This window comes from Ammoniphilus oxalaticus (assembly GCF_003609605.1).
In the GTDB taxonomy this organism is placed as follows: Bacteria; Bacillota; Bacilli; order Aneurinibacillales; family RAOX-1; genus Ammoniphilus; species Ammoniphilus oxalaticus.
Genome location: NZ_MCHY01000013.1, coordinates 1 through 55,293, shown reverse-complemented (window position 1 = coordinate 55,293; position 55,293 = coordinate 1). Strand labels below are relative to the sequence as shown.

The 55,293-nt window shown below is 43.5% G+C and carries 72 protein-coding genes (1 of these 72 only partly in view); 61 read left to right on the top strand and 11 right to left on the bottom strand.

The genetic code is table 11. From position 1 onward, the window contains the following. Both BEP19_RS16710 and BEP19_RS16705 read left to right on the top strand, forming a co-directional pair. A protein-coding gene (locus BEP19_RS16710; RefSeq protein ID WP_120191087.1) for a DUF402 domain-containing protein crosses the window boundary here: on the top strand, positions 1–362 show its 3' portion. The gene continues 166 nt to the left of window position 1, outside the view; 362 of the gene's 528 nt are visible here — the last part of the coding sequence; the start codon falls outside the window, past its left edge; its stop codon occupies positions 360–362. 92 nt (positions 363–454) lie between these two features. After that, on the top strand, positions 455–2,200 hold the full coding sequence (locus BEP19_RS16705; protein ID WP_120191086.1) for an ABC transporter ATP-binding protein: 1,746 nt from the start codon (positions 455–457) through the stop codon (positions 2,198–2,200). A gap of 69 nt (positions 2,201–2,269) precedes the next feature. On the opposite strand, the gene BEP19_RS16700 is transcribed toward BEP19_RS16705, so the two are convergent. Next, positions 2,270–2,455 (bottom strand): hypothetical protein, encoded by a 186-nt coding sequence (locus tag BEP19_RS16700; RefSeq protein ID WP_120191085.1) that lies wholly within the window; start codon positions 2,453–2,455, stop codon positions 2,270–2,272. Positions 2,456–2,620: 165 nt separating this feature from the next. Between BEP19_RS16700 and BEP19_RS17785 the strand changes: the two genes are divergently transcribed. Then, entirely contained in the window at positions 2,621–2,770 is a 150-nt protein-coding gene (locus BEP19_RS17785; protein WP_170145416.1) for a hypothetical protein, read from the top strand. Between the two features lie 109 nt (positions 2,771–2,879). On the opposite strand, the gene BEP19_RS16690 is transcribed toward BEP19_RS17785, so the two are convergent. Continuing rightward, positions 2,880–4,169 (bottom strand): glutamate-1-semialdehyde 2,1-aminomutase, encoded by a 1,290-nt coding sequence (locus tag BEP19_RS16690; protein ID WP_120191083.1) that lies wholly within the window; start codon positions 4,167–4,169, stop codon positions 2,880–2,882. 90 nt (positions 4,170–4,259) lie between these two features. Here BEP19_RS16690 and BEP19_RS16685 point away from each other — a divergent pair, with 90 nt between their 5' ends. From BEP19_RS16685 to BEP19_RS16660, 6 genes are all read left to right on the top strand, one after another. Beyond that, the gene (locus BEP19_RS16685; protein WP_120191082.1) at positions 4,260–5,267 is read left to right on the top strand and encodes an ABC transporter ATP-binding protein; all 1,008 of its coding nucleotides are present in this window, start codon (positions 4,260–4,262) and stop codon (positions 5,265–5,267) included. After that, complete coding sequence (locus BEP19_RS16680; RefSeq protein ID WP_120191081.1) at positions 5,260–6,054, top strand: ABC transporter permease; 795 nt, start codon at positions 5,260–5,262, stop codon at positions 6,052–6,054. The genes BEP19_RS16685 and BEP19_RS16680 overlap by 8 nt, the downstream gene beginning before the upstream one ends. A gap of 1 nt (position 6,055) precedes the next feature. Continuing rightward, positions 6,056–6,841 (top strand): ABC transporter permease, encoded by a 786-nt coding sequence (locus tag BEP19_RS16675; protein WP_120191080.1) that lies wholly within the window; start codon positions 6,056–6,058, stop codon positions 6,839–6,841. Positions 6,842–6,904: 63 nt separating this feature from the next. Then, positions 6,905–7,201, top strand: coding sequence for a hypothetical protein (locus BEP19_RS16670; RefSeq protein ID WP_120191079.1), 297 nt, complete (start codon positions 6,905–6,907; stop codon positions 7,199–7,201). A 71-nt stretch (positions 7,202–7,272) separates the two neighbouring features. Continuing rightward, complete coding sequence (locus tag BEP19_RS16665; protein WP_120191078.1) at positions 7,273–7,833, top strand: cob(I)yrinic acid a,c-diamide adenosyltransferase; 561 nt, start codon at positions 7,273–7,275, stop codon at positions 7,831–7,833. Between the two features lie 91 nt (positions 7,834–7,924). Then, on the top strand, positions 7,925–8,359 hold the full coding sequence (locus tag BEP19_RS16660; protein WP_120191077.1) for a Fur family transcriptional regulator: 435 nt from the start codon (positions 7,925–7,927) through the stop codon (positions 8,357–8,359). Between the two features lie 138 nt (positions 8,360–8,497). Here the strand turns inward: BEP19_RS16660 and BEP19_RS16655 are convergent, their stop codons facing one another. After that, the gene (locus BEP19_RS16655; RefSeq protein ID WP_120191076.1) at positions 8,498–8,848 is read right to left on the bottom strand and encodes a DUF2614 family zinc ribbon-containing protein; all 351 of its coding nucleotides are present in this window, start codon (positions 8,846–8,848) and stop codon (positions 8,498–8,500) included. 191 nt (positions 8,849–9,039) lie between these two features. Here BEP19_RS16655 and BEP19_RS16650 point away from each other — a divergent pair, with 191 nt between their 5' ends. The 9 genes from BEP19_RS16650 (at position 9,040) to yhbH (ending at position 17,820) form a co-directional block, all read left to right on the top strand. Further along, the gene (locus BEP19_RS16650) at positions 9,040–9,594 is read left to right on the top strand and encodes a hypothetical protein (RefSeq protein ID WP_120191075.1); all 555 of its coding nucleotides are present in this window, start codon (positions 9,040–9,042) and stop codon (positions 9,592–9,594) included. A 168-nt stretch (positions 9,595–9,762) separates the two neighbouring features. Beyond that, a complete protein-coding gene (gene rnhA / locus BEP19_RS16645; protein WP_120191074.1) occupies positions 9,763–10,194 on the top strand; it encodes a ribonuclease HI in 432 nt (143 codons plus the stop codon). Positions 10,195–10,205: 11 nt separating this feature from the next. After that, complete coding sequence (gene queG / locus BEP19_RS16640; RefSeq protein ID WP_120191073.1) at positions 10,206–11,357, top strand: tRNA epoxyqueuosine(34) reductase QueG; 1,152 nt, start codon at positions 10,206–10,208, stop codon at positions 11,355–11,357. Positions 11,358–11,359: 2 nt separating this feature from the next. Beyond that, positions 11,360–11,887, top strand: coding sequence for a methylated-DNA--[protein]-cysteine S-methyltransferase (locus tag BEP19_RS16635; protein ID WP_120191072.1), 528 nt, complete (start codon positions 11,360–11,362; stop codon positions 11,885–11,887). Positions 11,888–11,957: 70 nt separating this feature from the next. Then, the gene (locus tag BEP19_RS16630) at positions 11,958–12,926 is read left to right on the top strand and encodes an amidase domain-containing protein (protein WP_120191071.1); all 969 of its coding nucleotides are present in this window, start codon (positions 11,958–11,960) and stop codon (positions 12,924–12,926) included. Positions 12,927–13,020: 94 nt separating this feature from the next. Continuing rightward, positions 13,021–13,485 carry a tRNA (uridine(34)/cytosine(34)/5-carboxymethylaminomethyluridine(34)-2'-O)-methyltransferase TrmL gene (gene trmL / locus BEP19_RS16625; protein ID WP_120191070.1) on the top strand — a complete coding sequence of 155 codons (465 nt, stop codon included), beginning with the start codon at positions 13,021–13,023 and terminating at the stop codon, positions 13,483–13,485. Between the two features lie 51 nt (positions 13,486–13,536). Further along, the gene (locus BEP19_RS16620) at positions 13,537–14,385 is read left to right on the top strand and encodes a MetQ/NlpA family ABC transporter substrate-binding protein (protein ID WP_120191069.1); all 849 of its coding nucleotides are present in this window, start codon (positions 13,537–13,539) and stop codon (positions 14,383–14,385) included. A gap of 447 nt (positions 14,386–14,832) precedes the next feature. Beyond that, complete coding sequence (locus BEP19_RS16615; protein ID WP_120191068.1) at positions 14,833–16,731, top strand: PrkA family serine protein kinase; 1,899 nt, start codon at positions 14,833–14,835, stop codon at positions 16,729–16,731. A gap of 66 nt (positions 16,732–16,797) precedes the next feature. Next, positions 16,798–17,820 carry a sporulation protein YhbH gene (gene yhbH / locus BEP19_RS16610; RefSeq protein ID WP_120191067.1) on the top strand — a complete coding sequence of 341 codons (1,023 nt, stop codon included), beginning with the start codon at positions 16,798–16,800 and terminating at the stop codon, positions 17,818–17,820. 29 nt (positions 17,821–17,849) lie between these two features. Here yhbH and BEP19_RS16605 read toward each other — a convergent pair whose 3' ends face one another. From BEP19_RS16605 to BEP19_RS16590, 4 genes are all read right to left on the bottom strand, one after another. Then, positions 17,850–19,418, bottom strand: a complete 1,569-nt coding sequence (locus BEP19_RS16605; protein ID WP_120191066.1) for a recombinase family protein — start codon at positions 19,416–19,418, stop codon at positions 17,850–17,852. Positions 19,419–19,484: 66 nt separating this feature from the next. Further along, positions 19,485–20,252, bottom strand: coding sequence for a DUF1829 domain-containing protein (locus BEP19_RS16600; protein ID WP_120191065.1), 768 nt, complete (start codon positions 20,250–20,252; stop codon positions 19,485–19,487). Continuing rightward, on the bottom strand, positions 20,230–20,697 hold the full coding sequence (locus BEP19_RS16595) for a DUF6978 family protein (protein WP_120191064.1): 468 nt from the start codon (positions 20,695–20,697) through the stop codon (positions 20,230–20,232). The genes BEP19_RS16600 and BEP19_RS16595 overlap by 23 nt, the downstream gene beginning before the upstream one ends. A 120-nt stretch (positions 20,698–20,817) precedes the next feature. Next, positions 20,818–21,402 (bottom strand): ImmA/IrrE family metallo-endopeptidase, encoded by a 585-nt coding sequence (locus BEP19_RS16590; RefSeq protein ID WP_120191063.1) that lies wholly within the window; start codon positions 21,400–21,402, stop codon positions 20,818–20,820. 51 nt (positions 21,403–21,453) lie between these two features. Here BEP19_RS16590 and BEP19_RS17780 point away from each other — a divergent pair, with 51 nt between their 5' ends. Beyond that, positions 21,454–21,621: a hypothetical protein gene (locus BEP19_RS17780; RefSeq protein WP_170145415.1), complete on the top strand. Its 168-nt coding sequence runs from the start codon at positions 21,454–21,456 to the stop codon at positions 21,619–21,621. Here BEP19_RS17780 and BEP19_RS16585 read toward each other — a convergent pair. Further along, entirely contained in the window at positions 21,604–22,491 is an 888-nt protein-coding gene (locus BEP19_RS16585; RefSeq protein WP_120191062.1) for a hypothetical protein, read from the bottom strand. The two genes, BEP19_RS17780 and BEP19_RS16585, sit on opposite strands and share 18 nt — an antisense overlap. Before the next feature lie 20 nt (positions 22,492–22,511). Next, complete coding sequence (locus tag BEP19_RS18305; protein WP_120191061.1) at positions 22,512–23,210, bottom strand: helix-turn-helix transcriptional regulator; 699 nt, start codon at positions 23,208–23,210, stop codon at positions 22,512–22,514. A gap of 152 nt (positions 23,211–23,362) precedes the next feature. On the opposite strand from BEP19_RS18305, the gene BEP19_RS16575 reads away from it, so the two are divergent. Continuing rightward, the gene (locus BEP19_RS16575) at positions 23,363–23,614 is read left to right on the top strand and encodes a helix-turn-helix transcriptional regulator (RefSeq protein ID WP_120191060.1); all 252 of its coding nucleotides are present in this window, start codon (positions 23,363–23,365) and stop codon (positions 23,612–23,614) included. A gap of 146 nt (positions 23,615–23,760) precedes the next feature. Here BEP19_RS16575 and BEP19_RS16570 read toward each other — a convergent pair whose 3' ends face one another. Then, positions 23,761–23,961 (bottom strand): hypothetical protein, encoded by a 201-nt coding sequence (locus BEP19_RS16570; RefSeq protein ID WP_120191059.1) that lies wholly within the window; start codon positions 23,959–23,961, stop codon positions 23,761–23,763. 75 nt (positions 23,962–24,036) lie between these two features. On the opposite strand from BEP19_RS16570, the gene BEP19_RS16565 reads away from it, so the two are divergent. Continuing rightward, positions 24,037–24,732: a Rha family transcriptional regulator gene (locus BEP19_RS16565; protein WP_120191058.1), complete on the top strand. Its 696-nt coding sequence runs from the start codon at positions 24,037–24,039 to the stop codon at positions 24,730–24,732. A 15-nt stretch (positions 24,733–24,747) separates the two neighbouring features. Here BEP19_RS16565 and BEP19_RS16560 read toward each other — a convergent pair whose 3' ends face one another. After that, positions 24,748–24,927, bottom strand: a complete 180-nt coding sequence (locus BEP19_RS16560) for a hypothetical protein (protein ID WP_120191057.1) — start codon at positions 24,925–24,927, stop codon at positions 24,748–24,750. Positions 24,928–24,972: 45 nt separating this feature from the next. Between BEP19_RS16560 and BEP19_RS16555 the strand changes: the two genes are divergently transcribed. From BEP19_RS16555 to BEP19_RS16355, 40 genes are all read left to right on the top strand, one after another. Next, positions 24,973–25,266, top strand: a complete 294-nt coding sequence (locus BEP19_RS16555; protein ID WP_120191056.1) for a hypothetical protein — start codon at positions 24,973–24,975, stop codon at positions 25,264–25,266. A gap of 145 nt (positions 25,267–25,411) precedes the next feature. Further along, entirely contained in the window at positions 25,412–25,681 is a 270-nt protein-coding gene (locus BEP19_RS16550) for a helix-turn-helix domain-containing protein (RefSeq protein ID WP_120191055.1), read from the top strand. Positions 25,682–25,697: 16 nt separating this feature from the next. Continuing rightward, on the top strand, positions 25,698–25,850 hold the full coding sequence (locus BEP19_RS17775) for a hypothetical protein (RefSeq protein ID WP_170145414.1): 153 nt from the start codon (positions 25,698–25,700) through the stop codon (positions 25,848–25,850). Positions 25,851–26,272: 422 nt separating this feature from the next. Further along, positions 26,273–26,482 (top strand): hypothetical protein, encoded by a 210-nt coding sequence (locus BEP19_RS16545; protein ID WP_120191054.1) that lies wholly within the window; start codon positions 26,273–26,275, stop codon positions 26,480–26,482. 12 nt (positions 26,483–26,494) lie between these two features. After that, positions 26,495–27,436: a YqaJ viral recombinase family nuclease gene (locus tag BEP19_RS16540; protein ID WP_120191053.1), complete on the top strand. Its 942-nt coding sequence runs from the start codon at positions 26,495–26,497 to the stop codon at positions 27,434–27,436. Between the two features lie 9 nt (positions 27,437–27,445). Beyond that, positions 27,446–28,264 (top strand): recombination protein RecT, encoded by an 819-nt coding sequence (gene recT / locus BEP19_RS16535; RefSeq protein ID WP_120191052.1) that lies wholly within the window; start codon positions 27,446–27,448, stop codon positions 28,262–28,264. A gap of 69 nt (positions 28,265–28,333) precedes the next feature. Continuing rightward, the gene (locus tag BEP19_RS16530; protein ID WP_120191051.1) at positions 28,334–29,449 is read left to right on the top strand and encodes a DnaD domain protein; all 1,116 of its coding nucleotides are present in this window, start codon (positions 28,334–28,336) and stop codon (positions 29,447–29,449) included. Further along, positions 29,334–30,197: an ATP-binding protein gene (locus BEP19_RS18050; RefSeq protein WP_245983675.1), complete on the top strand. Its 864-nt coding sequence runs from the start codon at positions 29,334–29,336 to the stop codon at positions 30,195–30,197. Before BEP19_RS16530 ends, BEP19_RS18050 begins: the two co-directional genes overlap by 116 nt. A gap of 171 nt (positions 30,198–30,368) precedes the next feature. After that, a complete protein-coding gene (locus tag BEP19_RS16515) occupies positions 30,369–30,593 on the top strand; it encodes a hypothetical protein (protein ID WP_120191048.1) in 225 nt (74 codons plus the stop codon). Positions 30,594–30,597: 4 nt separating this feature from the next. Continuing rightward, positions 30,598–30,795, top strand: coding sequence for a hypothetical protein (locus BEP19_RS16510; RefSeq protein ID WP_120191047.1), 198 nt, complete (start codon positions 30,598–30,600; stop codon positions 30,793–30,795). After that, on the top strand, positions 30,764–31,207 hold the full coding sequence (locus BEP19_RS16505; protein WP_425452797.1) for a RusA family crossover junction endodeoxyribonuclease: 444 nt from the start codon (positions 30,764–30,766) through the stop codon (positions 31,205–31,207). The genes BEP19_RS16510 and BEP19_RS16505 overlap by 32 nt, the downstream gene beginning before the upstream one ends. A 740-nt stretch (positions 31,208–31,947) precedes the next feature. Continuing rightward, entirely contained in the window at positions 31,948–32,139 is a 192-nt protein-coding gene (locus BEP19_RS17415) for a hypothetical protein (protein ID WP_147393817.1), read from the top strand. A 439-nt stretch (positions 32,140–32,578) separates the two neighbouring features. Then, complete coding sequence (locus BEP19_RS16490; protein WP_120191044.1) at positions 32,579–32,758, top strand: hypothetical protein; 180 nt, start codon at positions 32,579–32,581, stop codon at positions 32,756–32,758. Positions 32,759–33,189: 431 nt separating this feature from the next. Then, entirely contained in the window at positions 33,190–33,378 is a 189-nt protein-coding gene (locus BEP19_RS16485) for a hypothetical protein (RefSeq protein WP_120191043.1), read from the top strand. A gap of 429 nt (positions 33,379–33,807) precedes the next feature. Next, positions 33,808–34,011: a hypothetical protein gene (locus BEP19_RS16480; protein ID WP_120191042.1), complete on the top strand. Its 204-nt coding sequence runs from the start codon at positions 33,808–33,810 to the stop codon at positions 34,009–34,011. 59 nt (positions 34,012–34,070) lie between these two features. Then, positions 34,071–34,367, top strand: a complete 297-nt coding sequence (locus BEP19_RS16475) for a hypothetical protein (RefSeq protein ID WP_120191041.1) — start codon at positions 34,071–34,073, stop codon at positions 34,365–34,367. 65 nt (positions 34,368–34,432) lie between these two features. Further along, a complete protein-coding gene (locus BEP19_RS16470) occupies positions 34,433–34,630 on the top strand; it encodes an XtrA/YqaO family protein (protein WP_120191040.1) in 198 nt (65 codons plus the stop codon). Then, on the top strand, positions 34,627–35,157 hold the full coding sequence (locus tag BEP19_RS16465) for a hypothetical protein (RefSeq protein ID WP_120191039.1): 531 nt from the start codon (positions 34,627–34,629) through the stop codon (positions 35,155–35,157). The genes BEP19_RS16470 and BEP19_RS16465 overlap by 4 nt, the downstream gene beginning before the upstream one ends. Positions 35,158–35,296: 139 nt before the next feature. Beyond that, positions 35,297–35,491, top strand: a complete 195-nt coding sequence (locus tag BEP19_RS16460; protein ID WP_120191038.1) for a hypothetical protein — start codon at positions 35,297–35,299, stop codon at positions 35,489–35,491. 22 nt (positions 35,492–35,513) lie between these two features. After that, complete coding sequence (locus BEP19_RS16455) at positions 35,514–36,002, top strand: sigma-70 family RNA polymerase sigma factor (protein WP_245983665.1); 489 nt, start codon at positions 35,514–35,516, stop codon at positions 36,000–36,002. A gap of 824 nt (positions 36,003–36,826) precedes the next feature. Further along, positions 36,827–37,219 (top strand): hypothetical protein, encoded by a 393-nt coding sequence (locus BEP19_RS16450; protein WP_120191037.1) that lies wholly within the window; start codon positions 36,827–36,829, stop codon positions 37,217–37,219. Positions 37,220–37,303: 84 nt separating this feature from the next. Continuing rightward, complete coding sequence (locus BEP19_RS17855; protein ID WP_211329379.1) at positions 37,304–38,086, top strand: hypothetical protein; 783 nt, start codon at positions 37,304–37,306, stop codon at positions 38,084–38,086. Then, a complete protein-coding gene (locus tag BEP19_RS16440; RefSeq protein ID WP_120191036.1) occupies positions 38,079–39,497 on the top strand; it encodes an AAA family ATPase in 1,419 nt (472 codons plus the stop codon). Before BEP19_RS17855 ends, BEP19_RS16440 begins: the two co-directional genes overlap by 8 nt. Positions 39,498–39,513: 16 nt before the next feature. After that, a complete protein-coding gene (locus tag BEP19_RS16435; protein ID WP_120191035.1) occupies positions 39,514–41,013 on the top strand; it encodes a hypothetical protein in 1,500 nt (499 codons plus the stop codon). 2 nt (positions 41,014–41,015) lie between these two features. Further along, a complete protein-coding gene (locus BEP19_RS16430) occupies positions 41,016–42,062 on the top strand; it encodes a phage minor capsid protein (RefSeq protein ID WP_120191034.1) in 1,047 nt (348 codons plus the stop codon). 169 nt (positions 42,063–42,231) lie between these two features. After that, entirely contained in the window at positions 42,232–42,990 is a 759-nt protein-coding gene (locus tag BEP19_RS16425) for a scaffolding protein (protein ID WP_245983664.1), read from the top strand. A 14-nt stretch (positions 42,991–43,004) separates the two neighbouring features. Continuing rightward, a complete protein-coding gene (locus tag BEP19_RS16420; RefSeq protein ID WP_120191033.1) occupies positions 43,005–43,379 on the top strand; it encodes a head decoration protein in 375 nt (124 codons plus the stop codon). A gap of 25 nt (positions 43,380–43,404) precedes the next feature. Next, positions 43,405–44,523 (top strand): major capsid protein, encoded by a 1,119-nt coding sequence (locus tag BEP19_RS16415; protein WP_245983662.1) that lies wholly within the window; start codon positions 43,405–43,407, stop codon positions 44,521–44,523. Between the two features lie 46 nt (positions 44,524–44,569). Continuing rightward, on the top strand, positions 44,570–44,773 hold the full coding sequence (locus tag BEP19_RS16410; RefSeq protein ID WP_147393816.1) for a DUF7210 family protein: 204 nt from the start codon (positions 44,570–44,572) through the stop codon (positions 44,771–44,773). Positions 44,774–44,782: 9 nt separating this feature from the next. Beyond that, positions 44,783–45,175 carry a hypothetical protein gene (locus BEP19_RS16405; RefSeq protein WP_120191031.1) on the top strand — a complete coding sequence of 131 codons (393 nt, stop codon included), beginning with the start codon at positions 44,783–44,785 and terminating at the stop codon, positions 45,173–45,175. Further along, the gene (locus BEP19_RS16400) at positions 45,172–45,489 is read left to right on the top strand and encodes a hypothetical protein (protein WP_120191030.1); all 318 of its coding nucleotides are present in this window, start codon (positions 45,172–45,174) and stop codon (positions 45,487–45,489) included. The genes BEP19_RS16405 and BEP19_RS16400 overlap by 4 nt, the downstream gene beginning before the upstream one ends. Beyond that, positions 45,482–45,925, top strand: a complete 444-nt coding sequence (locus tag BEP19_RS16395; protein WP_120191029.1) for an HK97 gp10 family phage protein — start codon at positions 45,482–45,484, stop codon at positions 45,923–45,925. Before BEP19_RS16400 ends, BEP19_RS16395 begins: the two co-directional genes overlap by 8 nt. Beyond that, the gene (locus BEP19_RS16390; RefSeq protein WP_120191028.1) at positions 45,925–46,326 is read left to right on the top strand and encodes a minor capsid protein; all 402 of its coding nucleotides are present in this window, start codon (positions 45,925–45,927) and stop codon (positions 46,324–46,326) included. Before BEP19_RS16395 ends, BEP19_RS16390 begins: the two co-directional genes overlap by 1 nt. Before the next feature lie 7 nt (positions 46,327–46,333). Further along, positions 46,334–46,825 (top strand): hypothetical protein, encoded by a 492-nt coding sequence (locus tag BEP19_RS16385; protein ID WP_120191027.1) that lies wholly within the window; start codon positions 46,334–46,336, stop codon positions 46,823–46,825. A gap of 92 nt (positions 46,826–46,917) precedes the next feature. Beyond that, positions 46,918–47,328 (top strand): hypothetical protein, encoded by a 411-nt coding sequence (locus tag BEP19_RS16380; protein WP_120191026.1) that lies wholly within the window; start codon positions 46,918–46,920, stop codon positions 47,326–47,328. Positions 47,329–47,381: 53 nt separating this feature from the next. Then, positions 47,382–47,618, top strand: coding sequence for a hypothetical protein (locus tag BEP19_RS16375; RefSeq protein ID WP_147393815.1), 237 nt, complete (start codon positions 47,382–47,384; stop codon positions 47,616–47,618). 69 nt (positions 47,619–47,687) lie between these two features. Beyond that, positions 47,688–48,548, top strand: a complete 861-nt coding sequence (locus BEP19_RS16370) for a DUF5780 domain-containing protein (protein ID WP_120191024.1) — start codon at positions 47,688–47,690, stop codon at positions 48,546–48,548. Between the two features lie 63 nt (positions 48,549–48,611). Next, on the top strand, positions 48,612–52,598 hold the full coding sequence (locus BEP19_RS16365) for a phage tail tape measure protein (RefSeq protein ID WP_120191023.1): 3,987 nt from the start codon (positions 48,612–48,614) through the stop codon (positions 52,596–52,598). An 11-nt stretch (positions 52,599–52,609) separates the two neighbouring features. Further along, positions 52,610–52,801 carry a hypothetical protein gene (locus BEP19_RS16360; RefSeq protein ID WP_120191022.1) on the top strand — a complete coding sequence of 64 codons (192 nt, stop codon included), beginning with the start codon at positions 52,610–52,612 and terminating at the stop codon, positions 52,799–52,801. Continuing rightward, positions 52,801–55,293: sialidase family protein (locus BEP19_RS16355; protein WP_147393814.1), on the top strand; the 2,493-nt coding region annotated here is incomplete at its 3' end. The genes BEP19_RS16360 and BEP19_RS16355, both read left to right, overlap by 1 nt.

Genomic DNA, 55,293 nt, shown 5'->3' with positions numbered 1-55,293 from the left:
GAGAACCGGCTATTTGCACATTTGGCAGAGGCCAGTGGTTTAATACCATTGCGATGATTCGCGATGATGGCACCCATTATTATTGCAATATCGGGTCTCCGTTTAGTTTGCGAAACGACGTATTATCCTATATTGACTATGATTTAGATGTGAAGATCTATCCTGATTTGTCGTATGTCGTTTTAGATCAGGAAGAATTTACGCTACATAGTCAACAGATGAATTATCCCGCGGAAGTAACAGCCCAAGTCAATCGCGCGGTTGAAGAGGTGATTACGTGGATTCAGGAGAAACGCGGGGCTTTCCAACCTGGATTTGTTGAACGGTGGTACGAGCGATTTTTAGTTATGAAAAATAGATAACCCTCTCTTTGCAACGGTTTACGAACTGCTATTGTATAGAGGGGGTTCGTTTTATCTCAGTTAAGTGAGGTTGTTGAAGGGATGTGCCGAATGTGAATAGTATCAAGAGATACTTTATATTTGTGCGACCTTACTGGAAGTCTCTTGTATTGACCATCATGATTGGGTTGTTGAAGTTTGGAATCCCGTTAATGATGCCGTTAATTATTAAGTACGTGATCGATGACTTGCTGCTGACGGATCTTCCGATTGAATTAAAGCTGGAAAAGTTGTATTGGTTGATGGGAGGAGCGTTTATCGTATTTATTGCGCTTCGTTATCCGATCGAATATTACCGACAATATTTCGCTCAACTTGCCTCCAATCAAATACTCTATGATATTCGTGATCGGCTATTTGCTCATTTGCAGAAACTTTCATTAAGATATTATCAGAACACAAAAATCGGAGAAGTGATCTCCCGAATGATCAACGATGTTGAACAAACGAAGACTTTCGTCGTGACGGGATTGATGAATATCTGGTTGGATTTAGCGACTTTGTTGATTGCGATTGGAATCATGCTCAGTATGGATGCAAAATTGACCTTAGTCGCTATTTCTGTTTTTCCGTTGTATGGTATTTCAATTAAAGTGTTTTATAAACGATTGAGACATTTAACGAGGACGCGTTCACAAGCGCTGGCTGAATTACAAGGTCATCTGCATGAACGGGTGCAAGGAATGGCTGTCGTCAAAGGGTTTGGCTTAGAAGCGCATGAACAAGCTCAGTTCGATAAACGAAACCATCAATTCTTGAAAAAAGCGGTTGACCATACGGTTTGGAATGCGAAAACTTTTGCGATCACGAATACGGTAACCGATCTAGCTCCATTGCTGGTGATTGGGTATGCCGGTTACCAAGTTGTTCACGGTCAGTTGTTGATCGGAGAACTCGTTGCTTTTTACGCCTACTTAGAGAGGTTGTATAGTCCCTTGCGACGTCTTGTCAATTCTTCCACGAGTTTAACACAATCGATTGCTTCGATGGATCGGATGTTTGAACTTTTTGATGAAACGTACGATATCCAAGATAAGCAACAGGCTGTTGAGTTAAAAACAGTAAAGGGCGATGTCAGCTTTGATCGTGTTTCTTTTCGTTATCAAGAGGCGGGAGATGAGATATTACATCAGATTTGCTTGGAGGCCCAAGCGGGGCAGACGATTGCCCTCGTTGGTCCGAGTGGCGGTGGGAAATCATCGCTAGTTAGTTTATTGCCCCGATTTTATGACGCAACGGCAGGGACTGTGAGTATTGACGGTCATGACATACAAGACGTTACGGTCAAAAGTCTTCGCCGACAGATCGGGATGGTGTTGCAGGACAATATTTTGTTCAGCGGCTCGATCAAAGAAAATATATTAATGGGTAACCCCCATGCTGAAATGAGCGAAGTGATCGAAGCGGCTAAAGCGGCTAACGCCCATGAGTTTATTATCGGATTGCCTAATGGATATGACACGGAGATTGGCGAACGAGGCGTTAAATTATCAGGCGGGCAAAAACAGCGGGTTTCGATCGCTCGGGTGTTCTTGAAAAACCCTCGGATCTTAATTTTGGACGAAGCGACGTCGGCGCTTGATTTAGAATCAGAGCAATTGATTCAGCAATCACTGGACCGTTTAGCGAAGGATCGCACGACTTTCATCGTCGCCCATCGCTTATCGACGATTACACACGCGGACCACATTGTTGTTATAGCGGCGGGAAGAATTGAAGAAGAAGGAACCCATCAACAATTAATGAAAGCAAAAGGGTTGTATCATCGATTGTATACCGTGCAACATTTAGAGGGATAGACAAGGAAAGGTGAGCCGAATACGGCTCACCTTTTTTAGCGTAGAGGTTGGGTATCACCATCTTGCATATTAGTAAATCGAGGTCACCGAAGAAGGGCTTCTGATTTCTAACGATGGTTCTTCTACCTCAAGGGGTGTTGTCACCTCGAGTATAGGCGGCGCAAACTCAGAACGTTTTGTCACATCAGAGAGCGGACTCATTTCTGTTGGTTTTCCTAACTGATCTAATCGGGAAGGAATTTTTCTTTTTGCCACAATACCACCTCCATCTTTATCTTGCGCGAAAGGGTAAAAGATATGAGCAATAGGAAATATAGAGAATGAAATAAATTAAATTGAAAGGATGGCATTATGGAACCTTCTCCTTCAAGATCATTTTCCGTCCGAGCACTTCCAATAGAACCAGGCGATTTAGAAAAAATGCAAGTATTCCAAGGCGATGCGTTAATCGCTGAAATTCGTGGAACAGATGTTGAAACGAGGACGATCACTCCCGTGAGAGAACTGGATCCCTCGGATGAAGACTCATTTTATCGATTTATTGATAATCCTTCCTCATTGACGAAATAGTTCCTTTTGGTCAGCTTTTCACCGATGGGCAGCGTACTGATCAATTGCAAACAGACGCAAGAAAATAAATCTCTTTCCTGCGTCTGTTTGTTGTTTTTCCAATTTGGATCTATTTCATCTTGATAAAACTTTGGTTCACCGCTTCAATCGTTTTAATTATATCTTCTTCCGTGTGCGCAATCGTTAGAAACCAGGCCTCATATTTGGAAGGAGCAAGATTGATGCCTTGATCCAACATCTGGCGGAAAAATTGGGCGTAAACTTCGCCATCCGCTTTTTCAGCCTGTTCGTAATTGGTCACGGGCTCCTTTGTAAAATGGGTGCTAAGAGCGCCTTTGATTCGGTTCACTTGCAAGTCGATGCCGTGTTTTTGAGCGGCTTCATTGAGCCCACCTTCAAGCGTGGCTCCTAAGCGATCGAGCTGTTCATAAATCCCAGGCTCTCGCAACACTTCGAGACAAGCGATTCCCGCCGAGATCGAAGCAGGATTCCCGGCCATTGTGCCCGCCTGATAAGCAGGTCCAAGCGGCGCGACTTTTTCCATAATTTCTTTACGACCGCCGTAAGCGCCAATGGGTAGCCCGCCGCCGATGATCTTTCCGAGAGCGGTTAAATCTGGTTCTACCCCAAGCAAGTTTTGGGCGCCGCCGTACATAAAGCGGAAGGCGGTAATGATTTCATCATAAATGACAAGCGCGCCGACTTCATGTGTGAGGCGATTCACTTCTTCTAGGAAACTCGGATTTGGAGAGACCATTCCAAAATTACCTACGATCGGCTCGACTAGAACCGCGGCAATTTGATCGCCCCATTCGTCTAAAGCGGCTTTATATGTATCGATATTATTAAAAGGAACAGTGATTACTTCTTCTGCAATTGATGTTGGGATCCCCGCGCTGTCGGGAATGCCAAGTGTGGCTGGACCAGATCCCGCGGCAACTAACACAAGGTCGGAATGCCCGTGATAACATCCTGAAAATTTGATGATTTTCGTTCTTCCTGTGTAGGCTCGGGCAACGCGGATCGTTGTCATGACCGCTTCTGTTCCTGAATTGACGAAGCGGACCTTATCCATCGAAGGGATGGCTTCTTTTAGCATGGTAGCAAATTGGATTTCCAATGTAGTCGGCGTACCGTATAACGTTCCATTTTCTGCTGCGCGTGTAATCGCCTTCGTAATATGTGGATGGGCGTGTCCCGTAATTATCGGGCCATAGGCGGCTAAATAGTCAATGTATTGTTTCCCATCGACATCCCAAAAGTACGCGCCTGCGGCTCGTTCCATAAAAACAGGCGCTCCGCCGCCGACGGCTTTGAATGAACGTGAAGGGCTGTTCACGCCGCCAACGATACACTCTAGCGCTTGTTCGTACAGTTGTTCAGATCTTTGCCTATTCATAAGCAACCTCCTAAAACGTGTTATACTCAATGTAACATAAATGATTCAGATGGTTAACTTTTTTACATAAAAAGAAAGAAGGGCCAGGTAATGCAAAGAATTGAAGTGAAAAACTTGACCAAGGAGTTCAAATCTTATCGGAGTCGAGAAGGTCTGGTTGGGGCTTTCCGCGACCTATTAGCAAGAGAATATCAAACGATGAGGGCGGTCAATGAGATTTCATTTGAAGTTGGACAAGGAGAAATGGTCGGTTATATTGGTGAAAATGGGGCTGGGAAATCGACCACCATTAAAATGTTGACAGGAATCTTACAGCCGACTTCAGGTTATTTACGGGTTAATGGAATGGATCCGCATAATGAACGCGAAAAGTTTGTGCGGACGATTGGGGTCGTGTTCGGGCAACGCAGCCAATTATGGTGGGATATCGCCGTTCAGGAATCATTCCGACTACTAAAAAAAGTATATCGTGTTCCAGATGCGCAATATAAACAATTTATGGGCGAAGTTGTGGAGATTTTGGAAATAGAGAAGTTGCTGACGCGTCCTGTCCGCAAGCTAAGTTTGGGGCAAAGAATGCGGTGTGAGCTAGCCGCGGCGCTCATCCATAATCCACCTTTGTTGTTTTTAGATGAGCCGACGATTGGGTTAGACGTATTGGTTAAAATGAAGATCCGCGAATTTTTGCAAGAATTAAATCGGCGATACGGGACGACGGTATTGCTGACTACACATGATCTCGGTGACATCGAGGCGCTTTGTCCGCGCGTTGTCATGTTAGATGAAGGGAAAATTATTTACGACGGCGAGTTAAAAAAACTGAGGGAAAATTGGGGCGGCGGAAAAAGCGCGGTGATTGAGTTTGATCAACCGATCGCGTTGGGTGATTTACAGAAATATACTGAAGGAATAAGCCTGGAATGGAAACAAGAAAACCCGATTAAATATAAGGCGATGTTCCATAGTGATCAGATTTCAGTCTCGGACCTGCTCATTCGGATCACACCATATGTTAACGTAACCGATATCCGAATCGAGGAGACGAGCACGGAGGAGATTGTGCAGAAGATTTATCAGAAAGGGATGTCCCATGTTTAGTATGTATTTGGAAGTGATTCGCATCCGCTTCCTGATGATGTTAGCGTACAGGGTAAATTACTATTCGGGGATCATCATCTATTCCATTAATATCGGGGCTTACTATTTTTTATGGGATGCGATCTATGGCGGGCAAGTGACCATGGGCGGCTTGTCGGCAGGGCAGATGACAACGTATGTCGCGATTTCATGGATGGCTCGGGCGTTTTACTTTAATAATATCGATCGTGAAATGGCGCTAGAGATTCGTGACGGAAAAGTGGCCATTGAAATGGTTCGACCCTACAACTATTTAGTCGTAAAAGTGATGCAAGCGTTTGGCGAAGGGATCTTCCGCCTGCTATTTTTCTCTGTGCCAGGGATGGTCATCGTTTCCTTTTTATTTCCGATCGTTTTTCCGCAAGATACGGTAACATGGATCTGGTATATGGTTAGTTTAGTTTTCAGTTTTGTGATCAATACGCAAATTAACCTTTTGACCGGACTTGTGGCCTTTTTCCTTTTAAACAATCAGGGGATTATGCGGGCAAAAAGGGTCGTTGTTGATTTGTTTTCGGGGTTGATTTTACCGATTAGTTTTTATCCTGAATGGGCGAGACAAGTGTTAGAGTATCTTCCATTCCAAGCGATCAGTTATTTACCGGGCATGATTTTCACAGGTGGAACGACGGGACAGCAAATTACAACATCCTTATGTGTTCAACTTATTTGGACACTCGTTTTGTGGGCGCCGATTCAGCTGCTCTGGATGAAGGCGAAGAAAACCTTGATTGTGCAAGGAGGATAGCATGTTTTATCTTGGGCTTTTTTGGGATTATTTGAAGCAATATTTAAAAACAAAGTTGACCTATCGGATGGATTTTTTAAATGAAATTGTGTCGAACTTTATTTTTCAGATTGTCAATTTGGTCTTTATTTTGGTCGTGTTTCAACATACGACATTGATCAAAGGGTGGTCTCGCGATGAGATCATCTTTATCTATGGCTTTTTTCTTATCCCGTACGCTTTTTACTCTACCTTTTTTAACTTATGGGATTTTCAAGAACGCTATATTATTAAAGGGGAGATGGATCGTGTGTTGACGCGTCCTGCCCATAATTTGTTCCAAGTGATGTTGGAAAGTATGGAACCCGAATCGTTGGCGGGGGCGGTAACTGGCTTAATTATTATGAGCTATGCCGCCATCCAATTAAAATTGCAGGTCGCCTGGTATGACCCGCTCATGTTTGTTTTATTGATCGGTTCTGGGGTGTTGATTTATGGCGGTGTGTATACGGGCATTGCCGCAATTGGATTTTTTTCCGACTCGAAAACGGGGATTTCGCCGATGATTTTCAACATTCAAAACTACGGCCGTTATCCCGTTGACATATATAATAAAGCGATCCGTTTATTGTTAACGTGGGTATTGCCATTTGCATTCGTCGGCGTCTATCCATCCGCTTTTTTTCTGAAGCGTCAGGAATTGTATAACTATGTTTGGTTGACCCCGTTAATGGGGGCAATTTTTTTCGCAATTGGTTTGTTTGTTTGGAATGTAGGGGTCCGACATTACAAAGGAGCGGGCTCCTAAACTTATTTTTTAAGAAAACTTCCCTTTCTCCTTGCATAATATCTAAAAAAGGGAGGTTATTTTATGTGGGTTGTTGAGAATTATCGGCCGTTTGAACCCACATATGGTCGCGGCAAACACTTCAAGACAGGCACGAAGTTTGTCTGGGAAGTGGCGGACGTTGTTCATGGGGGGAGAATTTTGTTCCGTTTCACTACGGTTGACGGAAGAAACAACTGCATAGTGACGATGAGAGAATTGGATTATTTTATTGAAGTTTCTGATGAGGCTCTCCAAAAGCTTTTGGAACAATATCGACAAAGCCAACAGCAACGGAATAAAAATGATCCAAGAAGCGACGAGCCGCCCAAATCGCAATGACCGACCGATGGGGCCCAAAAAAAAGCCAGATAGATCTAGCTGAGAATGTAGAAGCAAAGGAGGAATAGTCGATGAAAATTTATACGAAATCAGGCGATAAAGGAGAAACGAGTCTCGTTTATGGTCAACGTGTCCCCAAAGATAATGAACGTGTAGAAGCATACGGCGCATGTGATGAGGCCAATTCATTCATTGGAGTAGCCATGGCTGAAATTCCAACGGAGGGGCGCTGGGGCCATTTTCAAAAAGCGTTCCATGTGATTCAAACAAAGTTGTTCCATGTTGGAGCCGAGCTTTCGACACCAAGCGGTAAAAAAGTAACATGGCCGATAACCGCTGAAGATGTTTTGTTTTTGGAACAAAAAATTGATCAATGGGAATTAAGTCTTGAGCCGCTCTCGAAGTTTATCCTGCCAGGTGGAAGTAAAGCGGGAGCGATGTTACATGTTGCTAGAACAGTAGTTAGAAGGGCCGAACGTCGGGCGATTTCGATCGGGCGAATGGAAGAAGTAAATCCCATTGTCATCCAATACTTAAATCGGCTATCTGATTTATTGTTTATTGCGGCTCGTTATGTCAATTGCCAACTTGGCAAACCAGAACCGACACTGCATGAAGCGTCGAGTGATTAACACTGTAATAACGTATAATAAGTTGACAGAAAGCTAGGATACTTTATAAACTAAAAGGAATGAATGTTCATGCATGGAGAGGTGTAATGTGATGTCAGCTGAGCGATTGCATCACGCTGTTGAAAAATTAAAGCATAACGGAATCCGTATGACGCCACAGCGGCGAGCTATTTTAAGCTATTTAATGGAGACAATCACTCATCCTACGGCCGATGAAATTTTTAAGGAAATCGAGCCAGAATATCCAAATATGAGTGTAGCGACTGTGTACAATAATCTGAAATTGTTTAAAGAAGTAGGATTAGTGCGAGAACTGACGTACGGGGATGTTTCCAGTCGTTTTGATGGGAATATGAGTGATCATTATCATTGTATATGCACCATTTGCGGGAGGATCGTTGATTTCGATCGTCCGCCGATCGCTCGTTTGGAACAGGAAGCGCAACAATCAACCGGCTTTTTAATTTCCTCGCATCGCTTAGAATTTTACGGAACATGCGATCTTTGCGAGAAAGCCGAGCATTAAGATTGGTCTAGTTGAGTGGAGCGGTGCTTGCCGTGAGGGTTGTCTTCTAAAAATAACAGGCGTAGGAGAAACGTATTGTTCCTTCCTACGCCTGTTTAGCGTGTACTGAGCGCGGGGCAACTCCGCCGAGTCGCGCGCTTATGCTTCCGCTTCTTGCTTCGGGGCATATTGAGGGTCAATCGACAATGTCTGTCTGCAATACATACAATCGTCTGTCTTACCGACCAACTTTGTGATTCGATTACACTTCGGACATTCTACTTGAAGGGCTTTAGAAGAAAGCATCCCGATGTACATGTAAAAAACGCAGCTTCCTAGTATACAAAGCAATCCAAGGATGAAAAAGACAGCCATAAAAACCATCGATTGGAAAAATGAACCGAGGAATCCCGCGAATCCCGCATAACCGATATACATAACGCCAATTCCAAAGAAACAGGTTAACATTGCGTAATTTCTCATTCTGTTTAATTTACCGGTAAATAACATGTTTTCGACCTCCCAAACTCGATCAAGGGCCTAGATTTACCTGTAAGTATAGCACTTACGTGATAAAAAGAACAGATTGTCCGTCTTTTAAATCGGTTCAATTTTTGTCATTTTATTTTTCAAGCAGGAATTGAACATCGTTACGAAGAAATGATACGGTGACTCCATTTGAATGTAGGAGGAGAGGTTAGATGAGTCACCGTTATGTAGTGATTGAACTTGAGCGTGAAGCTGTTCATAGCGAGCGCATATTTGTTGAATTTACGAAAATAGTCCATCTTTACTCGGAAGCGAAACAATTATTGAAAAAAGGTTACTTCCTTGATTCCTTACATCGTGTCCACCAGTCGCTGCAGCACATGGCCCGTTTGACTGTGTTGGAAGTAGGTCAACAACCTGATATGTTGTTGTGGAAGCAGGTGAAGGTCATTGATTCGTCTGTTTACAAACTTTATGAAGAATTGTCTACTTCTAAGGAGCCGTTGGATAAAAGAATTGAATTGTTTTTGCTGGCGTTAGATTTTTTAGTTCTGTCAAAATTGGAAAAAGGCGTAGCGTTTTTATTGGATCTGTTAGCGAGTCGAAAAGAAGCATGGACGATTGAAGAAATTTTAACGCACCCGCACATTAATGACCGTTCGTTTGAGATGATTTCCATTTTGGAAAGAATGGAGAAAAAGGCGCTTGTGCGAACACAAATTATTGATCGGAACGGCATCAAGTTGAAAGCGTATAGTCAATTTTAAATAAAATCACTATTTTATAGGCAGCCTGCTTGGCTGCTTTCGTTTTTTGGGGCTGCATATGAGATTTGGTATAATGAAAAACAGTTCAACCAAAGTTAGCATCCGTGTACGTCACTCCCATTTTAGGGGGACGTTGTGGTGAAATAGATGGATAGTGGAGGAAGTTAAATGAAAGAAGTTATTATTTACACAGACGGGGCTTGTTCTGGCAACCCAGGTCCAGGCGGCTGGGCCGCGTTGTTGATGTTTGGCGATCAAAAAAAAGAAATGTCGGGCGGAGAGAAGGATACGACGAATAACCGCATGGAAATTATGGCCGTGATCCAAGCGTTAAAAGCGTTGAAGGAACCGTGCGTAGCGAAGGTTCATAGCGATAGCGCCTACGTCGTGAATTGTTTTAAACAAGGCTGGTATAAAAACTGGATGAAAAACGGCTGGAAAAATAGCAAAAAGCAACCCGTTGAGAATCAGGATCTTTGGAAAGATTTAATTGCCTTAACCGAAAAACATCAGGTTGAATTTATAAAAGTTAAGGGTCATGCTGACAATGAATATAACAACCGTTGCGATGAGCTCGCTGTAGCCGCAACACCAAAGTAGGGGTGAATCGGATGCAGACCCCTCAACAACTCAAGGACAAAGTAATCAACTACGCCGCTTCGATCGGGATCGATAAGATCGGGTTTGCTTCCGCAGACCCCTTTTTAGAATTGAAACAACGCCTTGTTGAACATCGAAAACTGGGCTATGAATCCGGTTTTGAGGAAGCGGACTTAGCAATGAGAACACATCCTGAAATGATTTTACCGGAAGCTCAATCGATTATTGCGATTGCCCTTGCCTATCCAACGAAAATCGAGGAGGCTCCGAGATCAGAGCCTGGTCAATATCGCGGGATGGTTGCCAGAGCAGCTTGGGGCGAGGACTATCATCATGTTTTAAGAAGAAAATTAAAGCAACTGGAAGAATATATATTGGAATTCGTTCCCGACGCAAAGTGTGAGTCGATGGTCGATACGGGGGCGCTGTCTGATCGCGCGGTGGCGGAACGGGCAGGGCTCGGCTGGGTCGGGAAAAACACGAGTTTGATTACCCCCGAATTCGGCTCTTGGGTCTACTTGGGGGAGATGATCACATCGATTCCATTCCCGCCTGATACACCGCTTGAAGATGGGTGCGGGGACTGTACATTATGTATGGACCATTGTCCGACGGACGCGTTTGAGCAGCCTGGCCAACTTAATTCCCAAAAGTGTTTGGCCTTTGTTACCCAACTAAAAAATTATGTGCCCGAAGCATTTCGGGAAAGTGTCGGCAACCGGGTCTATGGCTGTGATACGTGTCAGCAAGTATGCCCCAAAAATCGGAAGATTAACTTCACGCATCATCCTGAATTTCAGCCTGATCCTGAACTGGCAAAGCCGCTCTTAAAACCGCTGCTCACGATTGGGAACAAGCGATTCCGGGAAACGTTCGGTCCCACGGCGGCAGCTTGGCGCGGTAAAAAACCGCTGCAACGCAATGCGATTTTAGGCTTGGCTCATTTTAAGGATGTCAGCGCCGTGCCGGATCTAATCGAGGTGTTAAATCAGGATGTGAGACCGCCCTTGCGCGGCACAGCCGCGTGGGCATTGGGGAAGATCGGGGGAGAGCAAGCTAGACAAGCATTAGACGCAGCGCTTTCCGTGGAGAAAGATGACGAAGTAAAAGAAGAGATCAACCACGCGTTGGGCATGCTTGATGAGGGTAAGAAGGGGATGTAACGATGGGCAAGCAACAAGATGTCTTTTATGAGGTGATGTCGAGTCCGATCGGTCCAATTACGGTGGCAGCCACAGAACGTGGGATCTGTCATGTTTGTTTCGGTTCTGGACCGACTGTTTTCGAGGAACTTGGAAAATGGGCGAAGAAACTACTCGATTCGTATCGTTTGATCGGGCAACAAACGGAATGGACGCGGCAGGCGGTCGAACAACTGGATCAATATTTTGACGGAAAGCGGACAGAATTTACCGTTCCAATGGACCTATACGGCACGGATTTTCAAAAAAAGGTGTGGCGCCAACTGCAAAATATCCCATATGGTCAGGTCCACGCCTATAAAGATGTGGCAGTGGCGGTGGGCTCGCCGAAAGCCGTTCGCGCGGTCGGCGGAGCAAACAATAGAAATCCGCTTTCCATCTTCATTCCATGTCACCGCGTGATCGGGGCGAACGGGTCGCTAGTTGGTTATGGCGGTGGACTAGAAATAAAAACATACTTGTTAGACTTTGAAAAGCAGATCGTTGGTTAAAGTCTGGCGCTTTCATACATATGCTTAATCGATGAGTTTCTAAAAGCATAAGTGTGAAGGAGTATGTAAAATGGAAAATGCTTGGCTCAATACGTTGAAGAGATACTTTGAAAAATTAAACCAGCTGCATATAGAAGGCAGTACGGAAGAATTGACATCTTATCTTGAACCGAACGGAGAGGACAGCGCAGAGCAGGCGCGGCTTATACGCGGGCGGGCTATTCTCCAAAATCGAAATGCCAGACCACTAAAAAGCAAAACAACGATTCGAGATTTTCAAATGATTCATCAATCCGAAGATAAGGTAATCCTAGTATTAAGTTGGAGTTTTTGGAAGCTGTACCAGATTAATCAGCAGTTCATGGAGCGTGAAGAGCAACAGTTACGAAAACTCACTTTAAAAAAGTGGCAAGGATCATGGCGAATTGTTTCAGATCATGTGTTAGGAAAAGAAACTGTTGAAAAAGATAAAGAACCAGCGATCGAAACGTTAGCCCTACCAAATACGGAGGAGCAACTGTTAAACGAAGAAGAACCGCGGACTCAAGGAAGATACAATCGGGCCAAGGCCAAACGTTATGCGGAACTATGGTGGGATCGTTACAATCCGGCTTATCCAAAATTTGACGTCGATTGCACAAACTTTGTGTCTCAATGTTTGCATGCGGGGGGTCTTTCGTTAGATGTCAGTGGGCAACGAGGCCAAGGTTGGTGGTTTCAGGGTAGTTCAAATTGGAGCTACAGTTGGTCTGTCGCTCACAGTTTAATGTTATATTTGACTAATTCAAAAACGAAACATGGATCGCGCGCTGAGGTGAAGCAATCAGCCGAAGAATTGATGATTGGTGATGTGATTTGTTATGACTGGGACGGGGACGGTCGCTATCAACACAATACGATCGTTGTTGCCAAGGATCCGAATGGGATGCCGCTTGTCAATGCGCATACGATCAATAGCCGCCGTCGTTATTGGGAATATCGCGATTCTCACGCGTGGACCGAAAACACAAAATATACGTTCATCCATATCAAAGAATAGAAGTTGGGGATTTGTCATCTTCAACTTCTTTCTTTTGCTTGCAGAAAAAAGTATAATCATCATATAATGACTCGGCGGATAGAGGTGAAAGGGAATGCCTTTTCATATTGTGTTGTATCAACCTGAAATCCCCGCGAATACGGGGAATATCGTGAGGACTTGCGCGGCCACAGGGACACATCTGCACTTGATTCACCCTCTTGGATTTTCAACGGAGGACAAGTATTTAAAGCGGGCGGGGTTAGACTATTGGCGGGAAGTCACGATTTCACACTATCAATCGTATGAGGACTTTTTAAGTAAAAAGGGAGGAGGAGCGATGTACCTAGTGGAGACGGGGGGAAGCATGAATCACACAGACCCTGTGTATCAGGACGGGGATTATCTCCTATTTGGCAAGGAAACGTCGGGGATTCCAGCGTCTATCTTAGCGGCGCATCGCGAACAGGTGATTCGGATTCCGATGATGAATGGGACGAGGTCGCTTAATCTGTCCAACACAGCGGCTGTTGTGCTCTATGAAGCGTTGCGTCAGCAGCAATTTAACGGGCTTATATAGACAAGCTATCATCGTTAGAAAACAATTTTTATAAAATGGGGGAATTTAAAGATGAAGAAGTTTTTTACGCCGTTCCTAATCCTGCTTAGCGGCTTGGTGTTACTGGCTGGATGTGGCGGTGGACAACAAGCTACCGATAATAACAAAGAAGGAGCGACGGGTGAAGCGGACACAAATGTGACGCTAATCGTTGGCGCTTCTCCAACACCTCATGCGGAAATACTAGAAGAAGTGAAGCCGCTTTTGGCTGAGCAAGGAATTACGCTTGATGTTACAGAGTTTACAGACTATGTGATTCCAAATCAGGCCCTTGACAGCAAAGACTTGGACGCGAACTTTTTCCAACACAAACCTTACATGGATAAATTCAATGAGGAACATGGAACAAAGCTTGTCGCTGAAGCGATCACCCACTTTGAACCGTTAGGCATCTACCCTGGCAAAACAAAGTCGCTAGAGGATCTAGAAAACGGGGCGCACATTTCGATTCCGAATGATCCAACGAACGAAGCAAGAGCGTTACAGCTTCTACAAGCTCAAGGATTAATTACGATAAATGAGGATGCGGGATTAAATGCTACGACAAGTGATGTTGTAGGAAATCCAAAAAATATTGTTTTTCGAGAATTGGAAGCAGCGACAATTCCGCGGATGATTGATGAAGTCGATTATGCTGTCATTAATGGAAACTATGCGATTGACGCGGGCTTTACAATTGCTGACGCATTGGCTACAGAATCGGCAGACTCTCTTGCCGCCGAAACCTATGCTAATATTTTAGCCGTTCGCGAGGGTGAGGATCGAGATGCAGTCAAGAAGCTAGCAGCAGCGCTAAATTCGCCAGAAATTAAAAAGTTTATCGAAGAGAAGTATGAAGGATCTGTTGTGCCTCTTTTCTAGAAAAAATAAAAAACACCTTCTTTGTCATAAGGAAGGTGTTTTTTTTATACATTGGATTATAAACCCCATGTCTTGTCTTCATCATGGCCAGATGTCAGGATGAAGAACAAGAAGCTAGCAAGCACAAACAATGGAATGAATGTACCCATTATCATTACACCTCCTTTTTAATGCTACTATGTTTATTTCCAAAAATCTTAAAAATAGTACGTAAACTTCCTGAAATTTCAACTCTCATTATAGCGAATGGACAACAAAAAAGGAATAAGAATATTGCAAATAGGGCTTTGCTAGGGCTGTCAAGTACTGGAATCATTCATGTTTAACTTTATGTTTAGTGGCATGTCACTGGAAATGGCCGAATATATATTAGGTAAATTTGGCTTTAAACCTTACTAAACTTATCCCCCAATGTCGGTTTTTCTGATAAAAGGAGAGGAGGCCCTCATGGATATTATTAGACGCTTGAATGAGCATCGCTTGAATGAAAAGAAGTTGGCCTGGGAGGGTACGTTTGCGCAATATCTTGAGTTAGTGAAAGAGACTCCGCAGATTGCTCAAACCGCCCATTCTAGAGTATATAACATGATTAAGGACGCCGGCATCGAGCAAAATGAGGACGGCACGAAGGAGTACAAATTTTTCACCCGAGAGATTTTTGGGTTAGATCGAGCGGTTGAAAAATTAGTGGAAGAATATTTCCACTCTGCGGCGATGAGGCTAGATGTAAGAAAACGTGTCTTGATGTTGATGGGGCCTGTCAGTGGCGGGAAATCAACAATTGTGAGTATGTTAAAGAAGGGTCTTGAGCAATATTCGAAGACGGATCAAGGCGCTGTGTTTGCAATAAAAGGTTGCCCGATGCACCAAGAACCGTTGTTGCTCGTTCCGCACGATTTGCGCCCTGAGTTTGAAGAAAGATTTGGCGTCAAAATTGAAGGTGAATTGAATCCGTATACACGGATGATGGTTGAGACAGAGTATGGCGGTCGAATTGAGGATGTCGTCGTGGAGCGTATCATTTTATCTGAGAAGGATCGTGTGGGGATTGGGACGTTTAGCCCATCTGATCCGAAATCGCAAGATATCGCCGACCTGACCGGTAGCATTGACTTTTCCACGATCGCTGAATTTGGATCTGAATCTGATCCGAGAGCATATCGTTTCGATGGGGAGTTAAATAAGGCCAACCGCGGACTAATGGAATTTCAGGAGATGTTGAAGTGTGATGAGAAGTTCCTTTGGAACTTGCTTTCATTGACACAGGAAGGGAATTTTAAAGCCGGACGGTTTGCGCTTATTTCCGCGGATGAATTGATTGTTGCTCATACGAATGAAACGGAATATCGCAATTTTATTAGTAATAAAAAGAACGAAGCCTTGCAATCGCGAATTATTGTGATGAGAATCCCTTATAATCTCAAAGTTTCGGATGAAGAGAAGATTTACGCGAAGTTAATTAGTCAAAGTGATCTTGGCCATGTGCACGTGGCGCCGCATGGCTTGAGGACGTCTGCGATCTTCTCCATCTTAACGAGATTAAAAGATTCAAAGAAGCAAGGGATGGATCTACTCAAGAAAATGAAGTTGTATGATGGAGAAAATGTAGAAGGATTTAAAGAGGCCGATATTAAAGAGTTAAGAAATGAGCATCTGGATGAAGGGATGTCCGGAATTGACCCCAGATATGTTATTAACCGTATTTCTAGCGCGTTAATCCGACGCGATACGGAATGCATTAACGCTTTAGACATTTTAAGGGCTCTTAAGGAAGGGTTAGATCAACACGCTTCGATTACAAAAGAAGAAAGAGAGCGTTATTTGAACTTTATTTCCGTTGCCCGCAAGGAATACGATGAAGTAGCAAAAAAAGAAGTGCAAAAAGCATTCGTGTATTCTTACGAGGAGTCAGCAAAAACGTTAATGGATAACTACTTGGATAACGTTGAATCCTATTGCAATCGAACGAGAATGCGTGACCCAGTGACGGGAGAAGAGCTCGATCCGGATGAGAAGTTAATGAGATCGATTGAGGAGCAAATTGGGATTTCTGAAAATGCAAAAAAAGCGTTCCGTGAAGAAATTCTGATTCGCATTTCGCACTTTGCGCGCAAAGGGAGACGCTTTGAATATAATAATCATGAACGATTAAAAGAAGCGATTGAAAAGAAATTATTCGCGGATCTAAAAGATGTCGTAAAAATTACGACCTCATCAAAAACACCTGATGAAAGTCAACTGAGGAAAGTAAATGAAGTGACAAAACGTCTGATCGATGACTATAACTACTGTCCTTATTGCGCGAATGAACTTCTGCGCTATGTTGGCAGCTTATTAAATCGCTAGATCAATCATCGTATTATCGTTATGCCGAAGTGTAATGGATGTAGCCGATAGGCGAGGAGGAATAAGATGAAAGAGCCATTGTTCATCGTTTCTAAAGAAGACTGGTCACTTCATCGCAAAGGCTATCAGGATCAACTCAGGCACCAGGAAAAGGTGAAAGAGGCAATCAAGCAAAACTTGCCGGACCTTGTTAGCGAAGAAAGCATTATTTTATCAGATGGTCGGGATCTAGTGAAAATTCCTATCCGTTCGTTGGACGAATATCGATTCCGTTATAACTATAATAAGAGTAAGCAGGTTGGTCAGGGGGACGGAGAATCCAAAGTGGGCGATGTGATCGCCCGCGATGGTTCCCCCGCTCCAGCGCCCGGCAAAGGAAAAGAAGCGGGAGATCAACCTGGCGAGGACTATTATGAGGCGGAAATTTCTGTAGAAGAGTTGGAAGAGATGCTCTTTTCAGAAATGGAGCTACCTAACCTAGAACAAAAAGAACAGCAAGAGATCGTTGTCACCGATATCGAATTCAATGATATTCGCAAAAAGGGTCTGATGGGGAACATCGACAAAAAACGGACGATCCTTGAAGCGATTAAACGAAACGCGATGGAAGGAAAGGCCAAGCTAGAGAATATTACGAATGATGATCTTCGCTTTAAAACATGGGATGAAATTACCAAGCCTGAATCAAGCGCCTTAGTCATTGCCATGATGGATACCAGTGGGAGTATGGGTGTGTTTGAGAAGTATATCGCGCGTAGTTTTTTCTTTTGGATGACCCGATTTTTACGCACCAAGTATGAGAAGGTTGAAATCGTATTTATTGCCCATCATACCGAAGCGAAAGAGGTTACAGAAGAGCACTTCTTCTCAAGGGGCGAGAGTGGAGGGACGATCTGCTCATCCGCCTATCGGAAGGCGTTGGAAATTATCGATACGAGATATCCGCCTTCGCAATACAATATTTACCCGTTCCATTTTTCAGATGGCGATAACCTGACATCGGATAATGAACGCTGCACCCGATTAGTAAAAGAATTAATGGAGCGTTCGAACATGTTCGGGTACGGGGAGGTAAATCAGTATAGTTAACCACCATATAACCAAAAGAAGGCCGCCGATCAGGGCAGCCTTGGAAAAACTTCTAATTCAAAATGGTCCCTTTTGGTCCATTCCTTTTTTCTGATGAAGTGCGCCTTCTCAACGACCGACTTGAGAAGGTTATTTTTTTTCTCTGGATCATCGAGTTTATTATATGTTTCTAAAACAGCTCGGATTTTTGGGATGATCGTCTTTTGGTGTTTCATCCGATGTTCTTCCAGTTCAATTTCATCCTGAAGCTCCGCAATGGATTTTTCAACATCTTTCATCTTTTCTGAATTTGCCTTCTGGCGCTCAAGAAAGATTTCCTCGGTGTATATTTTTCGTTCCAACATTTCATAGGCAGTCTGTCGCATCTGATTTAACTCTTCTATTTCACTCTCCAGTTTCTCTATTTGCTTTTTCTTCCGCCCGATAATTTCTTCTGGGTTGCTTTTGTTGTCCGGTGAAGCGGATGCAATCATTTTTTGGTTGGTCGCAAATTCGTTTACGACATGTCTAAGTGACTCTATCAATCTTTCTTCTACCAAATAAAACATGGCGCCTTTCTGTATGCCTTGGCATCGAGAGTTGATGCATCGAAATTGGGGGTTCGGACGATCCTTTTTTGGTAGATAGTACATGGCACGATCACATACGCCACACTTCACAATACCAGCTAAAGGATTGGTAAGCGTAGTCCCATCTCGTGTTGGGGGTCTCCAGCGACTACTTAGAGCAAGATTCGCTTGGTCAAACAGTTCCTGCGATATAATGGGCTCATGGGCGTTGTCATGGCGTGTCCATTGATCTGGTGGAACGGCCCTCGAAATATACTTGCCATTCCTTTTTATATTTCGTCGCTTGCCCCATACGATGTGCCCCAGGTACACTTCATTTTTGATAATATAACTAATAGTGGATTGCTCCCAAAGATCGCCCTCTGGCGGCTTATAGCCTAGCGAGTCCAACTGCTTTACTACAGCTTGTCGTCCTTGTCCATTAGATATCAACTCAAAAATCTTTTTAATAACCGATGCCTGATCTGGGTTGGGGATCAGCTTTAAATCCTCATCCCTGTCGTATCCATATGGCGGCCTGCGGGTGATCGATCTGCCATCCCTTGCCGACCTTCTACGACCGCCCTGTAGCCTCTTGTTGATCTGCTTTAATTCTTCACGGGCTATAATGGACTTGATCCCAAACAACAGCTCTGCGCCCTCAGAGTTACAATTGATGACTTCGTGGGGCGTGATGATCAGCGTCTCGGAATACTTAAAGGAGCGAAAAATGGTCCCTGCATCGATCATGTCACCGCGGCCTAGTCGATCCAGATCCATGACAACGACCCCGTCAACAGATCCTTCCTCAACTTGCCTCAACATCTCTTGTGCAACATCTCTCTCGGACAGATATTCACCGGATACGACCTCGGAAAAAATGTCCACAACATGATGCTTCTCGCGCTTAACGAGTTCCAGCAACTCATTTCTGTGTTTATCCAGCGTGTCAAAGTGAGTATTATTTTCAATTGCCTTACGTTCTTCTTCTATATCCTTACGACTCTTCCTCAAATAGATAAAAACGTCTAAGTTAGTGGGGCGTTGCATGCGATAACCTCCTTATGATCATACCGTTAGGGAAAAATAAAAATACACCAGTATCAATTATCCGTTTTAAGCGGTCAATTCACTGATGTATTTATCTCTTTCAGTCCAAAGCACGGTTTTAACATCATATCTTGATAAAGCATCAATGACGTCGTTTTTTATAGTTGAATCTGAATTGTTTAAAAAAGCATAAAGGGTTGGATCGCCTTTTCTAGCCTCTTTCGTATCACTCCACGCCCACAACAGGGCTTGTGAAGCATCCCTTGTGGGATGGTTAATTGTTTTTATGAGCCTTTCTGAACTAGCTTTTGATTTTGGTATTCCAAAGTCGAACGTGTGACTATAGCCACTTCTTCCACTAAAGTTGATGTTTTCGAAAAAACGAATATCATTATCTAATAAAAAGTTTTCCACATCTTCTAAGAAAATGCTTTGTACATGTGGTCTTGCTACCATAAACATATCATTTACTGATAGCATCGCCTGGAGGAGCAAGTGTTTCTTTTGCGGGAAGTCACCAATGTCAGCTTTTATAAAAAGCTCGTCCCTGTCAGATCTTTGGACTCCATAACCATTCAACAATAACTGAAAAATCTCTTTTCTTCTCGGAGTTGAGTCAACTTCACAACCGGACATAAGAAGATCATTAATTATATATCCATCATCAGTGAGCCTGAATGCATCTCCATCGGGCACGACATAAATCTGAAGGAAGTCATTATGCCGATCCAACATAGGAGAGGTAATTTCAATGGCTCCGTTTATACTTCGCAATGAAATTCTTTCATTTAACCAGTCCAAATATGAACTTTTAAGTTTCCCCTGAAGATCCATTAAACAAATCACTTCCCTGATACCGAATTTGAGGTATGTTTCTAATATTATTATACTTCAAAAAATCAAAGAGCACCCTACCCAAATCACTTGCTTCTGTATCGATATATTCGTCCAAAGGATAGGCCCATTTATCCCCAAACCCCTCACGGTATACATGGATATGTGGACAAGGGATTATCTCAAGATCTGGATTTTGATGTGGCGGACCTTCGATGTCAATTCTAAATAAAGGAACAACCCTTTGATACCTTGTTTGGTAAGTACATTTTTTTATGTTAATTTGCCCTTTTCGTTGTATGTCTATAATAAACCTGTCGTTATCAAAAGTGCTTACAACATCCAGTTGTATCGAATCACCTAATTGGGGAAAGTCAATTGGTTTGTTTTCTACTAAATCCTTTATTGCTTCGAAGAGTTGTTTTGCTTCTTTATCTGTTAACATGATAGACTTCTCCCCTAATTTATATTCATATATACTTCAATTATGAAGAGATCGTATAGCCTGATCAAGGGCTTCAACCTGTTTGTTCCTTCACGTGAAACTTCTCTGAACAAAAATTGCTTACTCAAACCACTGAATGGTCCCAATATTCCCTTTTAAGAAAGAGAAGCCATCTACTCTGCGGTTAAATATCAGTTCCATTCGATAGTGAGCGAATTCCTCTGTTACGAGGAAGTAATCCGCAATATCCGTGATTAGAACAGCTTCATCGACCGCGGCATCATAAATAGTTTCGATAAATTTACTAGGCATTAATAAGTAAGCGGACATCCTCTTTGCTTGGTTTTCTATTTTTGCAACACCATGCTTGTCTAAGTTTAATTGTGATGTGTGGTGCGAATAGATGTGACAAAATTCTTCTGCAAGCAATAGTTTCTTTTCAATCGAATTTAGATCTTCTCTAATAAATATTATCCCTCGTCGTCCTTTTTCTTTTGGAATGGAAAAGGCATCTAAGTTCTCAATTGATTCCAGTTGAACATATTGATCTAGAAATGGGTAATCAAGAGGCATGATCCGAATGCCGTAACGCCAACAGATGTCGTACATATCGATTTCATCTGGGAAGTTATAGTTGAAGTGGGAGAGTACTTTGTTGGCGCGTTCTTCCCAGTAGTCGGTATGTATTTGTTGTTTAAGTCGCATGAAACCACTGCCTTTGTATAGTACAATCAAGTTAAGAAGGGTGGAGATAATATGAAAGTTATTGAAACGCAAGTGTCGCTCGTCGCATTAACATTTGATGAAATCGAAACAATTATTTCTGCATTGGAATCAGATTTTCATGAATGGGGCATTGAAGAAGCCGGTATATTATTAGGTCAATTTAAAAAGGCCAAAGAAAAATTAAGTAATAAAGAATGACAACTCGTTGATGAGTCTATATAACGTTTCAACTGTTTCTTTTTTCACCGGATCTTCATTAGTGTGCGCATTGCTATTCCGAATGCCGTTTTGTGCCCAAACTTCATTCCGCAATCTTCCGGGCAACACCTTTTTCCTATCTAAAACAAGAAGAGAATCTATAATATATGACTTACTTGGAAGCTTATCCCGCCCGAACACTTTAGTAATTATCAGTCTTAGTATATTTTCCAAAGCAATACCAGCGGTTGAAGCGGCAGCTAAATATAATCCTGCATTATAAGCTTTAGCGGATTCGCCAAATTCATATTGAAATGAAGGGTCTTGCACACGTTCAAGTACTTCATCTGTATTAATGGTTGCAAGTTCGATCGAAGGGGAGATGGCTCTTTCTAGTGCTTTACTAAATTTATATGCGGAATAGTGATCATCAGCCTTTTCGACTCCCCATTTCCTTGCGGAACCTACTAAAGTGCCTCTGTTAGACTCTGAAAAGGAAATGCCTGCATATTCCCCCAACCTACTAAAATGAAAAACGGTTAAATAATCGTTCAATCCGGATACGGAATAAACAAATTTATTCATCAATTTATCCGAGCTGCTTGAAATATGATCGAATTCATCTTCATCAATAGCCATACAATCAATGAACGTTAATCCATCCTCTTCATCCCTTGCAAATAGAAGGTGTGTGTCGCTATCATGCAGCAGCACGTGAAGATGTACTGGTTTCATATAAGTGAAAATGTCGCTGTCGGCGTGTTCATCTGGATAAAGAGTATTTACACGCTCTCTATACCCCTCTAAATACGGTTTAAAGAAGATTCGAAAACCTTCTTCGAGTTCTTCATTTCCGTAACTTTTTCTCACTTCCTCACCTCAACTTTTATCTAATCTTCCAACTCCCCAAACCCTTCCCCAAATTCCTCATCGTCTTCATCCAATAATATCTTCTTCATCTTATAGAGCTTGATAAGTTCTTTTACTTTTGCTTCTGGATTCGTAGCCAAGTCGTGGAAGAGGACGGGGTGCTTCCTCAACTCTTCAAATAGTTTCAATTCATCTAAAGATAGGTTGATTTCTTGACCAGCAACGGTGACTTTGTTTGTTGAGTGTACTCCCCGAGGATCATCAGTCCGTCCTAGAAGGTAGTCAGTTGATACGTTAAAGAACTTCGAAATTTCCTCTAAGTATCCATTGCTAGGAAGCGATCTATAATTCATAAGATCACGAATGTTTTCATCAGATACTCCAAATTCTATTGCTAATTTAGATGGATCCATGTTGTGATCCTCGGCGAGTTTTCTGAAACGATTAGAAAACTTTACGTGTGCCGGATCTTCAATAAAAGAAGTTACATCCTCTTTATTAAAGTCAATCATTAATTGTCCTTTCATTTCCCCGGTTAGCAGGAAGTCGACACTTACACCAAAGAAATCAGAAAGTCTCAGGAGGGTTTCATTATCAGGTTCGCGCTTGCCTTGCTCATACATTGCGTATGTAGTTCTGGCGGTTCCAATTTTGTTAGCTACATCTTCTTGGCGTAATTTCTTTTCTTTTCTTAGGTTTTTTAAACGATCACCAAACAATTTGATCACCTCCATATAATTCAATTATAACTACACAATGAGTGACATCAATCAATTACACAAAAAGTGTAAAAGAGTATTGACTATACGCGAAATGTGTAATATTATAAAGACATAAGTACACTAAACGTGACAAAGAGGTGGTGATAAGTATGAGGTTATGGTTGGTAAATAAGCGTAACCAACTCGGACTTACACAAGAAGAAGTGGCCAACAGGTCATCTATTGCAAGAACCACTTATGCAATGATTGAACAAGATAAAAGAATGCCTAGTGTTCCTGTAGCAAAAAGAATTGCAAAAGCTCTAAAGATTGATTGGACGTTTTTTTTTGATGATGAATGTCACGAAACGCGTCATTCATCATCAAAAATAGAATCCAACCCCCGAAAGGAGGTGAGCTAGGTGGCGAAGCAGTTTCTTGCTCATCCGTTAGAGGTGTTTCCGATGGTTGAAAGAGTGCTTTAACTCGCTCATGAGCTAGGTTGGGACGAAGATGATCTTTACCTTATAGCAAAGACCATCCTCGTACACATCAAAGAAAAATAAACCTACTTTTCACCATAAAACTTTTTGTGATCTTCTTGTCGATTTGCTTTAACAACAGTTCTGTTATAATCCTCAGCTTCTTTATATGAAGCTACGTAAATTTCAATTTTTTCTTTTGCAATAGCTTCTGGGGAGTCGCTTATTGCAGAAGATGAACTAACAACGGATAAAGCAAATTTTTCTGGGTCTATTCTTTTTAACATTCCTTTCACCCCCTCTCTATGAAAATAGTACCACATGAGAGAGGGGAAAAATCAGACAGACCAAAGGAGGCGCCTATGAGCCAACTAGTATTTATCGCAAACAATAAACCAGTAACAGACAGTCTTACGGTCGCTGAGGTATTCAACAAACGTCATGACATTGTTATTCGCGATATTGAAACCCAAATTGAAAAGTTGAATCAGTCTGGCGAAAGCGAATTCTCACTCCACAACTTTGAGGAGTCAGATTATAAGAATGACCGTGGTCGGACTTATAGAAAAATCAATCTTTCGGAAGATGCTTTTACATTAGTTGCTATGGCTTACGTAACGCCAGAAGCCATGAAGATGAAAGTTATGTTCATCCAAGAATTTAAAAGGATGCGCGAACACATTCAGAGCAATGTTGTTCCTCTATCAAAGGACCAAGCACTGGTTACAGTCCTCCGAACTACCGCCGATTTAGTCGAAGGACATGATGAAATTGTCAAAGAACAACACGAGATTAGAAAGCTCGTGACCCAGATCGACGAGAAGGTCGAAGAACAGATCACTCTCGATCATGGTGAACAACGTAGATTACAAAAGGCTGTTGCAACTAAAGTCTATGAACTGAGCGACGAACCAAATGAACGCTCACAACTGTTTCGTGAAATCTATCGCGAGATCAAAGATCGGTTTGCAGTTGCATCATACAAAGATGTAAAGCGCAAAGAATTACAAATTGCTATCCGATACGTTGCAAACTGGATTCCGAGAAAGGTCAGCTAATTAAGCGGCTGACCTCTAGCGATCTGTGACTGACTGCAATCTAAGTGAGTGTAAATCAGCCTTAATGTCGTTCACGTCTTCGGCAAGTAAAGTGATCAGCTCGTTACTTGAAACTTGAGTCTGTTTAATACTCGCAAGTTCAGTTTTCAAAATATGTATTTCATCCATTAATTGATGAATAAGTAGTTCGGGCATAACAGGTCATCCTTTCAAAGATTCTTTGGTCAAAGGAGGTTGAACATGAATCAAACTAACAGGGTTGTCCCACTCCGTTCCCCGCATAGACATAGAAAAAAGGGGGATGAGGACATGCAACAAAATAACAATGATCGTCCAGTATTCACAACGCAGATCGGCAATACCACAATTAAAATCCGTTCTATCCTTCCATTCATGAGTCCGAAAGAGCGTAGCGAGTGGTTCGAAGAAAATGCCGACCTTCCAGAAGTGAAGCAGATGAACAGGATTTTAGCGGAGTCGCTTTGGGCCTTGGAAGAGCAGGAGTCCGAAAAGGAGGACTCTCATGGGGCGTAACCGCCCTGGCGTCCAAGTGGACAAGCTCTTTTTTGCAATCACTTTGAATCTACTAAAACTAATTTTAGTAGATAGAGATAGAGTTGACTGTCCAGTTTTTGCAAGTGTGCAAATCCTGCACGTTGAAAGGGGGTGAATCGTAACGATGATGTACGGTCCATTGCTTAAGGAAGCAAGACTTAAAGCGGGGCTCAGCCAAGAGGAGATGGCAGAAAAGTTACACCTATCAAGGAGTAATGTATCAAGGCTTGAGAACAATTACTTGGCTTTAAAGGTAAGGGATTTAGTCGATTGGTTTCAAGTGACGGGAGCCCCAGAGATAGCGGCCGCAATCATATGCGGTGTCGATGTAGCGGCTGTCATGCAAATCATATCAACGGTATCGACGATGGTCGTGTGGGCGCTTACTACATAGGAAAGGGGATTGTTTGGTGGTAATGGTAATTGCGGCTAGTAAGTTAATGCCCGCGTGGAGAGTGCGGCAAATGTGTGGTCAGGCGTTAGATAACCCGAAGATGCTTGCGTGTCTGGATGAAGTCATAAAGGTCAGGATTTCTCGTGAAAAAAGAAAAACAGCAAGCTAGGTTTGGGGCCTGCTTACTGTTTATTAGTTAAATGTTGATCGTCTGGAATTATTATAACATCTGCTGGATCGTCCAGCAACGACAGGCTTGGTCCTGTCGTCATGATCGGGAGCTTCCTCCTGGGTTCTCGGTCGTGACGATGGATCCAATCCATTAAAAATAATAGGAAGCAGGTGAACGAATGATAGGCGGATGCATTTTGTTAGCAGCTATTTCGGGCGCAGCGATGGTCAACGGTTATTGGGTTCCAGGAATGCTTGGGCTGTTATTTTCCTTGGTTTTCGCCACTGCTGCGTATCAAGAGAGTGGGCGGAGGCGGACTAGAGATAAAAGGGCATAAAAAATGCCATTCGGGAAGATGGCGTTAGATTTTTTAAGTTGATTCGAGTATACCACAAACCTTTTTGAGAGGTGAAATAGAAATGATCAAGATTCGTGGAAAAGTAAGGCTCAATTTAGGTTATGAAATTGAAGTTGATATGTCTTCGGAGAACCTGGATAAGCTGTCGGATCAAGAGTTTCGGGATTTAATTTGTGAAAAGATCGATTGGGATCACGCTTTTGACCAAATGGAGTTTGAGGACATTAAGGACGTTACTGCAACGGAAATCAGGGAGTACAAAACAGCTTAGGAGGGGTAGGGCTTGCAAGCGATCAGGTTGGTGAATACAACTGATATTACTGATAAGGAATGGCTTGAATGGCGCAGGAGAGGAATTACGGGTTCGGACATTGGCGCGATATGCGGCATTAATAAATGGAGTTCTCCTGTCTCTGTTTATATGGACAAGCTAGGGGAATTGCCAGAGCAAGAAGATAACGAGGCTATGTACTTCGGGAGAATTTTAGAAGATGTTGTTGCGAAAGAATTTTCTTTTAGAACAGGATTCAGAGTCGAAAGGAGAAACGCAATTCTGCAGCATCTAGAGCATGAGTGGGCGCTGGCAAACATTGACCGGCTCATTATTGATAGAGAGAAAGGGCACGGCATTTTAGAAGTTAAAACAACCTCAGAGTACTTGAAGGATCAATGGACTGATGATGAAGTTCCAGCAAGCTACTTAACACAGATTCAATGGTATTTGTTTGTGACAGGTTTGCAATGGGGTTACTTCGCAACCTTGATCGGCGGCAATAAATTCATTATGAAATATGTCGAGCGTGACGACGAATTAATTCAGTACCTTTTCGATATCGGGAAAGAGTTTTGGGAGGAGCATGTATTGAAGAAAGCCCCTCCTGCGTTCGATGGAAGTGACGCATCCACCAAACTTTTAAGTGAACTTTACCCTAAAAGCGAGGATGGCAGTCAAACGGAGCTTCCTGATGAAGCTAACGCTTTGATCACTGCCATCGAACAGCTAAAGCAAGACGAGAAGGATTTAGAGACAACAAGGAAAGAGTATGAAAACAAACTGAAATCGATGCTAGGTGATTTTGAATCTGGGGTTATCGGAGATAGAGAGGTTACTTGGAGAAGTTACGAGACGACTCGATTTGATTCAAAATCTTTCCGAAAAGACCATGAGGATTTATTTGAGAAATACAGAAAAACAACACTCGCTAGAAGACTTTTAATTAAATAGGAGGCTGCTATGAGCACAAAAGCAACGAGCAACGAATTGAAAAACCAATTGGCTAACCGACAAGGAAATAATGCGGCAACGAATAACAACCCTGCAAACACGATTGCCGCTTACTTAAAAAGAATGGCGCCTGAAATCGAAAAGGCCCTGCCAGCTCACATGGACGCGGATCGACTCGCGCGGATTGCGCTAACAACGATCAGGACGACACCGAAGCTATTGGAATGCACCATCCCATCTCTTATGGGGGCAGTGATGCAATCGGCTCAGCTGGGCCTGGAGCCTGGCCTTATCGGACATTGCTATATCATTCCCTACGGCAAGGAAGCGACTTTCATTATCGGCTACAAAGGAATGATCGACCTGGCGCGCAGATCAGGGAACATAGAAAGCATTTACGCCCACGCGGTATATAAAAATGATGAATTTGAGTATGAGTACGGATTGAAGCCTAATCTCGTACACAAACCAGCCATGAGTGATCAAGGGGATTTCATTGGAGCTTATGCAGTCGCCCACTTTAAAGACGGTGGGTACCAATTTGAATTTATGCCGAAAGAGGAAATTGACAAGCGTCGAAATAGGAGCGCGGCATCTAAGGGCGGTCCGTGGGTAACGGACTATGAGGAAATGGCAAAGAAAACGGTTGTGCGTCATATGTGGAAGTACCTGCCGATCAGCATTGAGATCCAGCAGGCGGCGACGCAGGACGAGGTAGTCAGGAAGGACATTACAGAGGATCCGATGCCAGTCGATGTGTTGGATATTCCTTTTGAAGCTTCCGATGCAGAGGAAACGAGCGAAGAAGGAGAAATTAATTTCGATTAATGGGGACTTATGCCGAGGGAATGATCCCTCGGCGAAGCCAGATATAGAAATAAACGGGAGAGGTGTAGCATGGCAAAACCTCCATCGAAAAGTTTTGTTGGCATCGAAAATAAAATATTAGACGAGATTATCAGACGTGATTTTTCTAAGAGGCAATTGTCCATCTTGCACCTTGTTCTCCGACTTTCTATCGGTTGTCAAAGCGATTCGGCATACATACCGAGGTTAAAGAACTTTGAAATTTGTGGGGTAAGAAACACGCACATTAGAAAGGAATTGGAAGGATTGGAGGGGGCAAGGGTTCTAAGTTGGGATCGGGATCGGATGATCTTCGCCTTAGAAATGGATTGTGAAAAGTGGGAAATAGCGCCGATTAGAACATGGAATGAAGATGAATTTTCAAAGTTAATTCACATTAATTTGTTAGAGAGAGATCGAAAAAAGGTTGCCAAAACAGGAAGTTTATCGACTGAAAGTTACCAAAATAGTAACCCAAAAGTTACTGAAATAGGAACTAACGGTGAAGAAAGTTACCGAAACAGTAACAGGGAAGTTACTGAAACAGTAAGTTCAGGTTACCAAAACAGGAACTTTGAGGTTACCGATTCAGTAACCAGTTACCAAAACAGTAACTCGAAAGTTACCGAAACAGTAACTCCAAAGTTACCAAAACAGGAACTTCGACAGTCAGAAAACCCTTATGCAACAAGGGTTGAGGGGGTCTCTAAAGACAGTATTAAAGACAATGTTAAAGACAATAAAGAATTAGTAGTAGTAGTAAAGGACAAACCTAACGTTTTTGTGTTTTGGGAGAAAAATGGATTCGGGACTATATCTTCTTTTCTAAGCGAAGAAATCGGGTATTGGCTTGATGGGCAATTCTTTGATGAATCAGAAGAAGTCATTGTCGAAGCCATGAAGATTGCCATCCTCAACAATGTTAGAACATGGAATTATGTTAATGGCATTTTAGAGAATTGGAAACGGGATGGCTTAAAGACCATTGATCAAATCAAGGCTCACATTGCCGCTTTCAAAACCACAGGGGGGAACAGATCAAATGCAAAAGATTTCGGACGTAGCGGAGGAAATCAAAATCCGAATAGAGCAATTGCTTCGGGATCGCCAAGGCAGCGAACCGCAGCAGATGAAATCCGAGCCTTACGAGAAAGAAAAAAAGGTTGAATGTCAGTCATGTCAGGATAAGGGGATACGTTTTGATGGAATTCGAAACGGAGCCGAATATTGGAGTGACTGCGAATGTAAAGCAATTAGACGGATTAAGCGGCTCATGAAATCGAGTCAACTATCAGACGAGTTTTTATCCAAGTCCTTTGAAAACTATCGAAACTGGGCTGGGGATGAAAGATTAGATGAACTTTGGAAGACTGCGAGAAAATACGCCTTTGATTTTGAAAACATGAGGAAACTCGAAGAAGGCAATTCAATTGGCTTTGCTGGAGAAGTCGGGATCGGCAAGACGCATCTTGGTTGCGCTGTTGCGAATGAACTCATGAAACAAGGAGTTCAGGTTGTCTACTTCAACTTCGTAAACGGGTTCAAAGAAATGTTTAGCCAGTACGACAACGGTGGATTACAGGTCCAGAAGATTCGCGAAACATTGCAAAAATGCGAAGTATTGTTCATCGATGACATCGGCAAGGGAAGAGTTAATCCACAAATCGGTGTACCAGACATCACAAGAGGGGTTCACGACGAAATGTACGGGTTGATTGAACATCGATATTTTAATAGATTGCCGATCATTTGGACGTCTGAATATGAGCTTGAACTTATCACCATGTTGGGTGAAGCGACGGCTAGTCGGCTGATGGAAATGAGCGGCAAAAACTTAGTAAAAGTTTTTTATGAGGAGGGGGAAACGGTTGGAGAACTCAACTACCGATTGCGTCACCATTTCGTCGGTGTGTAGCCTGTGCAACAACACGAACGCCATGCTGATTCCGTTTAGTTCCTCCGTCTTCTTCATGCCCTGCCCTGATTGCGGGCCCCGAATCAAAGAGCAGGTGGCGGCGGCTGAGGAAGAGTTGCGGCAAATGATTGCTGATGCTGAACGAAGGTTCGGCGTAGGGGCTGCTGGGGCGTGAGGGATCAGTTTCCATACGTTAGCTGTGAGCATTACGATTTCCTGTGGGACAAGCAGATGGTAAAGCAGTTTCGCCAGCTTTGGAAACAAGGTCTATCCATCGCCGAGATTGCCAATCGGTTTAAAAGGGCGCCGCAAGAGGTTCTGTTTCTTGCCATCGACCAATACGACCTTCGACGGATTAAGAAAAGGGCCGGCGGGGTATGGGGAAAGGGGATCTAAGTACATGAGGGCATGGGTTCAGTTTTCGGACAAGCCTACGGTGCGGACAATGATTGCATCGCTGAAAAGCATAACCAAGCAACTTGAAGCGGCTGTGGACAAGGACAGCGCGGTCACAGGAATCAGGATCAACGGCAAAGAGCGTAAGTTAGAGATTGATGTGGATGGGGGTGAGCGGGATCGAAACGAAAAACAAAATTAAATTTACCGTGTTAGGGGAAGCGGTAGCCCAAGAGCGAGCAAGAGCAACAACGCACAGAGGTCGCATCCGAATGTACGACCCGCAGAATTCAAGGGATTTTAAACAATATGTTGGATTGGTTGCTTCTCAACACGCCCCAAGAAAGCCGTTAGAGGGACCGTTGAAAGTGAGGTTGGCAATATATCGGCCTATGCTCAAATCATTCAGCAGGCGGCGAATGGGGCTGGCAGAACATGGGCTATATCGTCCAACAACCAAACCAGACCTCGACAATTACGTGAAGTCGATCAGTGACGCGCTAAACAAGATCATTTGGAAGGATGACAGCCAAGTCGTCGATCTGCGCGTCTCCAAGTTTTATAGCGAGCAGCCGCGGATCGAAATTGAGGTAGAGTTGCTAGAAATCAATTAGGGGAGTGATTGTCGTGACGTGTGTTGTGAGAAAGAGTGTGATCGGAGGGGTGGTGATTACTGACGCAAGACCTGATTGGGTAGTTAGAGAGGACAATCAAATGGCGTGTCTCAGCCGTTGTCACTTATGGCGCCGTTGTATGACAAGGGCTGGTTATGACTGTAGACGATTGGGAGGAAACATCATCCCAAAAATAAGGATAGAGGAGGACCTAGGGGCTGCCACCCCATAGATCCAAGTGAAAAAAATATTGGCGGTACTAGTATACCACGTGGAAGGAGCATTTAATCCATGAAAAGGTTGGAAAAGCGTAGTTTAAGAATTAGAATTAACGATCTTTTGGATCATTGCAAAAACTGTGAGTTAGTTCGTGGTAAAAGCCAAAGGACAAGAGATCGGATATGCCAGGTTGAATGTGGTCTTGAGGCTGAAATCAGAAATCTTGGGACTAGGTTAACTAAAAATAAAATACCTGACGCTCTAAACAAGAAAACATATATTGAGCTACTAAACAATGGTTACACAAACAAAAGAATTGCCAAATTATACGGGTTAGACATGCAGGAATTTTATAAAAATCGTGCTTCATGGGGGATCCAATTGCGCCGTCAACGCCCGTCTAGGCGCCATGAACTAACAAAAGACAAGCTTCTCGAATATAGAAAGCAAGGATTATCGTACAGGGCTATAGCGGTTAGATATCGCATGAGTGAGAGCACCCTCATACGAATGCGGAGGGAATGGGGCTTGCAGGTCGGCTGATGAAGTTCGGGGTCGAGAAGATGGTCGATATGTACGGACGGGAATATGATCAATTGGCATTTCAGGAGGATGACAGGGATGCGGAAGATGAAGACGGTGACAAGGACACAGCTGCTGGTAGTTGCGCTGGACGACAATGCGCCGATGGAAATGCGGTATCAGGCGGCTAGGGAGCTGCAATATAGGCGATTGGAGGGAAAGTAAATGGGAGATTTAGCGGAAATGCGTTTGAGCGGAATATTGTGTGAGTACTGCGGGTGTTTTATCGATGGTGAGGAACCAGGGCATCCGAGATATTGCGATGAGTATTGTGAGGGGGAATCGGAATGATCAACGTATGGTGGCTGTTGCCCGCATCCATATTGGCGGGGAGCTTCGGGGCCATGATGATGGCCGTCTTTATTGTTGGAGCAGGACGATTGTAAGGAGGGATGGAATGACGCTGTTGAGATATTTACTGTACATCATTCCAATGGAATACCATCTTAGAAAGCAATTCACTATCGACAGTAAACACAAAACAGTTTTGAGGTATCACTATGAAATGGCTCAACATTATTACAAAAAGATATATAAAAAGGATTTTGAACGTGTAAGGGAGGAATCAGAGTGAGTATTGACGCCGACAGAAGAGTGTACATGCACTTATACGAATGCACGAAATGTTCATGCGTTTTCGCGGTGATCGATGATGACGAGATGGATCAGGACGCCATCGTGTGCCCGCACTGTCAGTATGAGGAGCATCTAAAGGACAAGTCGTATGGGGTTTTTGTAGCGACGGTGTAGACGCGTTGGTCCTTAAAATTATAATAGCAAAGGAAAATCCTCAACTTGGAGAGAGGAGGCTTTCCTTTGCTAACAATTGCATGCGATATGCAATTCTAATCTTCAACAAGGCGGACTTTTCATCAGATACAGAGGGTAGACCCGATCCAACTCAAACTCGTGAAAGGTGAGTGCCTTGTTAACAGATGGATTACATAAGCGCTGCTACGAAAATAGCAATTTAATAAAAGGCGGGTTGAAGCAGGTTGCTGTGAAAGGAAAAACAACAATAGCTGCTTCAGCCCCAAGAAAGTTAGGAAGTTGTTTAATACTACTATCACAATAATTGTAGCAGAAGGGGTTGTAAAAAGGTAGCAATAGACTAGCAATTGTGTATAGTTAGAAAATTCTGTGTAATAGTAGATGCATAAAGCGTAGTGGGAGGTAAAGAAATGCCAGATAGATTGAAGACTATAAAGAATATGGTTGAAGCTATGGATGGGGATTTAACAGCACAAATATTTGGATGCGAAATGAACGCAAAGGCTATTGTTGATGATTTTAAATGGCTTATTGGACAGCTGAAAAGTCGAGGAGTTAAAGGGCGAAATTCAAGTTATCTTAGATTCTCCTTTAACTGATTTTGTTGAATTGCACGAAGCGATTCAAGATAGATTAAACATTTTCTGATTCACAGTTCGTAAAAATTTAGTCGTAAGGGAAAACAGCGAAGATACATCATTCTTCTTCGCTTTTCCTAAAATCTACATTGCTCAATTTATTTGATATCTCTTTGAGTAAAGCGTTTCGTTCCTTCTGGGCATTAATTAAGCTAGTTGCAAACCAAATAATAAACCCAAGAAAGGCTAGGTAAATTAATAGCGGAATAAAAGAAATTAGAGTAGTAACTATTGTATGTACCTCCTTTTTTAATTATTAAAAACTATAACATAAAGTGGAAAATTAAGCAGGTTGTTTAATAAACAAGATATGGATGGACAGCAATATAAACAAAAAACGTTTTTTGAAAGATAATACACAGTTCGTTCATAAGACGAAGGAGTGAAAAGATGCGTAGAAAAACTGTATTCGATAGGGAATATGCGGTTTATAAGAATGATCAAATAATTGCCATGGGCACTGCTTATGAGTGTGCGGAAAAGTTAGGTGTTCAACCTCATTATATTTATTGGATGACCACGCCGACCGGGAAAAGAAGATTAGCCAGTAGGAAGAACCAAGACAAGGCACAGACGGCCATTGTTATTGATTAATCTGATAAACGTGTAGGAGTGCTTCCGACGATGAAGCGAAACTGAAAGGGGATAAAAGAATGAATGGACAGGAGCGAGAATATTTTTTGTTAGCGATTGATAAGACGGCCTACTCTAATTTTCTTGTTTGGTGGGGGCCAAATGACTCCGGATATACAACGAATATCGAACAAGCTGGGATCTACACCGAAGAAAGGATTAACAGCGACCGTTCATATTATGACAATGACGAGTGCGTTCCAGTACCGCTTGAAGATATAAAGCTATTAAATACAGTTCATGCTGCAACGTACAGCTTGCATAACATCAATCAATTAAATGTTTTGGACAAGCTTCGGAAATATAAACAAAAATAGCCAGGATCTCTCCCAGCTAATCTTTTCTGCAAATTTGATTATAGCATATGGAGAGGGGTCCGACTATGAGGTCGCTAGATATAGAGGTAAATGATAGAAATAGGTTAGAATTTGATATAATGGATATACCATCCAGTTGCGTGATTGTGATCTGTGATGGAAAGGCGAAATTGAGAGAGCTTCCTCCATTCGGTGAATATAGGATTTTGACACATCAGGGGAAGGTGAAGCGCATGAGAAGGGAAGAAGGGGAAGAGTTTTGAACGAAAATGAGTTAATGTGCGTAATTTATTTTATAAATAAGGAAAACCTTACTTTAGCCATTTCATTGTTTTCATTAATGATTTCCTTTTTAGTTTATAGAAACAATAAAAAAATGAAACAATTAAATATTCAACCAGAATTTATTTTAAGGAGCATATTTAACAATATCCACGCATCAAAGAAAGTGAGCTTTAGTTTATTAAATAAAGGATCCATTAGAATAACTGATTTGTCCGCAAAATGGATTAGCAATGTTCAAACCATACCATGCGATATTTATATTACAAACTATGAGAGGACAAGAAGAAAAGAGACGGTTGAACGAGGGATAAGCCCAGTGGTTGAGGTAAGGAATATAAGTGGAGGACAGGAGACGGGATACATTGTAGTGAAGTATCGGGATGTTTTGGGGAATAAGAAAAAGGTGTATTCACCAATAATTAAAATAAATAATGCTAAACTAACGAATGAAATGGATGTCATTAATCAATTTCTATCAGTGAAACAATATCATAAGTTAAAATAGTTCTACCAGCCAACTGGAGGACACTGAATGACGCACAAGCGTTGTTTGGTGTCCTTTTTCTTTTGTTGCATGAGGGAAAGCGCTCTCTGTAACTTATTTACCCAAAATCAATAGTTTTGGCAACGAGGAGGGGATCAAGGTGAGCCAAACGTTTAAGGACCAGCTTCAACAGTGGAAAAAAGAGAACATGAAGCCCGCTCCTAAAAAGAAGAAGCGCAGGAAGCCACAGAAACGCCGCAGTGAGCGTTTGTCCACTCGTGATATAGAAAGCCTAATGGGGATGCACAGACCCACGTACGCAAGGGGCAGAGGTGGGGCATATCGCCAAAAGTAAATATATAAGGGAGGCGGTAAGTTTGGATTGGGCAGACAGGTTAATTCGTGAGTATTCAGACGGTCGGAAAGAATTAAAAAGACAAGCGGATCAGCTTGATCGCGACAATCCGAATAATGCGGATGATCTTACGCTGATCAATGGGATGATTGAGAATATGAATTTCTCGCTGGAATGGCTAGAGACAGGAAGACAACCAGGGCTGCGGCGCGGTGTAGATAAAAGCCGAATTTATCAGCGGCAGTATTTTGAAAGCATGGACTTGATACCGGATATTACCGATCAGATAGATGACATAAACGAAAAGGAACTGTATATGACGAGAGAGGAAAAGATTATACTCGCGGATATATTCGCATCATTTTCCCATCGCGAAAGGCAATGCTACATCCTTCATGTAGGTCAACGAATGAGCATGGGGAAGATCGCTGATGAGATCGGTGTGAGTAAAGGGACTGTCCAAGGATACATTAAAAGAGCGGAGAAAAAGATCAAAGAAAGAATATCATGACTTACGCTTGGCTTACGAAGCCTGTATGGGTGAGGGGGAAATTATAGAGGGGGTGCGGCAAAGACTCTAATTAATTCGCCTTAATTATTCAAATATGTTTCATATTATGATAAAATAAAATTACCAAACAAGTAATTCATAAGTTGAAGGCACCCTCTTCGAAGCGCACGTATGACTAGTCACCATACAATAAGTCGCGTCCTTACTTTTAAAAACCAATCATTGGTTTATTCAGGTGGTTCATTCAACCTATAAGGTACAGAAGGGGGTATGTGTCGTCAAAGGAAAAGAGGGAGTGCACTGGAATGCATCTCCCTCTTTTTCGTTCTGTGACTATGTCCAATTGATCAGGCAATACAAACATCTCAATAATGACACACTCTAAGCTTGTATGGGTTTAGGTAGGCAACAAGAATAGTCAGTTCTTGCCTTAGATATTATAAATATTGAAATTGTATGTATATATACCAGTCGCCGGATCATAATATAGAACGTACAGTGTCAGTCCTTAACTGAGGCTAAGGACACCAAACATTACTGTAATAATGATGGAAACTACCATTAATATTACGGTAACTTTTTCATAAGTTGTCATTAGGCACCCCCTTCACCATACGGGTGCCTATGTCATGCTATTCATTATATATGTTTTATAATTTTTTTAACAATGAACTGGTAATTTAATAGAATAAGATTCATATAAAACGGATGAGAATAACTTATGACGAGGTGTTTTTTGTTTGATAAGTTCTTTATCCATGGGAAAAAAGTAGCAGGTAAATACCTCCTTTTGTCGAATTGGTTCGATGAGAGGTGGTGATTAAATGGGGCTAGAAAGTAAAAATATTTACAACATGCAGTTATTAAAAGAGCTTATGGAAGAAACTCGTAGCTTTGTAAAGGCATCTTACAACGTATTGGTTGATGGTGTTTACGAAGGAGACGTAAGCTTTCAACTTTCACTTGGATTTTTACAAATAGCGAATCAAAGCTACTTAACAGCTAAAAATTTATGTTTTGAGCAGGGTTTGGAAACTTTTGAGATACAACTGTTTTTCGAATCGTTCAATAATTATAGATTTGAATTAAAGGAATATGTTGTAAAAAGGGATGACAACCCATCTTGGTTAAGTTCAAGGTATGACCAATTTATTGAAGGGTCTAGTCGTGCGATAACGTTTATTAGTGACTATGCTCAGGATTATAAATCGAAATAGTTAGGAAACAGCACCCATCGCGGTGCTTTTTCTTTTGCCAAAAATCGAAACAAGCAAATAGCGGTAGGAGGCGGTGTTATGTAGATGCCTAATTGGGATGAAATTAGAAATGAGTGGGAAACAACCAAGATCACGTTCAGGGCATTGGCTGAAAAACATGGGGTTAAAGACAGCACGATTCGCAGCAGGAAAAACCGTGAGAACTGGCAACGCAACGACGCAGCGCAACGTGCAACAAAAAAGAACAGCGTTGCAACGGAGAAAGACAAAGGTGTTGCATCTAATAAAGGCGACACTTCATATAAGGGACAGAAAAGGCGCAGCGGAAACCCGAATCCATCACACAGATTTCCGAATCACAACAGCTTTCAACTAAAACACGGTTTATACAGCAAGTTTTTGCATAAGGAGCAAGTTGAAATCATTAAGGCGATGGAAGGCTCTAGTTTCATTGATCAGCTTTGGATGCAGATAGAAATAAAGTTTTCCGCAATAGTTCGCATGCAAAGAATCATGGGTGTCGATGATGAGTGGGACCATCTTAAAGAAAAATCGGGACATAGTAGCGGAGTGGAAGGTGACAGTACAACATACAAAGTTATTTATGCACATGAACGCTTCGAGTCATACATTAGGGCTCAAACTCGGGCGATGGCTGAATATCGAAATTTAGTGAGGCAATATATCGAACTGGTAGATGAGTTTGACGAGCGTAGATTGAATCTCGAATTGATGCAGGCCCGAGTTGACAAGACAAAAGCCGAAATCGAGAACATATCTAGCAACACCAAAAATGACGGCGCGGATGATTGGGTTGCTGCAATAAAAGAAGCTGCTGAAAGGCGCAAGGTGAATCGCGATGAGTAACAAGCCACATAGCGTGCTCGTTGATCTTATCGACGTGTATTGGGATGATCCTGTTGCCTTCGCGGCAGACATCCTTCAATTCTACCCGGACACTTGGCAGCGAAATGTCCTCAATGACTTGGCAACTGATCCATTCGTTTCTGTCCGATCAGGGCAAGGGGTTGGGAAAACGGGGCTGGAGGCTGTGGCGGTTATTTGGTACTTATGCTGCCGACCAAACCCGAAGGTGATATGCACAGCCCCGACTCGACAACAACTCAATGACGTTCTATGGGCAGAGATTGCCAAGTGGCTTGAATCGTCGATGGTTAAGAACTTCCTTAAATGGACTAAAACAAAGGTGTACATGGTAGGGAATGAAGAACGCTGGTTCGCTACGGCCAGAACGGCAACGAAACCTGAGAACATGCAGGGGTTTCATGAGGATTATATGTTATTTGTTGTCGATGAAGCTTCTGGTGTCGCTGATGATATCATGGAGGCTATTCTTGGTACATTGTCAGGACATGAAAACAAATTGCTGATGTGTGGGAACCCGACTCGAACAAGTGGGGTTTTTTATGATTCCCATCATCGTGATCGAGCAGACTACAAAACTCATAAGGTTTCCAGTTACGACTCGTCGAGGGCGAGCAAAGAAAACATTGAGCGCCTAATCCGAAAGTATGGAGAGGGCAGTGATGTTGTTCGTGTTCGTGTTTATGGCGAGTTTCCGAAAGCAGAACCAGATGCATTTATCGCTTTAGAATTGGCGGAGACGGCAACAGAAACAAAAGTAGTACCGTTAGGAAACACTCTACATCTTGGTGTTGACGTTGCGCGTTATGGTGATGATGCTACTGTAATTGCACCAAGAATCGGTGGGAGATTGTTTGATTTGCAAGACTACACCAAACAAGGAACAACAGAAACCACAGGGCACATCATCCGAACAGCACGTGATTATCATGAGCGGTATCCATTTATTAATGATGTTGTTATTAAAGTGGATGATGATGGTGTCGGTGGTGGCGTTACGGACCAACTAGAAGAAATAATCCAAACGGAAAGATTTCCTTTTTCTATCCGCGTTGTTCCAATTGGGAATGGCAGAAAAGCCGAGGACACTGAACATTATGAGAATCGAGGTACGGAAATATGGGCATCGGTTCGTGATTGGCTAACGGAAAATTTAAGCCTTTATCTTCAAGGATCAGAAGGGACCGTTCAGTTTCCAGATGATGACGAGCTAATATCACAACTAACTTCGAGAAAATACAGAATAACAAGTAAGGGACGAATCATGTTGGAGCGTAAAGAAGATATGAAGAAACGCGGCCTTGATTCCCCAGACAGAGCAGATGCAGTTGCACTTGCATTTGCAACGGAGGAGGAAATGATGTGGTCCAGCGAACGCTTTGCTAACTGGTAGAAAGAAGGTGAAATACATGACGATCTCATACATCAAGAAGCCGTTCCCTCCGCCGCCTTATGACGCGGAAGTAGCAGAAATGTTCTACTATCGAAAGTTGTATGATGGTGATCATGAAGAAATATTTCCGAGAGCCCGAACGATTGGCCAAGTAAAGAGATACAGCTTGAAGCGAATGGGTATAAACAGATGGCGCCGCATTGAGCAACTTGAATCTTCAAATCAGGAGTACATCGTAGTCAACTTTTCAAGCCTAATAGCGGAGTTGCCGTCCGATCTCATTAACCGCTCCCTTGGTAATATATCAGCCGATATTGAGGAAGGGCCCGAACTTGAATTTGTTGAATCTGTTGTCGATGCATCTAAGCCAACCGAAAAGATATGGGCGGCCGTCACACAGCACCAGGTTGATGGACGTGTTGCGTACCGCATCCGACGTAATGATCGCGGGAAAGTATGGTTCGAGTGGATTGCTGGTTGCCAATACTTTCCGCACGACGATGATGACGGGGCGGATATCGCCTGGATTGAGGAGTGGGGCGATGAAGAGAGTAAGAAAGAGAAGTACTTACGAATTGAGCGCCAACGCTTAACGGAGACAGGATTATCTGTTCAGCAACTTGTCTTTGAAATGGAAGGGAAGACAGTAAACAATGAAATGGACATCAAGGCATATGCGCAGCGATATGAGCTATTCATTCCCGAGAATGTTGAGCTGGAGGGCGTTACCGAATTGCTATGCGGTTATGTGCCGAATGATGAGACGTTGCCTAACCCGCGCGGGCGCTCCGCCCTGCGGAATGTTGATGGGATACAAGAGGAGATCAATTGGACGATTACCAGGGATGCTGTTATTTTCGACAAACACGGTAAGCCGAAGCTGGCAATCCCTCGAAAATTGTGGGACACCGTTGCACAAAAAAATAACATGCATTATGGACAACACTTTGTTCGCAATGCTGACCTGGAAGTCGTCAGCTATGACGAAAACAACGGAGCGGTTCCCCAATATATTACTTGGGATGCTAAATTAGAAGAGTCGTACAAACACGTATCAAGGCTGATCGAATATATGATGGCCGTATCTAAAACATCTCCTGAAGCTGCGGGAATCAAGGATGGAAGGGGCAATACGGGGATAGCGCTTCTGTATCTCTGGATCACATCGGTTATCAAAGCTGAAGCGATTCAGGCCAAATTTGATACTGCCATGAAAGATGCGATTCGCAAGTGCGTCATTTTAGAAAATGCGATGAGTGGCGCTGATATGGAAGTGATGGCGCCTGTTATTGAGTGGGGAGATATGATGCCTAAAGCGGACAGTGAACGTGACACCGAGGAATCGAACAAGTATAGTCAGGGCGTTCAATCGCTTGAAACAACAGTCCGCCGCATTCATCCCGATTGGTCCGAGGAAGCTATTCAGGCGGAGATCAGGAAAATTGAAGACGAAAATATGATCGATTCAATGGATCCGACACTCATTCAACCTCCTAAGGCTAGGGTAGGTGAATAAGAATGGACAAAAGAGAACAGCTAATTGAAGTGTACGAGGAATCTGGTTATCGTATCTTAGAGCTGATTCGACGTCTTGAGGATGGTCCAACTAAACGAAATAAAGAGCGCATACTTCGAGAAGTTCAAGCTATCATTAGTGCTTTATCTAGTGAAGCGTCTGAAATGGCCGCGGAAATCATATCCGAATCTTATAAAGAAGGCAGCAGAGAACTCGTTGATAAATTAAAGGAAGAGGGAATCGACCGCGTAAACGAGTCAATCCAATCGCTAATTCATCAAGAAGCGGTTCAAGAGATTGTGGACGAATGTTTCTATAGCATATTGGCAGCTTCGGATTATATGTCTGCTGATGCCAAGAAGCGGATCGAAGATGTTGTAAGGACAGCGAATCAAAGGAGCTTGATCGAAGGCGTTAGCCGTAGACGAGCAACCAAGGACGCGGTGGCAGAGCTATCTCAGCAACAGATTACGGGCATGATCGCAAAGAATGGTGCTCGAATACCCGCTGATAAGTACATGTCGGCAGTGATTCACTATAACCAGCGTAAAGCTCACGTAGATGGATCGATCAACCAAATGCAACAGAACGGAATTGATCTGGTTTATGTTAATCGAGTGGGAATTACGTGTGATTTGTGCGCCATGTATCAAGGCAGGGTATACAGCATCAGCGGAGAAGATAGCCGCTTCCCTAAATTGGAGCTTAAGCCGCCTTATCATGCCCATTGCGTTCATTCGGCTTCCGCTTGGATTGAGAGCTATCAAGGTGAGGAAGAGATAAAGAAGATGATCGAACTTTCTAATGATCCGTTTAAAGATACAAGAACATCCGAACAGATCCGTCGGTACAATGAATTGCAACGTTCGAAGTCACGAACAAACGTGACGAGGAAACAGTGGATTCGATATAAGGCAAGGATGCCTGATCTTCCCGATCTAAGGACGTTCGCAAGTCATAAGGCTAGGAATACGCAGCTGTATAAAGATTGGATGGAGGATTTTAGAATCATTGGTTTAGAAATCAAAGAGCGTAAGGCCAGTAACTAAGCAGTATGTGACTATTAATCAAGGAGACTGCCATGGATATTAGCACAGGAAGATGTCCTAATCGTAAAGTTTAAGGCTTGGCAACGATTTATCGATAGATATTCAAAAAGGATTTTCTAAGCGCTCATATTGGAGTGCTTTTTTAATGCGAAAAACAAGGGGGAAAACCATGAAGCTTATGAAAAAGATTTGGTCTAAGTTTTTATCTCTGTTTACAAGTAGAAAGAAACGTCCTTACGTAAGTCAGATGCCAATGAATCTACAGTTCTTTGGTGGAGATGGCGGGGGTTCAGGCGACAATCCAGGGGGCGATGGGGGAGGTGATGGTGGCCAGGGCGGAGACACTTACTTTGCGACCTTTAAAACGGAATCTGAATTTAATGACAAACTCTCCGCTGCCGAAAAGGAGGGTCAATTAATTTTGGCTAAGTCCCTAGGCTTTGAATCGGTGGAAGATATGCAGGTTGCTTTGAAAGAGCAAAATGCCCAACAGAAGAAACCACAACAACAAAAGAAGGATGACGATAATTCTGTCGACGTCGAGCAACTAGTCGAGGAAAAGCTAAAGGACCGTATGAAAGAGCAAGAAGAGCGCACGTTTAAGCGGCTACTTACGGCTGAAGTAAAGATTCAGGCTAATGAGCTAGGTTTTGCTGATTGGGAGGATGCACTTGCATTAGCTGACCTTAAAGAAGTCAAAGAGGACGACAAAGGCAATTTGTTAGGTGTCAAGGAAGCGTTGGAAACATTGGCCAAAAATAAACCACACTTGATTAAAACCAAGACGGGAAATGGATCATTCGGAGCAACGGTCCCTAATGCGCGGAAACAACAACCGACATCAAAAGAAGAAATTATTAAACTTGCCCAAAACAGAGGGTTTGGCGCCGATAATCAAGCGGCTCATGACCCTTGGGCCAAAAACTAAGGAGGTAATCTATTATGCGTTTACAACCACAAACTCGCATTGAGGTACACGGTGAATACGAAATTCTTGCATCGTTCGAAGTGATCCGCGAAGTAACAAACGGGATTACGATTGATTCGACCAAGGTTTCCGCAGATGGGAGCGGTGACAAGATCATTAAAAAGGGAATGCCAATGTCCAAATTGGCGAATGGAAAGTTCGTGCCGTACAATCCCGATGGTGAAGACGGCAGCGAAAACCCGTCTGTCATTTTGAAGCGTACGGTTAACGTCAAATATGGCGATCATGTTGTCGGTGGCTATGAAGTGGCCAAAGTCATCAAAGAGCGAATTCCAGTTACTGTCGACGATGCTTTGCGCCAGAAGATGCCTCATATTGTCTTTGCTTAATTAACTTTGAGAGGAATGATACGAAGTGGGAATTAAATTAAACCTACAATTTTTTGCAGATGACCCTATTGAAATGACGTTTGAAGAAGCGTTATCAGGAGAGGATCTACTGATTTATTCTCGAAACCTTGCTACACCAAATGATTACTTGCACACTCTTTTGTTTCCTCCGAAGGAAACATCTGAATTAACTGTTGATGTGATCAAGAATGAGTCGCCGCGATTGCCTGTAATGGCACAAATCGCAGAGTTGGGAACAGAAGTTGAATATGGTTCCCGCGAAGGTTTGACGGGATCACGTATTGAGATTCCAAAGATTCAGCGTGGTCGCTATATGGATGAGAAATTGGTTCGTATAGCTCTCCAGGCATCTCAAAGCTATGGGTTGCGTAGCGAGGAGCGTAATCAATTACGCAATGAGCAATTAAACGATGCTCAGTATGCGGTTGACGCCATCCGAGCGCGCCGCGAGTGGATTGCGATGACTATCCTATGGAGTGGGAAGATACAGTATCAAGAAGGAGATGTTCACGTTGATGTGAACTGGGGATACACACCGGAACAAACACCTGTATTGTCCGGTACAGATAAGTGGAGCGATATTCAAAGCTCGAACCCAATCGAAGATATCCAAACATGGATGGACGCATTGGCGGATAAAGGGATTGTGTTGTCGCGCGCGCTCACTTCTCGACGCATTATCTCCTACTTGTTACAGAATTTGAATATTCGCCGCCAATTCTTTGGGGATCCTAGCGGAACCGCGCAACCACCGCAATTGAATCTTGCGCAGCTAAATGCTGTGTTTGATTCTCTTGACTTGCCGCAAATTGCTCGTTATGACACACAAGCTCGCACAGAAGATCGTGCATTGAAGAATGGAAAACTTAACTTTACGACGGTGCGCATGGTGCCGCAAGATAAGTTTATCTTGATGCCAGAAGGTCCACTTGGGAACTATTTATGGGCTAAGACGACGGAAGAAATGATGTCGGAGATCGAGCCTGTTCAACACGGTGACATGGGTATTTATGTGTTCCGTGACGTGACGAAGAATCCAATTCGTTTGCGAACAGCTGGTATGGCATTGTCCTTCCCAGCTTTTGCGTGGGCTGATTCTGTCGTATCTGCAACAGTAATCTAAAGGAGTATCCAAAAGGGTACTCTTTTTTTATGAAAGGGTGATGAAAGTGGATGTAAAAGCTACTGGAGTCATAAAACACGGTGGCAAGTGGTTTCAATCAGGGGATGCGATCAAAAAGATCAAAAAAGAGGATGGCGAACGCCTTATTTTCCTTGGTGTCGCTAAAGAGCTAATCGTTGAGGCTCCTCAACCAGAAAAGGAAGTCGAAGAACCTGTCGAAGAGAAAGAAGAAAAGAAAAAAGGAAAGTAGGTGATTAACATGCCTACAACGATTGATGTATCTTCCGTTGATCAGTGGGTTAACGAGAACGTACTAGAAAAGGATGCATGGACGGATGCAGATCGGCCTGACATCGCAGTGAAGCAAGCGACTCGAAACCTACAGAGATGGTATCCAGAAACGGAACTATCAATCGAGGTTGTTGCTTATCAAGCAATTTGGGAGCTCCAGGGGATTGATCCCGCACTCAAATATCAAAAGCACAACGTAAAGACGGTAACTGATAATGGTGAATCCATTAGCTACAAAGACGGGGAACGTCCTGTTGTTGCGCCGTTTGTTAGGGAGTTACTTGGTCCGACTGCTGATGAGATAGCCCAACAGGAAGCGGAGGATGCTGCTCAGCGTCAGTATGGTGGTGTGTTGTTATGAGCTTATTTGGATATCCTGCGGCAGTGGTTCATTTCCACTCTCAAAAAGATGATTGGGGAAGGCCGCTGCCTCCTGTTGAAGTCATTAAGTCTGCCAAGGTGGTAGAAGAACAGAAGGTTATCAAGAACAACAAGGGCGAGGAAGTACAGGTCGCCTATGAGGTCCATATTGAGGGGGTAAACCCCATTGGATTCGATGACTACTTCATGTACACCAATGCATTAGGCCAAGAAATCCGCATCGGCATCTCTCATTACGAGATTAGGAAGCATCTTGGTACCGATAAAGTGAAGAAGGTGATTATCTATGGCTAAGGATGGCATAAGTTTCTCGTTAGAAGGAATTGAAATGATGGTCCAAAACTTAGATAAAGTTTCAAAGAAGGTTGATCAAAGGCTCGATGACACGCTCACCAAGTTGGCTCATCAGGTTATCACAGATGCCAAGGCATTAGTCGGAGTGGACAGTGGTGATCTAGAAGGTTCGCTGGTTGTCGGTGAAGTGAAAAAAGAAATCAGAAGGATCTACATTGATTTTGGTAACAGTCCTGAAACGGATGACTATGCTGCTGTTCAACATGAAGGATTCCGTAAAACAAAGTCAGGAAAAGTTATTCATATGTCACCTGGTCCGATTACAGCGAGCAAGCCCAATCATAAAGGATTCACACCTGGCAAGAAGTATCTGGAAAACGCTTTGAAGATTAATGAGGAGTTAATCAAGAAGGAATTAAGCAAGGTGCTTAAGTAATGAGGGCGCAGGAGCTAATCGATTATCTCATCGATCTTGGTTTCAGCGTATTTCCTGATCCAAACTTTATTCCGAGTGAAATAAAGGACGATCTGCTTCCAGCTCTCTTTGTCTTTGGTACAGGCGGTTTCAGTCCTGACGATGATTTACCAATAGATAATCCGACATTCCAAATCATTGTCAAAGGAAAGAGCTACAAGGCGGATCCCGCCCAAATGGATTTGACGGAGCAGTTGGCTAAGCAGCTGATTAGTCATTTCGACAAAAGGAACAACTTTGTGATAGGTAGTAGCTACGTGTACGCTTCGAGTCCTATGCAAAGTAATCCGATTCATATTGGATTGGATGAACAGGATCGACCGATCTATTCAACAAATTTTACATTTAAAGTGAGGGGGTAATTGAATCATGGGTGATACAGCAAAGGTATATCTTGGTCCTGCGAAAGTGTCGTTTGGAAAATCTGACCCAGCGGTATTTGATCTAACAAAAGGAGTAACGCTGACCTTTTCTCAGTCGACGCATCCTGTTACCGTTGACCAATATGGTGAGCAGCCGATTAAGGAAATAGTAACAGGTCAGGAGTTTGCGGTTGAGGTTGCAATTGCGGAGTCCGATTTCGCAAAGATTACAAAGGTGATCCCTGGGAGTATCTATGAGCCTGCTGACAAAAAGTTGTCGATTCGGAATGCAGTGGGAATCGATTTACTTAGTATAGCTGACCAATTAACGATTGAACCGAATGTGGAGGGTGCATTCGATACAATTACAGTCCTGAAGGCCGCTCCAAGGCCTAACGTGTCCAGGTCGTTCACGACGACGGGCGAACAAGTGTATACCGTTACATTCACGGCATACCCAGATGGAGACGGAGAGATCGCAGACTTCACGAATGTATGAAAAGAAGAACCCGTAGAGGCATACGCAGAAAATAGTACGGACTAAAATGACGGTTCTCTGGAACCGTCATTTTCATTTTATCGGAGGTTAATATGTCATTTTTCCGTAGAAATACAAACGATATAGTCATGATGGGCGGTAATAAAGTTGAAGTAAGAAGACTGACCGTTAAACAATGGCGTCAGATCTTTGGGGCATTAAATCAGTTGCCTGGCATTATCTTTTCAGCATTAACAACGGAAAACAAAAATGATTTAGGCGTTGTAATTGTGGCCGCTGTCGATATCTGCTTCGATGAGGTCGTCGACATCATTAGTATTGCCAGCGGATTGACCAAAGAAGATATCGAAGATTCAGCGGCACTTGATGAGATTGTGGAATACATCGAGAAATTAATAGAGAAAAACAATTTTGAAGCAACGTTAAAAAAGTTGCAGACCGCCGGGCGTCGTTTGTTCACGAAGACGACATCGGAAAAAGCCAAAGAAGAGATGAAGGCTTAACGGTTGATGATTGGCTGATTAAATGTGCGGTTGAGCTGAATGTCAGTCAAATCGTGCTTGAAGACGAGTACTACATGGTCGATCTGCCGATATTACTCGAAGAAAAGAGAAAGCATGACGCGAGTAAGACGCTAGAAGGAATTTCGATACAAAACCTAACTAATATGGAGCAAGAGCACAGGGAGAAGCTCCTCAGGGAACTGCGGAGGACGGCTGGGCTTGTTGAGGAATTACCTGATGGCCCTGATCTGGAGGGGTTGGAACGACTTAAAGCAATGATGGGTAAGTGAAGCAGAACCTTGTAACATCTACCTCTCTGTACTAAACTGGGACTAAATGACTGTGCGGAGGAGTGAAGTATGATTCAAAGGAACTTATTATTTTTTATTTCTGCTTTCCTGTCCGTTGCTATCCTGACTTCTTGTAATAAGAAAGAATTGGAGATTGTTCAGAAGGAAAATATCGAGTTGAAGGAAGAGGTAAACCGACTTGAAACAGAATTATCAGATTTAAAGAACTCAGGGGAAATAAGATTTAAGCAAGCTGTGTCGGAAAAAGACAAAGGAAACTATCAAGAAGCGATTCAAATATTGGACTCCGTTATTGAAGGTAATCCGGATACTCCGATACAAAAATCGTCTGAAGAAATGAAGAATCAAATTGCTGGTTTAATTGAAGAGCAAACAAAACAAAAAGAAGACGAATATAATGGTGTGATCGAGGCCGCAAGCAACCAGAAATCCTATGACGATTCAATAGAGGTTTTAAATTCATATTTAAAAAAGAATCCCGAGGAGTCATATAAAACTAAGGTTGACGAAAAAATCAAAGAATATAAGGGTCTAAAGAATAAGCCTCCATTGGAACTGTTAAAGTCCTGGGTTACATTCAACTCCATCGGTAACCCAGAGGCACGTATTAGATTGAAAAACATTACAAATAAGAGTGTTGATGCATTTGATGTTAAAATACTTACATTTGATAACTATAACCAACCAGTAAATCACTACCTGTACAAAGAAAATATATTTAGTGGCGTTAGTCAAGATATTATTAACCCGGGCATTACCACGGGAGATAATTATTATTGGACTCTACACGGTCATGATAATACAACTAAAATAAAAACGGTTTTGGTTCGGGTCCATTTTACCGATGATTCTGTTTGGGAAAACCCAAATTGGAGTCAAGAGGTAGAAAAACAAAGGTGGTCATTTTAATAAAGAAATATTCAAGCGCCTATTTAAGGGCGCTTTTTGTTTTGCCAAAAAGGTGGTGGAATAGTGGATATAGGCTCCATTAAAGGGCGGCTAGTCCTAGAGAGCGGGCAGTTTAAGAAAGAAATTGAAGCGGCTAAAAGAGATACGAACGAGCTTGGCAAAAGTAGCTTGGCAACCTCGGCTAACGTAAAAGCACTAGGAGCAGCCTATGCAGCTATGGGCGTTGCTATGGCGGCAATTATAGCGAAAACCGTACATACCTCGGCTCAATTCGAACAATCTATGGCCCGCGTAAAGGCGATCACGCGGGCTACGGCGGAAGAGTTCGAAGCATTGCGTCATTCAGCCGCTGAGATGGGGGCGTCAACGGTCTTTTCGGCATCCCAAGCAGCGGAGGCACAGTCTTATCTTGCGATGGCGGGCTTCAATGCGCAACAAATCATTTCCGCTTTGCCCGGTGTTCTTAACCTCGCAGCAGCGGGCCAAATGGAGCTAGCTAGGACGGCAGACATCGCTTCGAATATCTTAACGGGATTCCAGCTTGCTACGGAGGAAACTGGACGAGTCGTTGACGTAATGGCGGCAACAGTGACGACGGCTAATACCAACATTGAGCAGCTTGGATTTGCGATGAAATACGTTGGTCCTATCGCAACGCAAGTCGGGCTTTCAATCGAAGAAACGTCCGCGGCCATCGCAAAAATGTCCGATGCCGGAATCCAGGGCGAAATGGCCGGTACTCAATTACGTGCTATACTATTAAGCCTTATCGATCCAGCTACGGAAGCGGAAAAATTAATGGAGCAGCTTGGTATAAGCGCCACGGATTCGCAAGGTGAAATGTTCTCGCTAAGCGAGCTAATTAAGCAATTCGAAGTCGGACTTGGAGGATTGACGGAGGCTCAAAAGGCGCAAGTAGCGTCTACCTTAGTCGGCCGAGAAGCAGCGAGTGGATTCTTGACGCTAATATCCGCAGGAAGCGATACGTTGGCGTCTTACACGAATGAGTTACGTGATTCCGCAGGTGTGGCACAAGAATTAGCGGACGTGCAAAACGATACGCTGAACGGTGCAATAAAGGAACTTGAATCTGCACTGGAAGCTGTCGAGATTAAAGTCGGAGATAAGTTTGCTCCAGCTATTCGAATGGCCGCAGAGGAATTAACGAAGGCGGCGCTAGGTTTTGAGGGCATGAGTGGTCCTGCACAGAACGCAATATTGGCTTTTGGGACAATGACGGCAGCCGCAGGGATCTTGACAACGGGATTATATGCGTTAAGGGCGGCACTCGTCGCTATACAAGTGAGCTTCCCACCTTTATTAGTCGGCTCTTTAGTGGTCGGGGGATTGGCCGCAGCGTTTACTTACCTCAATTCAGAGGTGGATGATACAGTAACCGCAGTTGACGAATTGAATCAGCGTCTTAACGAAGCCCCTCACGAACGAACAGCCGACGATGTTCGTAAATTACAGGAAGAATATGCGGAGATCAATGCGTTGTTAGAACGTCGCAATGAGATCGAAGAGGAGCTTGCGGGAAAAGATACGCAGACCTACATCCAAAAGGCGTTGAGCACTCAAACCTCTTTAGTATCGAGCGAGCTTGCGGAATTGTCCAAAGAGTTAGAGGATTTGGACGAACAGCTACGTAATCTAGGCATTGATACGCCTGATCACGCAGCCGAAAAGCTGCGACAAATGGGCGAAGAAATAGACAAATCGCTCCCCGGACTAATCGAGATTGAGCAAGCCGAACTTAACGCTATGAGGGCGAAGATGGAGCACATTGATTACGTCGAGAATTTGCGAGATAGGTACGTTGAGTTATCGAAGCAAGAGAGCTTGAATGCCGCACAAAAGAGCGAGCTAAATTCCATAGTTGAAAGATTAGAGCAATCCTATCCGTCCCTATTCGCGATGATGGATGAAGAGGGTCGTCTGCATATTCAGAATATCGATTCGATTAATATGTTAATTGCGGCAGAAAGAAAGCTGACCGACGAACAGGCGGATTCAGTTAACACACGTATAAGTAATCTACGCAAAGAAACGGCAGCGATGGCGGCTGAAATCGAGGCACAGATCAGAAACCTTATGCAGTTGGCCACGGCATATCAAGCGTCGGGATTATCGACGTATGAGCGGCAGACAAAAGGAATGCAGGCGCGATTCGCCAACGTACAGATCAAGGCGAAAATGGAAGAGTTGAATAATCTTCGAGGTACTGTAGATACGGGTGCTATTGAAAAAGCATTGGGAAGTGTCACAACGAGCGGTGGCGGAGCAGGTGGCGGTGGCGGCGGGGGTGCTCGAGGATCTGGCGGAGGTAAATCATCGGGTCGTACAAGCAGCGCTCCGAAAGGGCCGTCAGCAGAAGATGTTGCTAGAGAGGCCTATCAATCTGAACTATCTCTAGCCAATGCTCGAATCCAGCTTCGCAAGGCTAAGGGTGAGGATGAAGAAAAAGTTACGCGAGATCACATCGATAGATTGAACGAAATATACAAGAAACACTATGGCTTCCTTGAGTCGAATGAAATGGAAAGGCTACAGCTGTATACTCAAACGGCGAATGTTGAGAATGAATTGCGTGAAGCTCAAAAGAAAAAGGAGCACGAAACTGTCCAATTCTCAATGAAATGGATCGAGGAAGAGAAGTATTATAAACGGCTCTCCCTCGAAGAAGAGTTAGCTGCTTGGATACGTGTTAGAGATTTAAGAGCTGAATCAGACGAAGAGAAGAAAAAGGCAGCTAGGGAAGTATTCCGTGTTGAGCAGGAAATTGCGAAAGAAAGAGAAGCTTTGGTTAAAAAACAATTCGATGACGAGATTAAGTTGATCGAAGAACGTAAATATTTCGATCAATTATCCTTGCGTGAAGAATATGAAGAGTGGAAAAAGATTCATGATCGATACCTTGAAGGCACGGAAGAACGTAAACGAGCAGCCCGCGAGCTTTATCGTGTTCAAAAGGAATTGAACCGTGAAGCAATTCGTGAGGTGAGCGACATTCTTCGAGAACAACAAGTAGCTCACATCGAACATCTTCAAAAGCGGCATGAACAAGCAATTAAGACGTTAGAAAGTAATCTGAAATCAATCGAAGAATCATATGACCGTCAGATTAAGGCGCAAGAAGAGAAGCTTCGTCTACTGGATGAGGAATACCAGAAGGAAGACCGACTTAAGCGTCTTCGCGAAATTGACGCGGACATCGAAGCAGTCAAAGCCGATCAACGCTTTGAATTTATCGATGAGCATGGCGAACGGATTCTAACGTATGACCGAGCGAAAGTATCTGAACTCGAAAAGAATCGTGACGATCTTAAAGAGCAGTACGAACGAGAGGATATAAAACAAGCAATTCGAAATGAGATCGACCGTCTGAGAAACGCTAAAGATGAGAAGGTCCAGATCATGCGGGATGAAATCGAAGCGACTAAGGAAGCCAATCGAGAGGAATTAGAAATCGCCAGACAGCGCTGGGATGACCTCGTTAAGGCTGCCGAAGAGGGCACGTTAAACTTCGATGAGCTTATGAATGGTGAGGACGGATGGTATTCCAAGGCGTTGAAGGAGTTGGAGAAATACGTTGATGGCGTTGGCGATCAGATGAAACGACTTCAAGCGCTTTATGACAGTATGCCCTCGCCAGATAGCGGTGGAGGAGGTGGAGGCGGGGGTTCAGGACGTACGGGGCCGATAGTGCCGTCAAGCTCAAAGAACGTAGGCAATAGCGGAACGTATCACTCGGATGGTTCGTTCACTCCCTCTAAATTCCACACTGGAGGGATTTTGGATGGCATGAGATTCCGTTCACCGTTTACACTCAATCCTAACGAGATCCAGGCGGTACTTCAACGAAGCGAAATGGTCTTTCAACCCGCGCAAATTAAATCATTGATGGAGTATGCTTCAAGCAGTCAATCACCGCAAGTGATTGAAAGTGGCGATACAATCCACATTGAAAACTTAACAGTAAAGGCCAATGATGCAGATGAGTTTAAGCGCAGCTTGGACGATTATAGACGTTCAATCAGATCATCCTAGGAGGTGGTTTTTTGCGTTGGATTACGCGAGATAAGAACGGTAATTTAGTTAAAGGAGAGGGTGATCCGATCGATTCGGACACTCTCTTTTTCGTTGATGAGAACGGAAGCAGGGCGATCGTCGACGGTAAGCTCTACGTTAATGGTAAGTTGGTCGATAGCGAAATAGATGTAAACGAATTTTTAACGAGGGAGGTGAGATAGTGGCAATTATATCGGAAGCAAGGCCAAACGTCCCGCCTGACTTGCTCACAGACGAAGAAGGCGCGGAAACCAGGAACGAGGCCTATTCGTTGAATGCTCCGCATTTGGCTTCGGAGCCGCTGACCATGAAGGCTCCCGATGGTACGACGTTCAGTTGGCGGCCGACGGAGCTGGCGTATCGTGATGAGAGTGGCTTGCTCGATTACATCGTAGGCTCCTCGCCATCTAATCTATCGACGCGTGGGAGAGAGGCGAGGTATCACCGCACATTCCCCGGCGCAGACGATGTGTTCATTGCGGAGGATATGCAGGTCAAACATTGGACGGTATTGCACGAACCACCACGAGAGCCCGCGGAATACTTAGGAGATGGCGTCGAGTTTGGCGTGAGCGGCATCGTTAATGGCGTGCCCCTTCCGCCCGGCAGTCAAGAAGAAATTAGGTCGGGACCGTTTTGCTTCCCTCGCCCTTACGTAAAGGACATGGCGGGCAATGAGGTATATGGGCGATACGAAGTAATTGATACGGACGAAGGTCAGCAGCTATTTATTTGGTTCGATGCGGAATTTCTTACTAACGCACTATATCCCGTTATGATTGACCCGACTATTGTCGTCAGCAGTACGATTCGAACGGATGAAAACCCCGGTGCTAGAAAGATTATTCAACTTGATAACGGCGATCTTATCGCTGCGATCAGGTATACAGACGATGGGTGGGGTAACTATTATATTAATCTTTATCGTTCAAGGAACAACGGCTTAACTTGGGGGCCTCATAAAGAATATATGAATAACCGAGTGACGAACAGTAGTTTTGCTTTAACTTCCCACGGTAATTCGTATTATTTAATGTATCCAGAACCTCGAAGTTTTGATGGTTATACTCGCATCCGACTACAAACCTCTCTTGGCAGTTATTACATTTCAGATAAGAGCGGTCTAGCTGAACTTGAAGGCGCTGGTGTATCTATTTGTTCAGACCATACTGGAACTCTATACGCGGTTTGGCCCGAAAGAGATAGGGGTTCTACCCCTACGCACAGTCTTGCTTATTCTCGATCAACAAACGGCGGAGTAAGCTGGTCCGAGCCTGAACAAATCATTTCGTACACGGGTTCGGGAGCAGGTTTTACAAATCCGTGTATTGTTGCGGGTCGATACGGACGTCCAGTTGTAGCAGTGGAAAACGGAAGCGCAAATCGAATTACTATTTTGCGGCTAGACGGCACATGGACGTCGGAGGATTTGCCAACGGCTGGATCCGTATCTCAACCGACTATGTTCGCTGACCGCAGTAATATTTACCTCGCAATTAAGAACGGAAGCAATATTGAATATTTTCGCTCAAGGAACGACGGGAGCACTTGGTCTACGAACAACATCGCGGTAAATAATGGCGTCAATAGCCATCCGTCAATCGTCGTCGATAATGACGGCGTTGTCCATTTGTTTTGGGGCCGTGGTGGGCGTACCTACCATAAAATATACGAAGGCTCGTCTTGGGGCGTAGAGTCTTTCGTTGATATCGGAGACAATCCTTCCGCTATGGTTTCGGACACAATTATCGGATGGACATGTTTATCGGGTAATTCCTATCGCTTCGATAAGATCATATTCAATACGCCGCCTACAGCACCGACGAGGTTAAGTCGTTCTGACTTTGACGCTGAACAGCCGGCTATATTTTCATGGCAGTTTAATGACCCCAATCCGGGCGATACACAGTCGGCATATATAATCGAATATCTCGAAAATGTTGAAGGTGCTTCGGCTGTCCGCTCAAGCAAAATTAGTAGCTCGTCAAGCCAACACTCATTCCCCGCCAATACGTTCGAAAACGGTAAGAACTATATGTGGCGAGTACGAACGTATGACTTGCGGGGTGAGGAGTCGCCTTGGTCCGATTGGGCTGCGTTTAAGTGCGCGACTATGCCTATCGCGGTTGTTACGGACCCGTTACCAAATGCAGGGCTTACGGGTGATACGTATGCGTTTCGAGGTAGTTACAGCCAAGCACAGGGCATCCGTCAGAAGTCTTTCCGATTTCTATTGTGGAACGATTCAGAGACGGAAGTGCTCCAAGATAGTGGGGAGATTATCGGAACTGCTAATACTCATACCTTTATCGACTTAGAGAACGAGCGCGATTATAAGATTCAGCTAGAGGTTAAGAGTCAAGATGATATGGTCGGAAGGTCGGAAATGGTCGATTTCAGGACTTCGTTTATCAAGCCGCGACCGCCATCGATTTTATTATCGCAGGATTCTGTATTTGCCACGACCACTATCCTTATCGAAAACCCCACGCCTGTTGGCGAAGAGCCTAATATCATTATTAATGAGATTTATCGCAAGCGTTACGGTGAATCCGATTGGGTGAAAGTTGGAGAAGCAATGACTATCTTTACAGATTATCAATGCCCTGCTGGTGCGATCCAGTACATGGCCGTAGCAAAGGGAGATAACGGAACAAGATCGGAAGATTCTGAC

What these genes read in the sequence shown, in the direction of transcription:
- BEP19_RS17785 (WP_170145416.1), top strand. Translation starts at nt 2,621, where the DNA reads ATGCAAGTATTCCAAGGCGATGCGTTAATCGCTGAAATTCGTGGAACA.
- BEP19_RS16690 (WP_120191083.1), bottom strand. Translation starts at nt 4,169, where the DNA reads ATGAATAGGCAAAGATCTGAACAACTGTACGAACAAGCGCTAGAGTGT.
- BEP19_RS16685 (WP_120191082.1), top strand. Translation starts at nt 4,260, where the DNA reads ATGCAAAGAATTGAAGTGAAAAACTTGACCAAGGAGTTCAAATCTTAT.
- BEP19_RS16680 (WP_120191081.1), top strand. Translation starts at nt 5,260, where the DNA reads ATGTTTAGTATGTATTTGGAAGTGATTCGCATCCGCTTCCTGATGATG.
- BEP19_RS16675 (WP_120191080.1), top strand. Translation starts at nt 6,056, where the DNA reads ATGTTTTATCTTGGGCTTTTTTGGGATTATTTGAAGCAATATTTAAAA.
- BEP19_RS16670 (WP_120191079.1), top strand. Translation starts at nt 6,905, where the DNA reads ATGTGGGTTGTTGAGAATTATCGGCCGTTTGAACCCACATATGGTCGC.
- BEP19_RS16665 (WP_120191078.1), top strand. Translation starts at nt 7,273, where the DNA reads ATGAAAATTTATACGAAATCAGGCGATAAAGGAGAAACGAGTCTCGTT.
- BEP19_RS16660 (WP_120191077.1), top strand. Translation starts at nt 7,925, where the DNA reads ATGTCAGCTGAGCGATTGCATCACGCTGTTGAAAAATTAAAGCATAAC.
- BEP19_RS16655 (WP_120191076.1), bottom strand. Translation starts at nt 8,848, where the DNA reads ATGTTATTTACCGGTAAATTAAACAGAATGAGAAATTACGCAATGTTA.
- BEP19_RS16650 (WP_120191075.1), top strand. Translation starts at nt 9,040, where the DNA reads ATGAGTCACCGTTATGTAGTGATTGAACTTGAGCGTGAAGCTGTTCAT.
- rnhA (WP_120191074.1), top strand. Translation starts at nt 9,763, where the DNA reads ATGAAAGAAGTTATTATTTACACAGACGGGGCTTGTTCTGGCAACCCA.
- queG (WP_120191073.1), top strand. Translation starts at nt 10,206, where the DNA reads ATGCAGACCCCTCAACAACTCAAGGACAAAGTAATCAACTACGCCGCT.
- BEP19_RS16635 (WP_120191072.1), top strand. Translation starts at nt 11,360, where the DNA reads ATGGGCAAGCAACAAGATGTCTTTTATGAGGTGATGTCGAGTCCGATC.
- BEP19_RS16630 (WP_120191071.1), top strand. Translation starts at nt 11,958, where the DNA reads ATGGAAAATGCTTGGCTCAATACGTTGAAGAGATACTTTGAAAAATTA.
- trmL (WP_120191070.1), top strand. Translation starts at nt 13,021, where the DNA reads ATGCCTTTTCATATTGTGTTGTATCAACCTGAAATCCCCGCGAATACG.
- BEP19_RS16620 (WP_120191069.1), top strand. Translation starts at nt 13,537, where the DNA reads ATGAAGAAGTTTTTTACGCCGTTCCTAATCCTGCTTAGCGGCTTGGTG.
- BEP19_RS16615 (WP_120191068.1), top strand. Translation starts at nt 14,833, where the DNA reads ATGGATATTATTAGACGCTTGAATGAGCATCGCTTGAATGAAAAGAAG.
- yhbH (WP_120191067.1), top strand. Translation starts at nt 16,798, where the DNA reads ATGAAAGAGCCATTGTTCATCGTTTCTAAAGAAGACTGGTCACTTCAT.
- BEP19_RS16605 (WP_120191066.1), bottom strand. Translation starts at nt 19,418, where the DNA reads ATGCAACGCCCCACTAACTTAGACGTTTTTATCTATTTGAGGAAGAGT.
- BEP19_RS16600 (WP_120191065.1), bottom strand. Translation starts at nt 20,252, where the DNA reads ATGGATCTTCAGGGGAAACTTAAAAGTTCATATTTGGACTGGTTAAAT.
- BEP19_RS16595 (WP_120191064.1), bottom strand. Translation starts at nt 20,697, where the DNA reads ATGTTAACAGATAAAGAAGCAAAACAACTCTTCGAAGCAATAAAGGAT.
- BEP19_RS16590 (WP_120191063.1), bottom strand. Translation starts at nt 21,402, where the DNA reads ATGCGACTTAAACAACAAATACATACCGACTACTGGGAAGAACGCGCC.
- BEP19_RS17780 (WP_170145415.1), top strand. Translation starts at nt 21,454, where the DNA reads ATGAAAGTTATTGAAACGCAAGTGTCGCTCGTCGCATTAACATTTGAT.
- BEP19_RS16575 (WP_120191060.1), top strand. Translation starts at nt 23,363, where the DNA reads ATGAGGTTATGGTTGGTAAATAAGCGTAACCAACTCGGACTTACACAA.
- BEP19_RS16570 (WP_120191059.1), bottom strand. Translation starts at nt 23,961, where the DNA reads ATGTTAAAAAGAATAGACCCAGAAAAATTTGCTTTATCCGTTGTTAGT.
- BEP19_RS16565 (WP_120191058.1), top strand. Translation starts at nt 24,037, where the DNA reads ATGAGCCAACTAGTATTTATCGCAAACAATAAACCAGTAACAGACAGT.
- BEP19_RS16560 (WP_120191057.1), bottom strand. Translation starts at nt 24,927, where the DNA reads ATGCCCGAACTACTTATTCATCAATTAATGGATGAAATACATATTTTG.
- BEP19_RS16555 (WP_120191056.1), top strand. Translation starts at nt 24,973, where the DNA reads ATGAATCAAACTAACAGGGTTGTCCCACTCCGTTCCCCGCATAGACAT.
- BEP19_RS16550 (WP_120191055.1), top strand. Translation starts at nt 25,412, where the DNA reads ATGATGTACGGTCCATTGCTTAAGGAAGCAAGACTTAAAGCGGGGCTC.
- BEP19_RS16545 (WP_120191054.1), top strand. Translation starts at nt 26,273, where the DNA reads ATGATCAAGATTCGTGGAAAAGTAAGGCTCAATTTAGGTTATGAAATT.
- recT (WP_120191052.1), top strand. Translation starts at nt 27,446, where the DNA reads ATGAGCACAAAAGCAACGAGCAACGAATTGAAAAACCAATTGGCTAAC.
- BEP19_RS16530 (WP_120191051.1), top strand. Translation starts at nt 28,334, where the DNA reads ATGGCAAAACCTCCATCGAAAAGTTTTGTTGGCATCGAAAATAAAATA.
- BEP19_RS16510 (WP_120191047.1), top strand. Translation starts at nt 30,598, where the DNA reads ATGAGGGCATGGGTTCAGTTTTCGGACAAGCCTACGGTGCGGACAATG.
- BEP19_RS17415 (WP_147393817.1), top strand. Translation starts at nt 31,948, where the DNA reads ATGGGGCTTGCAGGTCGGCTGATGAAGTTCGGGGTCGAGAAGATGGTC.
- BEP19_RS16485 (WP_120191043.1), top strand. Translation starts at nt 33,190, where the DNA reads ATGCCAGATAGATTGAAGACTATAAAGAATATGGTTGAAGCTATGGAT.
- BEP19_RS16480 (WP_120191042.1), top strand. Translation starts at nt 33,808, where the DNA reads ATGCGTAGAAAAACTGTATTCGATAGGGAATATGCGGTTTATAAGAAT.
- BEP19_RS16475 (WP_120191041.1), top strand. Translation starts at nt 34,071, where the DNA reads ATGAATGGACAGGAGCGAGAATATTTTTTGTTAGCGATTGATAAGACG.
- BEP19_RS16470 (WP_120191040.1), top strand. Translation starts at nt 34,433, where the DNA reads ATGAGGTCGCTAGATATAGAGGTAAATGATAGAAATAGGTTAGAATTT.
- BEP19_RS16450 (WP_120191037.1), top strand. Translation starts at nt 36,827, where the DNA reads ATGGGGCTAGAAAGTAAAAATATTTACAACATGCAGTTATTAAAAGAG.
- BEP19_RS17855 (WP_211329379.1), top strand. Translation starts at nt 37,304, where the DNA reads ATGCCTAATTGGGATGAAATTAGAAATGAGTGGGAAACAACCAAGATC.
- BEP19_RS16440 (WP_120191036.1), top strand. Translation starts at nt 38,079, where the DNA reads ATGAGTAACAAGCCACATAGCGTGCTCGTTGATCTTATCGACGTGTAT.
- BEP19_RS16435 (WP_120191035.1), top strand. Translation starts at nt 39,514, where the DNA reads ATGACGATCTCATACATCAAGAAGCCGTTCCCTCCGCCGCCTTATGAC.
- BEP19_RS16430 (WP_120191034.1), top strand. Translation starts at nt 41,016, where the DNA reads ATGGACAAAAGAGAACAGCTAATTGAAGTGTACGAGGAATCTGGTTAT.
- BEP19_RS16425 (WP_245983664.1), top strand. Translation starts at nt 42,232, where the DNA reads ATGAAGCTTATGAAAAAGATTTGGTCTAAGTTTTTATCTCTGTTTACA.
- BEP19_RS16420 (WP_120191033.1), top strand. Translation starts at nt 43,005, where the DNA reads ATGCGTTTACAACCACAAACTCGCATTGAGGTACACGGTGAATACGAA.
- BEP19_RS16405 (WP_120191031.1), top strand. Translation starts at nt 44,783, where the DNA reads ATGCCTACAACGATTGATGTATCTTCCGTTGATCAGTGGGTTAACGAG.
- BEP19_RS16400 (WP_120191030.1), top strand. Translation starts at nt 45,172, where the DNA reads ATGAGCTTATTTGGATATCCTGCGGCAGTGGTTCATTTCCACTCTCAA.
- BEP19_RS16395 (WP_120191029.1), top strand. Translation starts at nt 45,482, where the DNA reads ATGGCTAAGGATGGCATAAGTTTCTCGTTAGAAGGAATTGAAATGATG.
- BEP19_RS16390 (WP_120191028.1), top strand. Translation starts at nt 45,925, where the DNA reads ATGAGGGCGCAGGAGCTAATCGATTATCTCATCGATCTTGGTTTCAGC.
- BEP19_RS16385 (WP_120191027.1), top strand. Translation starts at nt 46,334, where the DNA reads ATGGGTGATACAGCAAAGGTATATCTTGGTCCTGCGAAAGTGTCGTTT.
- BEP19_RS16380 (WP_120191026.1), top strand. Translation starts at nt 46,918, where the DNA reads ATGTCATTTTTCCGTAGAAATACAAACGATATAGTCATGATGGGCGGT.
- BEP19_RS16370 (WP_120191024.1), top strand. Translation starts at nt 47,688, where the DNA reads ATGATTCAAAGGAACTTATTATTTTTTATTTCTGCTTTCCTGTCCGTT.